The organism is Streptomyces sp. NPDC008238 (assembly GCF_042956445.1).
GTDB lineage: Bacteria > Actinomycetota > Actinomycetes > Streptomycetales > Streptomycetaceae > Actinacidiphila.
The window spans coordinates 777,224-832,613 of the sequence record NZ_JBIBGK010000002.1 but is presented as its reverse complement, the minus strand read 5'-3'; the positions used below and the strand labels follow the sequence as shown (position 1 = coordinate 832,613).

At 73.3% G+C, this 55,390-nt stretch carries 52 protein-coding genes (1 of these 52 only partly in view); 32 read left to right on the top strand and 20 right to left on the bottom strand.

All coding sequences use genetic code 11. The features are described from left to right. From ACFZAU_RS08760 to ACFZAU_RS08735, 6 genes are all read left to right on the top strand, one after another. Positions 1-651 carry the 3' portion of a redox-sensing transcriptional repressor Rex gene (locus ACFZAU_RS08760; protein WP_499606301.1) on the top strand. It extends 120 nt beyond the left edge of the window, so the window shows 651 of its 771 coding nt (coding positions 121-771); the start codon falls outside the window, past its left edge; the stop codon is at positions 649-651. Beyond that, positions 648-2,072: a glutamyl-tRNA reductase gene (locus tag ACFZAU_RS08755; RefSeq protein ID WP_500551575.1), complete on the top strand. Its 1,425-nt coding sequence runs from the start codon at positions 648-650 to the stop codon at positions 2,070-2,072. Before ACFZAU_RS08760 ends, ACFZAU_RS08755 begins: the two co-directional genes overlap by 4 nt. After that, complete coding sequence (gene hemC, locus ACFZAU_RS08750; protein WP_499606304.1) at positions 2,069-3,046, top strand: hydroxymethylbilane synthase; 978 nt, start codon at positions 2,069-2,071, stop codon at positions 3,044-3,046. The genes ACFZAU_RS08755 and hemC overlap by 4 nt, the downstream gene beginning before the upstream one ends. Continuing rightward, the gene (locus ACFZAU_RS08745; protein WP_499606305.1) at positions 3,043-4,761 is read left to right on the top strand and encodes a bifunctional uroporphyrinogen-III C-methyltransferase/uroporphyrinogen-III synthase; all 1,719 of its coding nucleotides are present in this window, start codon (positions 3,043-3,045) and stop codon (positions 4,759-4,761) included. The genes hemC and ACFZAU_RS08745 overlap by 4 nt, the downstream gene beginning before the upstream one ends. A gap of 199 nt (positions 4,762-4,960) precedes the next feature. Then, complete coding sequence (gene hemB / locus ACFZAU_RS08740) at positions 4,961-5,965, top strand: porphobilinogen synthase (RefSeq protein WP_499606307.1); 1,005 nt, start codon at positions 4,961-4,963, stop codon at positions 5,963-5,965. Between the two features lie 634 nt (positions 5,966-6,599). Next, the gene (locus ACFZAU_RS08735; RefSeq protein WP_499606308.1) at positions 6,600-6,923 is read left to right on the top strand and encodes a hypothetical protein; all 324 of its coding nucleotides are present in this window, start codon (positions 6,600-6,602) and stop codon (positions 6,921-6,923) included. 82 nt (positions 6,924-7,005) lie between these two features. Here ACFZAU_RS08735 and ACFZAU_RS08730 read toward each other — a convergent pair whose 3' ends face one another. Together ACFZAU_RS08730 and argS are read right to left on the bottom strand one after the other, a co-directional pair. Continuing rightward, entirely contained in the window at positions 7,006-7,818 is an 813-nt protein-coding gene (locus ACFZAU_RS08730) for a DUF4253 domain-containing protein (protein ID WP_500551574.1), read from the bottom strand. Positions 7,819-7,910: 92 nt separating this feature from the next. Continuing rightward, positions 7,911-9,656, bottom strand: coding sequence for an arginine--tRNA ligase (argS, locus tag ACFZAU_RS08725; protein WP_500551573.1), 1,746 nt, complete (start codon positions 9,654-9,656; stop codon positions 7,911-7,913). Positions 9,657-9,784: 128 nt separating this feature from the next. Between argS and lysS the strand changes: the two genes are divergently transcribed. Further along, positions 9,785-11,452, top strand: a complete 1,668-nt coding sequence (gene lysS, locus ACFZAU_RS08720) for a lysine--tRNA ligase (RefSeq protein ID WP_500551572.1) — start codon at positions 9,785-9,787, stop codon at positions 11,450-11,452. Positions 11,453-11,790: 338 nt separating this feature from the next. Then, entirely contained in the window at positions 11,791-14,406 is a 2,616-nt protein-coding gene (locus ACFZAU_RS08715; protein WP_500551571.1) for an MXAN_6230/SCO0854 family RING domain-containing protein, read from the top strand. Between the two features lie 96 nt (positions 14,407-14,502). Here the strand turns inward: ACFZAU_RS08715 and ACFZAU_RS08710 are convergent, their stop codons facing one another. The 3 genes from ACFZAU_RS08710 to ACFZAU_RS08700 form a co-directional block, all read right to left on the bottom strand. Beyond that, entirely contained in the window at positions 14,503-15,837 is a 1,335-nt protein-coding gene (locus ACFZAU_RS08710; RefSeq protein WP_500551570.1) for a DUF2637 domain-containing protein, read from the bottom strand. Positions 15,838-15,956: 119 nt separating this feature from the next. Beyond that, on the bottom strand, positions 15,957-16,661 hold the full coding sequence (locus ACFZAU_RS08705; RefSeq protein ID WP_500551569.1) for a DUF3558 family protein: 705 nt from the start codon (positions 16,659-16,661) through the stop codon (positions 15,957-15,959). Between the two features lie 65 nt (positions 16,662-16,726). Continuing rightward, entirely contained in the window at positions 16,727-17,533 is an 807-nt protein-coding gene (locus ACFZAU_RS08700) for a hypothetical protein (RefSeq protein WP_500551568.1), read from the bottom strand. 217 nt (positions 17,534-17,750) lie between these two features. Here ACFZAU_RS08700 and ACFZAU_RS08695 point away from each other — a divergent pair, with 217 nt between their 5' ends. Beyond that, entirely contained in the window at positions 17,751-18,944 is a 1,194-nt protein-coding gene (locus ACFZAU_RS08695; RefSeq protein WP_500551567.1) for an RtcB family protein, read from the top strand. 84 nt (positions 18,945-19,028) lie between these two features. Continuing rightward, entirely contained in the window at positions 19,029-20,021 is a 993-nt protein-coding gene (locus ACFZAU_RS08690; RefSeq protein WP_500551566.1) for an outer membrane protein assembly factor BamB family protein, read from the top strand. Between the two features lie 13 nt (positions 20,022-20,034). Here the strand turns inward: ACFZAU_RS08690 and ACFZAU_RS08685 are convergent, their stop codons facing one another. After that, entirely contained in the window at positions 20,035-20,790 is a 756-nt protein-coding gene (locus ACFZAU_RS08685) for an SDR family NAD(P)-dependent oxidoreductase (protein ID WP_500551565.1), read from the bottom strand. Positions 20,791-21,043: 253 nt separating this feature from the next. On the opposite strand from ACFZAU_RS08685, the gene ACFZAU_RS08680 reads away from it, so the two are divergent. Then, a complete protein-coding gene (locus ACFZAU_RS08680; RefSeq protein ID WP_500551564.1) occupies positions 21,044-22,030 on the top strand; it encodes a 2-hydroxyacid dehydrogenase in 987 nt (328 codons plus the stop codon). A gap of 20 nt (positions 22,031-22,050) precedes the next feature. Here the strand turns inward: ACFZAU_RS08680 and ACFZAU_RS08675 are convergent, their stop codons facing one another. Continuing rightward, positions 22,051-22,794 carry a hypothetical protein gene (locus ACFZAU_RS08675; RefSeq protein WP_499606324.1) on the bottom strand — a complete coding sequence of 248 codons (744 nt, stop codon included), beginning with the start codon at positions 22,792-22,794 and terminating at the stop codon, positions 22,051-22,053. Positions 22,795-23,014: 220 nt separating this feature from the next. Here ACFZAU_RS08675 and ACFZAU_RS08670 point away from each other — a divergent pair, with 220 nt between their 5' ends. Beyond that, entirely contained in the window at positions 23,015-23,500 is a 486-nt protein-coding gene (locus ACFZAU_RS08670) for a hypothetical protein (protein ID WP_500551563.1), read from the top strand. 33 nt (positions 23,501-23,533) lie between these two features. Continuing rightward, positions 23,534-24,529 (top strand): phosphotransferase family protein, encoded by a 996-nt coding sequence (locus ACFZAU_RS08665; protein WP_500551562.1) that lies wholly within the window; start codon positions 23,534-23,536, stop codon positions 24,527-24,529. 53 nt (positions 24,530-24,582) lie between these two features. Here the strand turns inward: ACFZAU_RS08665 and ACFZAU_RS08660 are convergent, their stop codons facing one another. Continuing rightward, a complete protein-coding gene (locus ACFZAU_RS08660; RefSeq protein ID WP_500551561.1) occupies positions 24,583-25,152 on the bottom strand; it encodes a hypothetical protein in 570 nt (189 codons plus the stop codon). Between the two features lie 115 nt (positions 25,153-25,267). Here ACFZAU_RS08660 and ACFZAU_RS08655 point away from each other — a divergent pair, with 115 nt between their 5' ends. Next, complete coding sequence (locus tag ACFZAU_RS08655; RefSeq protein WP_500551560.1) at positions 25,268-25,999, top strand: DUF429 domain-containing protein; 732 nt, start codon at positions 25,268-25,270, stop codon at positions 25,997-25,999. 31 nt (positions 26,000-26,030) lie between these two features. On the opposite strand, the gene ACFZAU_RS08650 is transcribed toward ACFZAU_RS08655, so the two are convergent. Next, positions 26,031-26,459 carry an ATP-binding protein gene (locus ACFZAU_RS08650; RefSeq protein WP_500551559.1) on the bottom strand — a complete coding sequence of 143 codons (429 nt, stop codon included), beginning with the start codon at positions 26,457-26,459 and terminating at the stop codon, positions 26,031-26,033. After that, positions 26,459-27,361, bottom strand: a complete 903-nt coding sequence (locus ACFZAU_RS08645; protein WP_500551558.1) for an MEDS domain-containing protein — start codon at positions 27,359-27,361, stop codon at positions 26,459-26,461. Before ACFZAU_RS08645 ends, ACFZAU_RS08650 begins: the two co-directional genes overlap by 1 nt. Positions 27,362-28,022: 661 nt before the next feature. On the opposite strand from ACFZAU_RS08645, the gene ACFZAU_RS08640 reads away from it, so the two are divergent. Together ACFZAU_RS08640 and ACFZAU_RS08635 are read left to right on the top strand one after the other, a co-directional pair. Then, positions 28,023-31,940, top strand: coding sequence for a Pls/PosA family non-ribosomal peptide synthetase (locus tag ACFZAU_RS08640; RefSeq protein ID WP_500551557.1), 3,918 nt, complete (start codon positions 28,023-28,025; stop codon positions 31,938-31,940). Next, a complete protein-coding gene (locus tag ACFZAU_RS08635; RefSeq protein WP_500551556.1) occupies positions 31,937-33,301 on the top strand; it encodes a M1 family metallopeptidase in 1,365 nt (454 codons plus the stop codon). Before ACFZAU_RS08640 ends, ACFZAU_RS08635 begins: the two co-directional genes overlap by 4 nt. Positions 33,302-33,455: 154 nt before the next feature. Here ACFZAU_RS08635 and ACFZAU_RS08630 read toward each other — a convergent pair whose 3' ends face one another. The 3 genes from ACFZAU_RS08630 to ACFZAU_RS08620 form a co-directional block, all read right to left on the bottom strand. Beyond that, positions 33,456-33,896: a protein-tyrosine phosphatase family protein gene (locus tag ACFZAU_RS08630; RefSeq protein WP_500551555.1), complete on the bottom strand. Its 441-nt coding sequence runs from the start codon at positions 33,894-33,896 to the stop codon at positions 33,456-33,458. Next, positions 33,886-34,611: a hypothetical protein gene (locus tag ACFZAU_RS08625; RefSeq protein WP_500551554.1), complete on the bottom strand. Its 726-nt coding sequence runs from the start codon at positions 34,609-34,611 to the stop codon at positions 33,886-33,888. Before ACFZAU_RS08625 ends, ACFZAU_RS08630 begins: the two co-directional genes overlap by 11 nt. A gap of 79 nt (positions 34,612-34,690) precedes the next feature. After that, positions 34,691-34,918 carry a hypothetical protein gene (locus tag ACFZAU_RS08620; RefSeq protein ID WP_500551553.1) on the bottom strand — a complete coding sequence of 76 codons (228 nt, stop codon included), beginning with the start codon at positions 34,916-34,918 and terminating at the stop codon, positions 34,691-34,693. Positions 34,919-35,473: 555 nt separating this feature from the next. On the opposite strand from ACFZAU_RS08620, the gene ACFZAU_RS08615 reads away from it, so the two are divergent. Continuing rightward, entirely contained in the window at positions 35,474-35,776 is a 303-nt protein-coding gene (locus tag ACFZAU_RS08615; protein WP_500551552.1) for a hypothetical protein, read from the top strand. Between the two features lie 32 nt (positions 35,777-35,808). Here the strand turns inward: ACFZAU_RS08615 and ACFZAU_RS08610 are convergent, their stop codons facing one another. Further along, positions 35,809-36,387, bottom strand: a complete 579-nt coding sequence (locus tag ACFZAU_RS08610; RefSeq protein WP_499606343.1) for a hypothetical protein — start codon at positions 36,385-36,387, stop codon at positions 35,809-35,811. Between the two features lie 106 nt (positions 36,388-36,493). Here ACFZAU_RS08610 and hemL point away from each other — a divergent pair, with 106 nt between their 5' ends. The 8 genes from hemL (at position 36,494) to ccsB (ending at position 45,047) form a co-directional block, all read left to right on the top strand. Next, positions 36,494-37,807 (top strand): glutamate-1-semialdehyde 2,1-aminomutase, encoded by a 1,314-nt coding sequence (gene hemL / locus ACFZAU_RS08605; RefSeq protein WP_499606344.1) that lies wholly within the window; start codon positions 36,494-36,496, stop codon positions 37,805-37,807. Further along, positions 37,804-38,478, top strand: coding sequence for a histidine phosphatase family protein (locus tag ACFZAU_RS08600; protein WP_500551551.1), 675 nt, complete (start codon positions 37,804-37,806; stop codon positions 38,476-38,478). Before hemL ends, ACFZAU_RS08600 begins: the two co-directional genes overlap by 4 nt. 263 nt (positions 38,479-38,741) lie before the next feature. Continuing rightward, the gene (locus tag ACFZAU_RS08595; RefSeq protein ID WP_500551550.1) at positions 38,742-40,064 is read left to right on the top strand and encodes a polysaccharide deacetylase family protein; all 1,323 of its coding nucleotides are present in this window, start codon (positions 38,742-38,744) and stop codon (positions 40,062-40,064) included. Between the two features lie 90 nt (positions 40,065-40,154). Next, positions 40,155-40,727, top strand: a complete 573-nt coding sequence (locus ACFZAU_RS08590; protein WP_500551549.1) for a type 1 glutamine amidotransferase domain-containing protein — start codon at positions 40,155-40,157, stop codon at positions 40,725-40,727. Between the two features lie 87 nt (positions 40,728-40,814). Then, positions 40,815-41,432, top strand: coding sequence for a TlpA family protein disulfide reductase (locus ACFZAU_RS08585; protein ID WP_500551548.1), 618 nt, complete (start codon positions 40,815-40,817; stop codon positions 41,430-41,432). A 1-nt stretch (position 41,433) separates the two neighbouring features. Then, positions 41,434-42,192 (top strand): cytochrome c biogenesis CcdA family protein, encoded by a 759-nt coding sequence (locus tag ACFZAU_RS08580; protein WP_500462389.1) that lies wholly within the window; start codon positions 41,434-41,436, stop codon positions 42,190-42,192. Positions 42,193-42,195: 3 nt separating this feature from the next. Next, positions 42,196-43,968 carry a cytochrome c biogenesis protein ResB gene (gene resB / locus ACFZAU_RS08575; RefSeq protein ID WP_500551547.1) on the top strand — a complete coding sequence of 591 codons (1,773 nt, stop codon included), beginning with the start codon at positions 42,196-42,198 and terminating at the stop codon, positions 43,966-43,968. After that, the gene (ccsB, locus tag ACFZAU_RS08570; protein ID WP_500462391.1) at positions 43,965-45,047 is read left to right on the top strand and encodes a c-type cytochrome biogenesis protein CcsB; all 1,083 of its coding nucleotides are present in this window, start codon (positions 43,965-43,967) and stop codon (positions 45,045-45,047) included. Before resB ends, ccsB begins: the two co-directional genes overlap by 4 nt. Positions 45,048-45,059: 12 nt before the next feature. Here ccsB and ACFZAU_RS08565 read toward each other — a convergent pair whose 3' ends face one another. Genes ACFZAU_RS08565 through ACFZAU_RS08555 form a run of 3 tightly spaced genes read right to left on the bottom strand, consistent with a single transcriptional unit; the run spans position 45,060 to position 46,888 of the window. Next, entirely contained in the window at positions 45,060-46,013 is a 954-nt protein-coding gene (locus ACFZAU_RS08565) for an isopenicillin N synthase family dioxygenase (protein WP_500551546.1), read from the bottom strand. After that, positions 46,010-46,456 (bottom strand): nucleoside deaminase, encoded by a 447-nt coding sequence (locus tag ACFZAU_RS08560; protein WP_500551545.1) that lies wholly within the window; start codon positions 46,454-46,456, stop codon positions 46,010-46,012. Before ACFZAU_RS08560 ends, ACFZAU_RS08565 begins: the two co-directional genes overlap by 4 nt. Positions 46,457-46,477: 21 nt before the next feature. After that, a complete protein-coding gene (locus tag ACFZAU_RS08555; RefSeq protein ID WP_500551544.1) occupies positions 46,478-46,888 on the bottom strand; it encodes a PLD nuclease N-terminal domain-containing protein in 411 nt (136 codons plus the stop codon). Positions 46,889-46,975: 87 nt separating this feature from the next. Here ACFZAU_RS08555 and ACFZAU_RS08550 point away from each other — a divergent pair, with 87 nt between their 5' ends. Both ACFZAU_RS08550 and mqnP read left to right on the top strand, forming a co-directional pair. Beyond that, entirely contained in the window at positions 46,976-48,427 is a 1,452-nt protein-coding gene (locus tag ACFZAU_RS08550) for a menaquinone biosynthesis decarboxylase (RefSeq protein WP_500551543.1), read from the top strand. Then, positions 48,424-49,347, top strand: a complete 924-nt coding sequence (mqnP, locus tag ACFZAU_RS08545; protein WP_500551542.1) for a menaquinone biosynthesis prenyltransferase MqnP — start codon at positions 48,424-48,426, stop codon at positions 49,345-49,347. The genes ACFZAU_RS08550 and mqnP overlap by 4 nt, the downstream gene beginning before the upstream one ends. Before the next feature lie 28 nt (positions 49,348-49,375). Here the strand turns inward: mqnP and ACFZAU_RS08540 are convergent, their stop codons facing one another. The 3 genes from ACFZAU_RS08540 to ACFZAU_RS08530 form a co-directional block, all read right to left on the bottom strand. Beyond that, entirely contained in the window at positions 49,376-49,984 is a 609-nt protein-coding gene (locus ACFZAU_RS08540) for a magnetosome magnetite crystal formation protein family (protein ID WP_500551541.1), read from the bottom strand. 42 nt (positions 49,985-50,026) lie between these two features. Then, positions 50,027-50,671 (bottom strand): rhomboid family intramembrane serine protease, encoded by a 645-nt coding sequence (locus ACFZAU_RS08535; protein ID WP_500551540.1) that lies wholly within the window; start codon positions 50,669-50,671, stop codon positions 50,027-50,029. A gap of 93 nt (positions 50,672-50,764) precedes the next feature. Beyond that, the gene (locus ACFZAU_RS08530; protein WP_500551539.1) at positions 50,765-51,886 is read right to left on the bottom strand and encodes a hypothetical protein; all 1,122 of its coding nucleotides are present in this window, start codon (positions 51,884-51,886) and stop codon (positions 50,765-50,767) included. Between the two features lie 44 nt (positions 51,887-51,930). Between ACFZAU_RS08530 and ACFZAU_RS08525 the strand changes: the two genes are divergently transcribed. The 5 genes from ACFZAU_RS08525 to ACFZAU_RS08505 all read left to right on the top strand — a co-directional run. Continuing rightward, entirely contained in the window at positions 51,931-52,620 is a 690-nt protein-coding gene (locus tag ACFZAU_RS08525; protein WP_500551538.1) for a UbiX family flavin prenyltransferase, read from the top strand. An 81-nt stretch (positions 52,621-52,701) separates the two neighbouring features. After that, positions 52,702-53,157 (top strand): Lrp/AsnC family transcriptional regulator, encoded by a 456-nt coding sequence (locus ACFZAU_RS08520; RefSeq protein ID WP_500462400.1) that lies wholly within the window; start codon positions 52,702-52,704, stop codon positions 53,155-53,157. A gap of 47 nt (positions 53,158-53,204) precedes the next feature. Next, positions 53,205-54,368 carry an aminofutalosine synthase MqnE gene (gene mqnE / locus ACFZAU_RS08515; RefSeq protein ID WP_500551612.1) on the top strand — a complete coding sequence of 388 codons (1,164 nt, stop codon included), beginning with the start codon at positions 53,205-53,207 and terminating at the stop codon, positions 54,366-54,368. A gap of 160 nt (positions 54,369-54,528) precedes the next feature. Continuing rightward, positions 54,529-55,047, top strand: a complete 519-nt coding sequence (locus ACFZAU_RS08510; protein ID WP_500551537.1) for a GNAT family N-acetyltransferase — start codon at positions 54,529-54,531, stop codon at positions 55,045-55,047. Between the two features lie 109 nt (positions 55,048-55,156). Further along, a partial coding sequence (locus ACFZAU_RS08505; RefSeq protein ID WP_500551611.1) for a DUF4229 domain-containing protein occupies positions 55,157-55,390 on the top strand: 234 nt, incomplete at its 3' end.

The window sequence follows — 55,390 nt, the reverse complement described above, 5'->3', positions numbered from 1 at the left end:
ACCGTTTCCTCGGAGGAACTCGCGGCCGCCGCCGGGGTGAACTCCGCCAAGCTGCGCAAGGACTTCTCCTACCTCGGTTCCTACGGAACCCGCGGCGTCGGCTACGACGTCGAGTACCTCGTGTACCAGATCTCCCGTGAGCTGGGCCTCACCCAGGACTGGCCCGTCGTCATCGTCGGCATGGGAAACCTCGGGGCCGCGCTCGCCGGGTACGGCGGCTTCGCCTCCCGCGGTTTCCGCATCGCCGCGCTCATCGACGCGGACGTCCAGCTCACCGGCCGGCTCATCGCCGGGCTGCCCGTGCGGCACGCGGACGAGCTGGAGGGCATCGTCGAGGACAACCAGGTGTCCATCGGCGTGATCACCACGCCGGCCGGGGCCGCGCAGGAGGTCTGCGACCGCCTGGTGGGCGCCGGGGTCACCTCGATCCTCAACTTCGCCCCGACCGTGCTGACCGTCCCCGACGGGGTCGACGTCCGCAAGGTCGACCTCTCCATCGAGCTGCAGATCCTCGCCTTCCACGAACAGCGGAAGGCCGGCGAGGAGCTGGAGGGCAGCCTCGCGGCGCCCCCGGCGGCGGCCAAGGCGGGCCGTGACGGCGGCCGCCGTCCGGGACCTGACGGGGACGTCCCCGCCGTGATGCCGGCATGAGCCTCCTCGTCGTCGGACTGAGTCACCGCACCGCCCCCGTCAGCGTCCTGGAGCGCGCGGCGCTGGGTGAGGACACCAAGGGCAAGCTGCTGCTGGACGTGATGGCCGCCGAACCCGCCGGCGAGGCCGCGGTGCTGTCCACCTGCAACCGCATCGAGCTGTACGCGGACGTGGACAAGTTCCACGCCGGCGTCGCCGAGCTGTCCACCCTGCTCGCCACGCACAGCGGCGTCGGTCTCGACGAGTTGACCCCGCACCTGTACGTGCACTACGAGGACCGGGCCGTCCACCACCTGTTCTCGGTCGCCTGCGGCCTGGACTCCATGGTCGTCGGCGAGGGCCAGATCCTCGGTCAGATCAAGGACACCCTGAGCCTCGGCCAGGAGCTGCACACCGCGGGCCGCTCCCTGAACGACCTGTTCCAGCAGGCGCTGCGGGTCGGCAAGCGGGCGCACTCCGAGACCGGCATCGACCGGGCCGGGCAGTCGCTGGTCACCTTCGGCCTGGAGCAGATGGCCCAGGCGGTCGGCGGCGTCCCCTTCGAGGAGTGGGGCAAGGGCAAGCGCGCCCTGGTCGTCGGCGCCGGATCGATGAGCTCGCTGGCCGCGACCACCCTCGCCCGCGCGGGGGCGGGCGAGATCGTGGTCGTCAACCGCACCCACGAGCGTGCCGAGCGCCTCGCCGAGAGCGTCGGCGGCCGTGCCGCGTACCTGGAGGACCTGGCCGGCGAGCTGTCGTCCGCGGACATCGTCGTCTCCTGCACGGGGGCGACCGGGCTGGTGCTCACCGCCGACACCGTGGCCCGCGCCACGCTCTCCCGGGCCCTGCGCTCCGGCGGCGGGCCGGTGGCGCCCATCGGGATGCTCGACCTCGCCCTGCCGCGCGACATCGACCCGCTGGTGCACTCCCTGGACGGCGCCCACGTCATCGACCTGGAGACCATCGCCGAGGCCGCCGCCGACGCCCCGATGGCCGCGGACGTCGACGAGGTGCGAAAGATCGTTTCGGCTGAGGTGGCCGCCTTCGGCGCCGCCCAGCGCGCCGCGCACATCACGCCGACCGTCGTCGCGCTGCGCGCCATGGCCGCCGACGTGGTCGCCACCGAACTGGCGCGCCTCGACGGCCGCCTCCCCGACCTGGACGAACGGCAGCGCGCGGAGGTCACCCAGACCGTGCGCCGCGTCGTCGACAAGCTCCTGCACGCGCCTACTGTGCGGGTCAAGCAGCTCGCGGGAGAGCCCGGCGGCGCCGGGTACGCCGACGCGCTGCGCGAACTCTTCGACCTGGACCCCCAGGCGGTCGCCGCGGTCAGCAGGGCCGACTCACCGCGCACGCCGGTGATCCCCTCCGCCGCCTCGGCCGTACCGCCGGTGGCGTCGGCTGCTTCAGCAACGAGTGACTCGAATCGAGGGCGGGCATGACGAGCCCAACCGCACTGAAACTGGGAACCCGGCGCAGCGCGCTGGCGATGGCGCAGTCCGGCATGGTGGCCGAGCAGGTCCGCCGGATCACCGGCCGTGACGTGGAACTGGTGGAGATCACCACCTACGGCGACGTCTCGCGCGAGCACCTGGCGCAGATCGGCGGCACCGGCGTCTTCGTCTCCGCCCTGCGCGACGCGCTGCTGAGCGGCGAGATCGACTTCGCCGTCCACTCCCTCAAGGACCTGCCGACCGCCGACCCCGAGGGCCTGACGCTCGCCGCGGTCCCGCTCCGTGAGGACCCGCGCGACGCGCTGATCGCGCGCGACGGCCTCACCTTCGAGCAGCTGGCCGCCTCCCCCCGGGGAGCCCGCATCGGCACCGGCTCGCCGCGCCGCATGGCGCAGCTCAACGCCTGGGCCCGCTCGATGGGGGTGCGCGTCGAGACCGTGCCGATCCGCGGCAACGTCGACACGCGCATCGGGTACGTTGCCTCGGGCGACCTCGACGCCGTCGTGCTCGCCGCCGCCGGGCTCAGCCGGCTGGGGCGCCTCGCGGAGGCCACCGAGCTGATCTCCGCCGACGTCGTGCTGCCCGCTCCCGGACAGGGAGCGCTGGCCGTCGAATGCCCTGCGGACGACGCAGGGCTCGTCTCCGTGCTCGCCGAGCTCGACGACCCGTTCACCCGGGCCGCCGTGACCGCCGAGCGCGCACTGCTCGCCGCCCTCGAGGCCGGCTGCTCCGCGCCCGTGGGCGCGCTGGCCGAGCCTGCCTTCGAAGGCGTCGGCGAGCCCATCACCGAGCTGCGCCTGCGCGGTGTCGTCGGGACCACCGACGGCTCCTCGCTGGTGCAGATGTCCATCACCGGTCCGACCCCCGCATCCCGGGACGAAGCCGTGGCCCTCGGCCGCGAGCTCGCCGACGAGATGCTCGCCAAGGGCGCGGCCGGTCTTATGGGGGAGCGCGAACTTTGAGCCCCACCGCCGCCGCAGCGACCAACACGACCGCAGACGCCACCGCGGCCGGGCCGGCAGGACCGGCAGGCCGGACGGCCACCGCGGGCCGCACCGGGACCGCGGGCACGGGAACCCCGGGTTCCGTCCTCGGGCACGTCACCTTCCTCGGTGCCGGGCCCGGTGACCCCGGGCTGCTGACCCTGCGCGCCGTCGAGGCGCTCGCCCACGCCGACGTCCTGATCGGTGACCAGCACGTGCTGGACGTCGTGACGACCCACGCCCGGCCGGGCGTGGACACGGCACAGCCGGGCGACGCCGAAGGGGAGTTGAGCCCCTCGGCCGCTGCCGCCAAGCTTTTCATGGCCTCCGCGCGCACCGGCAAGCGGGTGGTCCGTGCGATCGCCGGCGACCCCGGACTCGACTCCGCGGCCGCCGGCGAGATGCTCGCCTGCGCGCAGGCCGGCATTCCCTTCGAGGTCGTGCCGGGCGTGGCCGCGGCCGTGGGCGTGCCCGCGTACGCGGGTGTGCCGCTCAGCGGCGACGTGCGCTTCGTGGAGGCCGCGACCGCGTCGGGGCGGTGCTGGAACGAGGCGGGCGCGAGCGACGCGACCCTGGTCGTCTCCACCACCCTGCAGACGGTCGCCGCCAACGCGGCGGAGCTGGTCTCCGGGGGCCGCAAGCCGGACACCCCGCTGACCGTGACGGTCGCCGGCACGACGACCCGCCAGCGCACCTGGACGGCGACCCTGTCGACGATCGCGGCCGAGCTGAAGGCGACGAAGGCGCTGCCCACGCCGGAGGGCCCGATCGCGGCGATAGCCGTGGTCGGCGAGCCGACCACGCGGCGCGACCTGCTCTCCTGGTTCGAGACCAAGCCGCTGTTCGGCTGGAAGGTGCTCGTCCCGCGCACCAAGGAGCAGGCCGCCTCCCTCTCCGACCAGCTGCGCTCCTACGGCGCCGTGCCGCACGAGGTGCCCACGATCGCGGTGGAGCCGCCCCGCACCCCGCAGCAGATGGAGCGCGCGGTGAAGGGCCTGGTCACCGGGCGGTACGAGTGGATCGCCTTCACCTCGGTGAACGCCGTCAAGGCCGTCCGTGAGAAGTTCGAGGAGTACGGGCTCGACGCGCGCGCCTTCGCCGGGATCAAGGTCGCGGCGGTGGGTGAGCAGACGGCCGCGGCGCTGGTGGACTTCGGCGTGAAGCCGGACCTGGTGCCCAGCGGCGAGCAGTCCGCCGCGGGCCTGCTGGAGGACTGGCCGCCCTACGACCCCGTCTTCGACCCGATCGACCGGGTCTTCATGCCGCGCGCCGACATCGCGACGGAGACGCTCGTGGCCGGGCTCGTGGAGCTCGGCTGGGAGGTCGACGACGTCACCGCCTACCGGACCGTGCGGGCCTCCCCGCCGCCGGCGGAGACCCGCGAGGCGATCAAGGGCGGCGGGTTCGACGCGGTGCTGTTCACCTCGAGCAGCACGGTGCGCAACCTCGTCGGCATCGCGGGCAAGCCGCACAACGTGACGGTGATCGCCTGCATCGGCCCGGCCACCGCGAAGACCGCGGAGGAGCACGGGCTGCGGGTGGACGTGATGGCCCCGGAGCCGTCCGTCCACGCGCTGGCGCAGGCGCTGGCGGACTTCGGCGTCCGGCGGCGCGAGACGGCGATCGCCGCGGGCGACCCCGTCACGCGGCCCAGCGAGCGGCGTCCCGGCTCCCGTCGCAGGGCCCGCGTCTGAGGCCACCCCGGCCCCGTTCGCTCCGTGCCCCCGGCTCCCTCCCGGAGCCGGGGGCCGCTGCGTTCCGGGGCGGCGCCGGGACGGTACCGGGGCGGTCCGGGGCCAGTGCCGGGCCGACAACGGGTCGGCATGAGCACGGCGCCCACGGGCGTACCGTGGAACGCGGAAAACGGCCCGGGACGGAGAAAGGCGCGGCGCGATGACGAGCGGAAGCGGAAGCGGACACGGTCAGTTCCCCGGTACGAGGCCCCGCCGGCTGCGCACGACGCCCGCGATGCGCCGCCTCGTCGCGGAGACCCGGCTGCACCCCGCCGAGCTGATCCTGCCCGCCTTCGTCCGTGAGGGCGTGCACGAGCCCGTGCCGATCACGGCCATGCCCGGCGTCGTCCAGCACACCCGCGACACCCTCCGCAAGGCGGCCGTCGAGGCGGCCGAGGCGGGCGTCGGCGGGATCATGCTCTACGGGGTGCCGCTGGACGAGAAGAAGGACGCCGTCGGCACGCCCGGCACGGACCCGGACGGGATCCTGCAGGTGGCGATCCGGGACGTGATCAGCGAGGTCGGGGACGCGCTGGTGGTCATGTCCGACCTGTGCCTGGACGAGCACACCGACCACGGCCACTGCGGCGTGCTGGACGCCGAGGGCCGGGTGGACAACGACGCGACCCTGGAGCGCTACGCCGAGATGGCGCGGGTGCAGGCCGACGCGGGCGTGCACGTGCTGGGCCCGAGCGGCATGATGGACGGTCAGGTGGGCGTGGTGCGGCAGGCGCTGGACGCCGCCGGTCACCAGGACGTCTCCATGCTGGCCTACACGGCGAAGTACGCCTCGGCGTTCTACGGGCCGTTCCGCGAGGCCGTGGGCTCCTCGCTGAAGGGCGACCGCAAGACGTACCAGCAGGACCCGGCGAACCTGCGCGAGTCGCTGCGCGAGCTGGCGCTGGACATCGCCGAGGGCGCCGACATGGTGATGGTGAAGCCGGCGCTGCCGTACCTGGACGTGGTGGCGAAGGTCGCCGAGGCCGTCGACGTGCCGGTCGCGGCGTACCAGGTCAGCGGTGAGTACGCGATGGTCGAGGCGGCCGCCGAGCGCGGCTGGATCGACCGCGAGCGCGCCATCATGGAGACCCTGACCGGGATCCGCCGCGCCGGTGCGCAGCTGATCCTCACCTACTGGGCGACCGAGGTGGCCTCGCAGCTCTGACGTCTGCGGCCGCCCGGCTCGCGGGTACCGGTCGCCACCGCGCACCGGACGCCCACGGCGCGGCGTGGTGCCGCGTCCGGCGAACACCCGTACCGGGCACGCGAGTCCAGCCCGTCGCGGGACCGGCGACGATCTCCGGCCCCGTCCGTGCGTGTGCACGGGCGCGGCTGAGCACCGCGGACGGATGTGGAAGGGCCCGCCCCCGTGAGGGGCGGGCCCTTCGTCCGTTCCCGGGGGCCGCGGCTCTTCGGGTCCGGGGCCCTGTCGGGGCGTGGAGGGCACGGGACGTGACGCCCCCTCAGCGTGGGCGCGGCCGTCGCGCAGCCGTGGGGCCGCCGGCCGGGTGTGACCGGCGGCAGAGGAGTGATCATGCCCGGCCGGGTCTGCAGCCGGGACGGTCACCTGCCGAAGGAGGCGGGGCGGCGTTCTTCCCGCCCTGCCCGGACGCGGTGCCTACAGATGATCGCGCGCAGGACGCGGATGCGGACGGCGCGGTTCCAGGTCCTCCGGCATTTCATTACATCAAGTGGCGTTGGTGTCGATTCGGACTTAACGGCCCAAGTAGGTGGGAAATTCACAGCAAGTCCACAGCAGGCGGAGGCACAAGGGCCTCCGCCGTGAAAGGAGAACCGCGATGCGGATTCCCCGATTCGCCGCCGCGCTGGGCGTCGCTGCCGCCGTCCTGCTGGGCGGCGCCGGCGCTGCCGGCGCCGCAACGCCGCCCACGGCGGCGGTGTCGCAGACGACCCAGGCGACAAACGACCGGGGCGGCGAGTACCGGTACGACGGTGACCGCGGCCGGGGCGGCCGTGAGTTCCGCCGTGACCGGGGCCGTGACGGACGCGAGTACCGCCGCGGCGGGCGCGACGGCCGCTGGCACCACCGTCACCACCGGCACCACCCGCGCTGGCACCACCGCCACCACCGTCACGACCACCGCTGGCACTTCCACCGCTGAGCGGTCCTGACCGGGTTGTCTCGGGGGTGTCCTTCCACCGCGGGGAAGGACACCCGTACCTCGGGCCCGGCCGGAAGCCGGCCTAGTCCCACCAGAAGGACCAGACGGGGGCGTCCACCAGGGACCCGGCGTACGCGCGCAGCGAGCCGTCGCCCTGGGTGACGTTGTCCGGGCAGAAGGCGAAGTGCTCGGCGGCCACGGCCTCGGCCTCCGCCACGGTGGCCGGCGGCGCGGCCACGGAGACGACGAGCACGTCGAAGCCGACGGCCACGACGCGCACGCCGAAGCGCTCCTCCCAGGAGCGGAGGACCGAACAGAGCCGGGCCACGTCGTACTCGTGGTTGCACGGCCCCGTCCAGCCGATGGCGGCGGGGACGTCGGCGCTGCGCCGGGCGGGGACGAGGGCCGCTCGGGGGTCCTTGATCCACCCCGCCTCGACCACGGACGCGGCGACCTCGGCCGCCCTGACGTCCGGGTCGGCCTCGAACTCCCGCGCGGGCGCGAGGCCGGGCCACGTCCGGCCGAACGGGGCGACCAGGTCGCCGTCGTCCTCGTCGGGCTCCTCTTCCCACCCGCCCTCCCAGAAGCCGGCGAGGACCTCGTCGGCGTCGTGGTCGCCGGGGTAGGACATCGCCCCGGGGTCCAGGTCCCTGATGGTGGGCAGCGCCCCGTCCATGGAGAGCAGCACCGGGAGCAGACCCGCCGTCATCCGCGCGGGGAGCAGCCGTTCCCAGGAGGCGGGTTCGGCGGGCCCTTCCGCGTGCCAGAGCAGCGGTTCGTGGCTGCGGCCGTCGCGCGTGGCGTCGACGAGCGTGCCGGGCGGGAGGTCGAGGCCCAGGGACCGGCCGGCCGGGTCCTGCGCGAGCTTCGGGAGCTGGTTGGGGAGCATCGCCATGGCCGTGAATCTAGGGGTGCCCACCGACAGCGGCGGCCCCGGGGGAGTGATGACTCCCGCCGGGGCCGCCGACGTACGGACGCGGGGGCGCGTCAGAGGCGCTCGGGCGTGCGGATGCCGAGCAGCGCCATGCCCTGCCGCAGGGTGCGGGCGGTCAGGTCGCAGAGGAAGAGGCGGTTCTCCCGCAGCTCCGCGGTCTCGGCCTTCAGGACCGGGCACTGGTCGTAGAAGGTGGTGTACGCCGAGGCCAGCGCGTACAGGTACGAGGCCAGCTTGTGCGGCTCGTACGTCTCCGAGACGCCCGCCAGGGTCTCCGCGAACCCGTCCAGCAGCAGACCGAGCGCCCGCTCGGCCGGGGCCAGCGGCAGCTCGGGGTGGGCGATCGGCTTCGCGTCGCCCGCCTTCCGCAGGATCGACTGGATACGCGCGTACGCGTACTGGAGGTACACGCTCGTGTCGCCGTTGAGCGAGACCATCCGGTCGAGGTCGAAGACGTAGTCCCGGCCCAGCGAGGTGGACAGGTCCGCATACTTGATCGCGCCGATGCCGACCTCCTTGGCCCGGTCGGCGACCTCCTCGTCCGTCAGCTCCGAGGACTTCTCCCGGATGACGGTCGCGGCCCGCTCGACAGCCTCGTCCAGCAGGTCGACCAGCCGGAAGGTCTCACCGGACCGGGTCTTGTACGGCTTGCCGTCCTTGCCGAGCAGCGTGCCGAACGGGATGTGGAGCGCCTTGACCTCGTCGGTCAGCCAGCCCGCCCGCTTGGCCGTCTCGAAGACCATCTTGAAGTGCAGGGCCTGCCGGGAGTCCACCACGTACAGCAGCGTGTTCGCGTGCAGGTCGGCGGTGCGGTTGCGGATCGCGGACAGGTCGGTCGCGGCGTAGCCGAAGCCGCCGTCGGCCTTCTGCACGATCAGCGGGACCGGCTCGCCGTCCTTGCCCTTGACGTCGTCGAAGAACACGCACAGCGCGCCCTCGGAGCGCACGGCGACCTTGCGTTCCTCCAACTGCATGCAGGTTTCCACGAGCATGTCGTTGTAACCGGACTCGCCGACGACGTCCTCGTCGCGGATCTCGATGTCCAGCTTGTCGTAGACCGAGTTGAAGTAGATCTTCGACTCGTCCACGAAGCGCTGCCACATCGCCAGCGTCTCCGGCTCGCCCGCCTGGAGGTCCACGACCCGCTTGCGCGACCGGGTCTTGAAGTCGTCGTCGGAGTCGAAGACCGTCCGGGAGGCCTTGTAGAGCCGGTTGAGGCGCGACATGGAGGCCTCGCCCGCCTCCTCGCCGGCCTCGGACGTCCCGTGGTCCAGCTCGTGCGGGTGCTCCACCAGGTACTGGATGAGCATGCCGAACTGGGTGCCCCAGTCGCCGATGTGGTGGCGCCTGACCACCGTCTCGCCCTCGAACTCCAGGATCTTGACCAGCGCGTCGCCGATGACCGAGGACCGCAGGTGGCCGACGTGCATCTCCTTGGCCACGTTCGGCTGCGCGTAGTCGATCACCGTGACGCCGGGGTCCGCCTTGGCGGGCACGCCGAGCCGGTCGTCGGCGGCCCGGGCGGCCAGCGTCCGGGTGATCGCGGCGTCGGAGACGGTGATGTTCAGGAAGCCGGGGCCCGAGACCTCGACGTCGGCGATGAGGCCGTCGTCCTTCGGGAGGGCGGCCACGACCTCGGCGGCCAGCTCGCGCGGGTTCGCCTTGTTCCGCTTGGCGAGGCCCAGCACACCGTTGGCCTGGAAGTCGGCCCGGTCGCTACGTCGCAGCAGCGGGTCGGCACCGAGGGCGTCAGCGACGCGCTGCTGGATCGTGGCGGAAAGCGAGTTGACCGAGGCCATGGGATGGGTGCTTCCTGAGAGGGATCGGAGATCAACCCTCAGTATCCCACGCGCTACCACTCATTTTTCTCTGGGACAATTGCCGGGTACCGCGCTACCCGCTGCACAGGTGGAAGGAAGTCGAGACAGTGGCTCAGAGCACCGAGGCCGACTGGGTCGCCCGCTTCGCGGACGACGTCATCGCGGAAGCCGAGCGGCGGGCTCCGGGCAAGAAAATCACCGTCGCCTCCGGGATCAGCCCGTCCGGGCCGATCCACCTCGGCAACCTGCGCGAGATCATGGTCCCGCACCTGGTCGCCGACGAGATCAAGCGGCGCGGCGTGCCCTGCGAGCACATCCTGTCCTGGGACGACTTCGACCGCTACCGGAAGGTGCCGGCGGGCTACGACCCGTCGTACGCCGAGCACATCGGCAAGCCGCTGACCGCCGTCCCGGCGCCCGAGGGCAGCGCGTACGAGAGCTGGTCCGACCACTTCAAGGCGCCCTTCCGCGAGGCGCTGGCCGCGCTCGGCGTCGAGGTCACCGAGATCAGCCAGACCGTCGAGTACACCTCCGGCACCTACCGCGAGCAGATCCTGCACGCGATGCGCGAGCGCCGGCGGATCGACGAGGTGCTCGGCCGCTACCGGACGAAGAAGAAGGCCGGCGGCGAGGAGCAGGACGACGAGGAGGCCACGCTCGCGCAGGCCCCCGAGTACTTCCCGTACAAGCCGTACTGCACGGCCTGCGACAAGGACCTCACCACCGTCGTCGCCTACGACGACGACACCACCGAGCTCACCTACGAGTGCCAGGCCTGCGGCAACCGCGAGACGGTCCGGCTGAGCGAGTTCGACCGCGGCAAGCTGGTGTGGAAGGTCGACTGGCCGATGCGCTGGGCCTTCAAGGGCGTGGACTTCGAGCCGTCGGGCGTGGACCACCAGTCGCCCGGCTCCTCGTGGATGGTCGGCCAGCAGCTGGTGCGCGAGATCTTCGGCGCCGAGCCGCCCATCGGCCCGATGTACGCCTTCGTGGGCATCAGCGGCATGGCCAAGATGTCCAGCTCCAAGGGCGGCGTGCCGATCGCGGCCGACGCCCTGCAGATCATGGAGCCGCAGCTGCTGCGCTGGCTGTACGCGCGCCGCCGGCCCAACCAGGCGTTCAACATCTCCTTCGGCGACGAGATCTCCCGCACCTACGACGAGTGGGACGCGCTGGAGCGCAAGGTCGCCGAGGGCGCGGCCGCGCCGGTGGACCTCGCGGTGCACTCGCGGGCCGCGCGCACCGCGAGCGGCGAGCTGCCGACCACCCCGCGCAAGCTGTCGTACCGCACCCTCGCCTCCGTCGTGGACATCACGACCGGGGACGAGGAGCAGACGCTGCGCATCCTGCGCGACCTCGACCAGGAGCGGCCGCTGGCCTCCCTGGACGAGGCCCGGCCGCGGCTGGACTGCGCCGAGCGCTGGGTGAACACCCACGTCGAGCCGGAGGCCCGTACCCGGGTGCGCACCGAGCCCGACGCGGAGTCCCTCGCGGCCCTGTCCGGCGAGGAGCGGGAGGCCCTGAAGCTGCTGGTGGACGGGCTGCCCGAGCACTGGTCGCTGGACGGGCTGACCACCCTGGTCTACGGCGTGCCGAAGGTCCAGGCCGGCTTCGCGCCCGACGCCAAGCCGACCCCGGAGATGAAGGTCGCCCAGCGGTCCTTCTTCGCCCTGCTCTACAACCTGCTGGTCGGCCGGGACACCGGACCACGGCTGCCCACCCTGCTGCTGGCCGTGGGCCAGGACCGGGTGCGGGAGCTGCTCGCGGGCAGCTGACCCCGGCTCGTACACGACGGCGGCGGGTGGCCATGCCACCCGCCGCCGTCGTGCGTTCGCGGGGCGAATATTCGAACGCGTCGTGGCGTGCGGCGCGTTATGGTCGTCGGGCGCGGGGCGGCTCCTGGTGTGCTTCCTTCTCTTCACTGCAAATGAACCGAGTGCACCCCCTTCCCGCCCCGCGCGCGCAACCGGCGTCACCGGTCCGGCGACCGGACCGGACCCGGGGCGGCTCCTGGGCGTGCTTCCTTCCCACAGTCATCGCTCCTCTGCGTTCCCGCGAAGGTTGTCAGCGCGCCCACTTCCCGCCCTGAGGTCAACCAGGGGGAGACACAGCGATGTTCACGACCACGACCGCACCCGCCACGACCGTTCCCCGTCCGCTCGCGGCCGTCATGCTCGCCCGCCGCGGAGCCGTCTACCTGCCCTCCGCCCCGGCGGGCGGGTCGCTCGGCAGCGCCGCCGGCGCGGCGCTGCTGGAGGCCGACCTCCTGGACCGCGGCTACCTGATGTCGCCCGCGCTGCGCGAAGCGCTCGCCGGGCGCGGCGAGACCGCGCTGGCCGCCGCGGGCCGCGCGCTGCTGGACGACATCGACGAGGCGCTCGGCGCGGACCGGCCGCACGTGCCGCTGTTCCGCGACTTCCCCATGAGCACGCCGGCCGACACCTTCGCGTTCTACGTCGACCGCGTGCTGACCCTGCTCTTCCAGTACCCGGAGCAGCCGTGCGTCCTGTGCGGCACGGACGGCACCGTCCACGCCGTCTCGCCCTGCGCGCACCTGGTGTGCCGGAGCTGCTTCGACGGCGCTGACTTCTCCGCGTGCCCCGTCTGCCACCGCCGCATCAGGGCCGACGACCCCTTCCTGCGGCCGCGCCGCCCGCGCCGCTTCGGCGGCCGCCGGCGCGCCCTGCCCGAGCGGTTGCGCGTCCTGCACCACGGCGGCGACCTCGCCGCCCGGGACGCGGACGCGCTGCGCGAGATCCACGGGCTCCTCGCCAGGACCGGCGCCCTGAGCCCGCAGGACGCCGACGATCTGGCGGCGCTGCTGGAGACCCGCGACCGGGCGGACGTCTCCTGGCTGCCCGAGCACATCCCGGGCCGGGAGACCAAGGCCCGCGTCCTGGCCTGGCTGCTGGCGGACACCGCCGCCCACGGGACGACGGTCCCGGCCGTGACCGCCCGCATCGACACGGCGACCGACATCCTGCGGCTGCTCGCCGTGCGTTCCGGCGGCGACCCCGGCCTGGTCGACCTGCCGCGCTTCGTCTCGGTGCCCCGGCCGATGCGGCGCGCCCTGCTCGGGGTGCTGGAGGGCCTGGCCACCGACCTCGCCGTGCAGGACATGCGCCGGCACCGGCACGCGTGGCTGCGGGTCGCCGAACAGCTGCACCCCTTCGAGTACGCGGACCGCTTCCCCCGGGCGGCGCTGGCCGTCGCGGCGCTGCGCGACACCCGGCTCGCGGACGGCGACGCGTTCACCACGACCCTGCGGACGGCGGCCGGCGCGGACCCGCGGGTTGACGCGACCGGGACCACGGTCCGCGTGCGCGGCTGGGCGGGCCGGGTCGAGGCCGCGCTGCACGCCATGGACGTTCCGGCCGCTGTCGTACTGCTGGCGCAGCGGCCCGGCGAGTTCGTGCGCCGCCTGGACCACCTGCTGCGGCTGTCGGTCGCCGAGGACGTGCACACCGTCCTGGCGGCGCTGGAACCCGCGGTGACGCGGGTCTCGCCCGCCGTGCTGCTGTCCGCGCTCGGCGAGCTGCGCAGCCGTCCCCACGCGGTCCCCACCCGGGTGTTCTACCCCAAGGGCGGCACCGCCAAGGCGCACTTGGTGGAGGACGACCGGCTGCCGATCGGGGCCGACGTCGTCGCGCGGGCCGTCGCCCTGCTGGAGGCTGAGGTGCTGCGGCGCGCGGCGCAAGGGGAGGCGGCCGACGTCGCCGTCGTGGACGCGGGCCTGGACGGCGTGATCGCGCCGTTCACCGAGCGCACGGCCTGGCGCGCCCTGGTGACGCTGCCGCGCGGCAGCGAACTGCCCGTCCCGGACGGGAGGACCCTGCGGCTGTTCCTGCACTGGATGGAGAGCGAGGAGTCCGGCCGGACCGACCTGGACCTGTCCACGGCCATGTTCGACGCCGAGTGGAACGAGGTCGGCCACTGCGACTACACGCGCCTGCGGTTCGGGGCGGACGCCGCCGTGCACTCGGGCGACCTCACCAGCGCCCCGGCGCCGCAGGGCGCGGCGGAGTTCGTGGACCTCGACCTGGACGCGCTGGCGGCCGCCGGGGTCCGCCATGTGGTCGCGGTGGTCTTCTCGTTCAACAGCGTCCCGTTCGAGGCCCTGGCCGAGGCGTTCGCCGGGCTCATGGTCCGCGACCTGCCCGGGGACCGGGGGCCGGTCTTCGACGCGCGCGCCGTGGAGCAGCGCTACGACCTGACCGGCCGGGCCTCGGCGAGCGTGCCGCTGGTGGTCGACGTGGTGAACCGCACGATGCGCTGGCTGGACGTGACGAGGGGCGTCACCGGCACGCACCACTCGGTCGCGCGGCACGGGGACGACCTCGCCCTGCTCGGCAAGGCCCTGACCGCCCAGTTCGCCTCCGGGGCCCGCGTGGGCCTGGGCGAACTGGCCGTGTGGCAGGCGGCCGCCCGTGCGGCGACCGTGCTGCTGCGGCACGCGGACGGCTCGGTGACGGCGTACCGGCGCCGCGCCGGGGAGCCGGTGGCGGGGTTCGCGGCGCGGATCGGGTCGCCGGACGCGGACGGTGACGTCGACGTGCCCGCGGAGCTCGGGCGGGTGCGGCTGGCCTGGCTGGTGCGGGGGGACCTCGAACCGGCCGAGGGCGCTGAGGTGTTCGCGCTGCACCCGGCGGGGCTGGACGCGGCGCGGGTGCGGCCGCGCTCAGCGGCGGACGTCGTCGCCGCCCTGACCCCGGCCCCGGCGGCCGGGTGAGGCGCTAAGACGCGGTCTCTATGGTCGTACGTCTCATCAAAGGGCTGGGGCTGCAGACCGATCATCGGGCGCCGAACAGTCCGGACTCCGTCAGCCTTACGCGATGTGGTCTTCCATCAGCTGACTGTTGAGACGGGCCGTGAGCCGGTCGTGGATGGTGCTCAGTTCGCGACCGGAGTAGCGGACCCCGTACACGGCCTCGATGTTCGCGGCGAAAGCGCCGGGGGTGGGCATGCCCTCGCCCTCTATCGACTGCCGGAACACCCGGTACAGGTCCTCGTCCGTCGGCATCGCGTCCGTTATGCCCTCGCCGAGAGGACGCGTCCCACCTGCGCCGTTCGGCACCTGTACGGACGGCTCCGGCGCCTGCTCCTGGACCGGCACGGGCATTGGCTCCGGAGTGGGCTCCGGCTCGGGAGCGCGCGGCTGCGGTACCGGGGCCTGCTGCGGCCGTCCGTTGGCGAAGGCCTGATGCTGTGGCGGCGGATATGCAGAAGGCTCGCTGTTCGGGGCGTAGCCGCCCCGGTACTGCACGGGCTCAGGAGCGGCGAACCACTTGCTCGGCTTTTCCACCACATCTGCCTGCGTCGGTGCCTGTGCGGGCGTCATGGCCCGGGCGGCCCTGGACTCGTGATCGGGCACTACGACGGCAGGAGCCGCTGCTTGCGCGGGCCGTAGCTGCGGCTCGGTTCCTGCCGCCGTGAGGCTGGCCGGGGCCGGGGCCGCGGCAGGGGCAGGGGCGGGGGCCGGAGCCGGGAGGTCGATGCCGGCGGCGGCGAGGCCGATGGCCGCGGTCTGCTCCATGGGGACCCCGTACCGGGCGAGCTTCAGCGGCATCAGGGACTCGACGGGGGCCTTGCGGCGCCAGGCCCGGCCGTAGCGGGCGCGCAGCCGGGCGCGGTAGACCAGACGTTCCTGCTCGACCCGGATGACCTCGTCGTAGCTGCGCAGCTCCCACAGCTTCATGCGCCGCCAGAGGCGGAAGGTCGCGAACGGGGCCAGCAGCCAGCGGGCGAGCCGGACCGACTCCATGTGCTTGTCGGCCGTGATGTCGGCGATCCGGCCGATCGCGTGCCGGGCCGCCTCCACGGAGACGACGAAGAGGATCGGGATGATGCCGTGCATCCCGACGCCCAGCGGGTCCGGCCAGGCCGCCGCGCCGTTGAAGGCGATCGTCGCCGCCGTCAGCAGCCACGCGGTCTGGCGCAGCAGCGGGAAGGGGATGCGCAGCCAGGTCAGCAGCAGGTCCAGCGCGAGCAGGACCACGATCCCCGCGTCGACACCGACCGGGAAGACGTTGGCGAACCAGCCGAATCCCTTGGCGAGCGCGAGTTCGCGCACCGCCGCGTACGAGCCCGCGAAGCCGATCGCTGCGATGATCACCGCTCCGGCGACCACCACACCGACCAGGATGCGTTGCGTCCGGTTCATGCGTATCGCGGACACCCGCGACCCTCCCAGGCTCGGAAACTGGCCCGCCCAGCCTGCCACACGGGGCAACGGGCAGGTTGCCCAAACGGGGTGTATCGGTACAGCGGATCCCGCAGTTGTTACGCGTTCGCCGCCGCGACCGCGGTGGCCGCCTCCTTGGCCGCCTTGAGCGCGCGGGCCTTCAGCCCGGACCCGGCCGGGGTCTTCGCGTCCTCGAGGCCCGCGCCGTTGTAGGTGAGCACCAGCACGGCGTTCCCGGTGCGGGCGACGACCGTGACGTCCCGGTACTCCTCCTTGTCCTTCTTGACCGTCGAGGTGACCGCGGTGCCCGCGTCCCACACGCCGTCCACCGTGACCGGAGCGCTCTTCGCGCCCTTCGCCCGGCCGGCCTCGGCGACCTGCTCGGCGTAGCGCCGCTTCGCCTGCTCCTCGGCCGAGCCGAGGCCCGCGACCGTGTCGTAGCGCTGGAGCGAGACGTCCAGCCACCGGTACTGGTAGCCGTCCAGGCCGTTCCACGAGCAGCCGCCGCGCTCGTCGCGCTCGGCGGAGTGGGCGGGGGTGCCCGCGGGCTTCTTCGCCTTGGGGACGAGCGACGTGACCGTCTTGGCGCCGATGACCTGGCAGGGGTCGGGGAGTTCGGCGAACTTCGCGGGGACGGCGCCGGCCGACGGTGACGCGGACTTCGACGCGGGTGCGGAGGCGGTGGCCGCCTTCCGCGCGTCGTCCTTCGACGAGTCCGAGCCGGAGGAGCAGCCGGCGACGAGCATCACCGGCACAGCCGCGCCCACGAGCAGGCGGGCGAGGTGCGGGGCTGATCGGTGCATGGATCCTTCGCTCATTTCGTTGCGTGTCATGTCATGGCACAAACGGCCAGACTACGCGCTTCGTCTCATTCGTCGAGTTGATCTGCCAGCTCCGCGGCCACCTTCCGGGCGCCCAGCTGCAGCTCCTCGCTGGGTGGTTCGACCGATTTGTCCGTGGACCACTGGGAGAGTTCGACGGTGACCAGGACGTTCGCCATGCGGAAGACCACGGTGATGTCGCGGTGGAGTCCGGAGCCCTGGTTCTTGAGGACGTCGTCGAGGAAGGCGCCGTCGCCGAGGTCGTCGAGGGTGCGCGGCGAGATGTCGCCGGTGGCCGTGACGGACGGCGAGGGGGTGTCGGAGGGCGCCGGGTCGCCACTGGGTGAGCCGGGCGGGCTCGCGGTGGCCGAGGCGGAGGCGGCGGCGTCGGCGGGCGCCGTGGCGGCCGGGATGTGTGCCTCCGCGACCCGGCTGTCGTAGTCCGCCGTGGCCTGGTTCTCGTCGCTGACCGATGTGTCGTACGACACGACCCGCTCGAGGTCGATGTGGAGGTAGCGGTTGCCGAGGTCGGTGCGGCCGGTCCACTTGCAGCCGACCTTGCGGTCCGTGTCGAACGTCACGGTCGCCTCGCCCGCGTCGTCGTCCGCCTCCGGCACGAACTTCGCCAGCGTGTCCGGGGCGATCGAACCGCACGGCTCGGGCAGCACCCGGTAGCGGCCGGGAGGGACCGCCGGGCTGGACTGCCTGCCGTCCGGGGTGTCGCCGTTGCGCGCGCCGTCCCCGGTGCCGCCCGACCCGGTGCACCCCGCCAGCGCGGCGACGGCGAGCGCGGTCGTGCACGCCGCGGCCACCAGGCCACGGACCCGGTGGACACGGTCTCCCGTTGGCTGCACTTGAGGTGGCCCCTTCCTCCGGCGATCGGTCCGGCGCCCGCGTAAATCCCTTGGCGGGGGTGGGCGACGGGTAGACACAATGTCTACCGCACACGCTGCGGCCGTCGCCTGATCATGGGGCTGTATGGCTGCTTTAGCCCTTTATTTCGCTTTCCATTGAGACGTGTTGTTTGTGTTGCCTTGATGGAAATCACCGTCCGTCCCAGGGGGGATCGAGATGTCGTACACACAAGTGCCCGGAGTGCGGGTGCCGATCCGCATGTGGACCGACCCGTCCGCGGTCGAGGACGTCGCCATGCAGCAGCTGCGCAACGTCTCCTCGCTGCCGTGGATCAAGGGGCTCGCGGTCATGCCCGACGTCCACTTCGGCAAGGGCGCCACGGTGGGCTCGGTGATCGCGATGCACGGCGCGGTCTGCCCGGCAGCGGTCGGCGTGGACATCGGCTGCGGCATGAGCGCGGTGCGGACCTCGCTGACCGCCAACGACCTGCCCGGCGACCTCTCGCGACTCCGCTCCAAGATCGAGCAGGCCATCCCGGTCGGCCGCGGCATGCACGACGACGCCGTCGACCCCGCCCGGCTGTACGGCCTGTCCGCGGCCGGATGGGACCGCTTCTGGGACGGCTTCGACGACCTCGCCGAGCCCGTCAGGTTCCGCCAGGAACGCGCGACGAAGCAGATGGGCACGCTCGGCTCCGGCAACCACTTCATCGAGGTCTGCCTCGACGAGGACGGCGCGGTCTGGCTGATGCTGCACTCCGGCTCGCGGAACATCGGCAAGGAACTCGCCGAGCACCACATCGGCGAGGCACAGAAACTGCCGCACAACCAGGGCCTGGTCGACCGCGACCTGGCCGTCTTCATCGCGGACACCCCGCAGATGGCGGCCTACCGGCGCGACCTGTTCTGGGCGCAGGACTACGCGAAGCGCAACCGCGCGATCATGATGGCCCTGTTCCAGGAGGTGCTGCGGCGCGAGTTCCGCAAGGCCAGGGTCACCTTCGACCAGGTGATCTCCTGCCACCACAACTACGTTGCGGAGGAGCGTTACGACGGCATGGACCTGCTCGTCACCCGCAAGGGCGCGATCCGGGCCGGCAGCGGCGACCACGGCATCATCCCGGGCTCCATGGGCACGGGTTCGTACATCGTCCGCGGCCTCGGCAACAGCGACTCCTTCAACTCCGCCTCGCACGGCGCGGGCCGCAAGATGAGCCGCAACGCGGCGAAGAAGCGGTTCTCCACGCGGGACCTGGAGGAGCAGACCAAGGGCGTCGAGTGCCGCAAGGACTCGGGCGTGGTGGACGAGATCCCGGGCGCGTACAAGCCGATCGAGAAGGTGATCGAGCAGCAGCGGGACCTCGTGGAGGTCGTCGCGAAGCTCAAGCAGGTCGTCTGCGTGAAGGGTTGAGCCCGGGCGGACGAACGGCGGGTCCGGGGCCGTGAAGGGCCCCGGACCCGCCGTTCGTACGGCGCCGGTGAGTGGGGAGCGGTGATGCGCGAGGGGACCCTGTGGGAGCGGACGCTGCACCAGCGCGTCAACCCGAGAACGCTGGGGATGGCCGGGGACCGGCTCGTCGTGCACGAGCGGTGGAGTCGGCTGGTCTGCCTGGACCGGCGGGACGGCACCGTCCGGTGGGACGTGCCGTTCGGCCTCTGGCCGCGCTCGGTCGTGGTGGCGGGCGACCATGTGCTGGGCATCGCCCAGGACAGCGACGTCCTGCGCTGCTGGGACCTCGCGACCGGGGTCGCGCTCTGGGAGGCGCCCCTGCGGCCTTTCACCGGGCACATCACGGTCGGCGCCGGCACGGTGCTCGTCGGGGGCCGGCGCGGATACTCGCCCCTGCACGCCTTCGACCTGCGCACCGGCCACCCGCTGTGGAGTACCGGCCAACGCCGTGACACCGTCCTGCCGTTGGCCGTCGGGGACTGTGCCCTCGTCGGCGCGGACAGTGGGACGTGCCTGTGCCTGCTGGGGATGCGGGACGGAGTGGAACGGGCCCGGTGGGAGCTTCCAGAACCGCTGACCCCGGTGGACGCCGGGGCGGCCTTCTCCCGGGCAGCGGACGACCGCGTCCTGGTCCGCTGCGGACCGGGCACCGTCGTGGAGGTCCGGGTGGAGTGCGGGACCGTGCGCACCCTCCGGCGCCACGACACCGCGCTCATGGCTGCCCCCGTCGAGTACGCGGGCGAACTGCTCTGGCTGCGCGAACCAGGGGGGTACGCCGTCGTCGACCCGTCGGACGGGTCGCTCCGTCGCCGGGTCGATCTCCGGCAGCGACCGGCCGAGGGCGTGGTTCCCACGGGGTCCGGGTTCCTGGTCGGCGGTGACCAGGGCACCGTGCTGCGCCTCGACCCCGCCGGGCGGGTGGTGGCGCGCACGGCCGTGAGCCGGCGCGTCTGCGCGATGCGCCCCGCGGGCCCGGACGGCCACCCCGAGCACGTCGTCGTGGCCACCCGGGGCACCCTGCTCGCGCTGCGCCTGTGATCCCGCCGGGCGGCTACGGCTCCCGGTGCACCCGGTGCTGGGCGGCCTGGGCGCGGGGGCGGACGACCAGCAGGTCGACGTTGACGTGGGACGGGCGGGTCACCGCCCAGGTGACGGTGTCGGCGACGTCGTCGGAGGTGAGGGGCTCGGCCACGCCCGCGTAGACGGCGGCGGCCTTCTCCTCGTCCCCGTGGAAGCGGGTCAGGGCGAAGCCCTCGGACTTCACCATGCCGGGGGCGATCTCGACCACGCGGACCGGCTCGCCCAGCAGCTCCAGACGGAGGGTGCCGGCGAGGGCGTGGGTGCCGTGCTTGGCCGCCACGTAGCCGCCGCCGCCCTCGTACGGGGTGAGGGCGGCCGTGGAGGAGAGCACGACCACGGTGCCGTCACCGGACGCGATCAGCCCGGGCAGGAAGGCCTGGACGGTGTGGAGCACGCCGAGGACGTTGACCTCGTACATCGTGCGCCATTCCGCGGGGTCGGCGGTGGCGACCGGGTCCGCGCCGAGGGCGCCGCCGGCGTTGGCGAACAGGACGTCCACCCGGTCGAGCGAGGCGGCGAGCGCGTCGACGGCGTCGCGGTCGGTGACGTCCAGGGCGACGGCGGCCGCCGAGTGGCCCGCGGCGGTGATCTCCTCGGCGAGCGCTTCCAGACGGTCGGCACGGCGGGCGGTGAGCACGACGTGGTAGCCGGCTTCGGCCAGCCTGCGGGCGGTGGCGGCGCCGATGCCGCTGCTCGCGCCGGTCACGACTGCGGTACGGGGGCTCATGGTCGTGCTGCCTTTCGCCGGTCGGGGGTCGGGGGTCGGAGGTCCGAGGTCAGGGGGTCGGGAGGGGCAAGTGCCCGCCTACGCTTGCAGCATAGGCGCGTGGCGCCGCGCCCTCTCGGTGCGGTCCGCCGGGTGGACCGGAGCACGGACACCTCGGGCGCCCCATCGGCGTGGCGGTCCCGGCACCGCCGGGTGCGACCGCCCCGCCGGCGGTCCGCGCGAGCGGACCGGCGAACGGACGGAGTGACGGCGCATGGATGGACCGAAGAACGTCCTCGCGGTGGTCGCGCCGCACGTCGGGGGCCGCCGCATCGGGGCCGCCCTGGCCGGGCTCCTCGAGGGGCGGGCCGCCGTCACCGTCGTCGAGTCCGCGGACGAGGACCCGGACGCGCTGGCCGCGGCCCACGTGATCATGACGGCGCTGGCCCCCGTGACGGCCGGGCACCTCGCCCGTGCGCCCGTCCTGGAACTCGTCCAGTGCACCAGTCACGGCCACGAGCACGTGGACGTCGCCGCCGCCCGGGCCCGGGGCGTGCCCGTGTGCACCATCGGCTCCAGCGGGGTGGAGACGCAGAGCGTCGCGGAGCAGGCCTTCGCGCTGATGCTCGCCCTCGCCAAGCGGATCGTCCCCGGGCACGAGGCGCTCTCGCGCGGCGAGTGGCCGCTGCCGGACCTGCAGCGCTCGCTGACCGGGCTGGACGGCCGGGTCCTCGGGGTGATCGGCTTCGGGGCGATCGGGCAGGCCGTGGCCCGGCGGGCCGCCGCCTTCGGGATGAGCGTCCTCTACACCTCGCGCGGGCCCGTGCCGGCCGCGACCGAGCGGCTGCTCGGGGCCCGCGGCGCGCCGCTGGAGGAACTGCTGGCGGGCGCCGACTACGTCTCCGTCCACGTCCCGCTGAGCGACGCGACCCGGCACCTGCTCGACGCGCCACGCCTGGCGCTGCTCAAGCCCACGGCCTTCCTGGTCAACACCGCCCGCGGCGCGGTCGTCGACCAGGACGCGCTAGCCGACGCCCTGGAGGCCGGGCGCCTGGCGGGTGCCGGGCTCGACGTCTTCGACCCCGAGCCCCCGGCCGCCGGGACGCGCCTGCTGCGGGCGCCCAACGTCGTCCTGTCGCCGCACGCGGGCGGGGCGACCCGGGACACCCTGGTGCGGATCGCGCAGGCCGCCGTCCGCAACGTCGTGGACTTCCTCGACAGCCGTCCGCCGCGGGACGTCGTGACCGCCGCGGAGGCCTGACCGGGAGGCCGCGGCACGCCTCAGGCGCTCTGGTCGCCCTCCACGTTGGTGCCCGGGCCGAGACCGGCGAGCGCGTCCTTGGCCACCGCCAGGGCGGCGTCGCGGACCTCGGAGTCGTCCGGCGCCTTCTTGTTCTCGAAGTCGCTGCCGTTGTAGGTGACGGTCACGACCGCGTTGCCCTTGCGGAACACCACGACCGCCTCGCGGGTCTGCTGCTTGTCCTCGGTCGACAACTCGACCGACAGGGACGCCTCGTCACCGATGCCGGGGGCCGCGATCGACTTCTTCAGGCGCTTGTACGAGGCCTTCGCCGCCGACTCGCCGTCCTGGCCGCCGCTGGTCGTGGACACCTCGAAGGTCACGTCGAGCCAGCGGTAGTCGAAGCCCTTCAGGGCGTTCCACGAGCAGCCGGTGCGGTGCGAGGGGTCGGTGAGGGACAGCTGCTTGCCCGCCGTCTTGGCCTCCGGCACCAGCTTCTTGATGGTCGCGGTCTTGATCGCGGTGCACGGCGCGGGCGGCTTGGAGTAGGTGGCGGGCACGTCTTTCGAGCCGTCCGATCCGGAGTCGGAACCGCCGGAGCCGGAACCGGAGTCCGGACCCGAGCCGGAGTCCGACCCGGACGGTGCGGCGGAACCGGTCTGGGATCCGTTCGCCGACGTGCGGCCGGCCTCCTCGTGGGACGAGGAGGCCATCGTCCAGCCGACGATGGCGAGGATGGCGGTGGGCAGCAGACGAGCCGCCAGGGTGAGGGGCAGGGACGCCACGGCGGTCTTCTCTTCGTCGATCCTGAGGAACCTGGGGCTGAGGAGGTGAACGTGGGGAACGTGGGGCCTGAGCGTACGACGTGAAGATGAGATTGCCATATGAAAGTGGCCCGGGAACAGACCAGGCGTGTAGGGGTTGCGGCACCCGGCGTGACGGGTGTAGCCGCACGCCCCCGGAATACGGGTGCGCCGGGGCCGCGCCGCGCCCCAGGATGGCGTCATGACAGACCCGCTGTGGGACGACGTGGCCGACGTCTTCGACCCGGCCGACATGGGCCGGCTGCCTGATCTGTACATCCCTGGCGTCGGGGTGGCCGAGTGGCAGGCCCTGCTCGACCTGGTCGTCGACCGTGGCTGGTGGTACGCGTACGACGAGGGCGGCCGCGTCCTGCCCCTGCCCACAGCCGCGCGGGTCCTGGCCCGGCCGGCCGACGCCGAGGCGCCGAACCTGTGCGTCCGCGTCGGCCCGGGACCCGGGTTCCTCGCGATCTTCCGCTTCCTGTCCGACGAGGTGATCGACTTCGACGTCGACCTGTACGAACTGCGGGACCAGGAAGGGCTGGACGCCTTCTGCGGCTTCCTCCGGGCGATCGGCCGCCGCCTGGACAGGACCGTCTTCCTGTGCCCGGAGGGAGGCGGCGAGGAGGTGGCCGTCCTGTGGTACGAACCGGGCGCGGACCGGATCGCCGTCCGGCACGACCGGTGACAGCGTGGGAGCGCTCTCCTAGCATGCGGGGGCATGAGGAGCCTGACCAAGCGTGAGCTGTCCGTCGGCCAACTTGCCGCCCTGCTGCGGGAGTCGGCGGGACTGGACTGCAGCGTGGAGGCCGAGCTGACCGACGGCTGGTTCAACGCCGCCTACCGGGTGCGGCTCGACGACGGGCGTCCCGCGGTGGTGAAGATCGCCCCGCCGCCGGACGCCGACGTGCTGCGCTACGAGCGCGGCATCATGGCCACCGAGGTCATGGCGCACCGCCGCATCGCCGCCCTCGGCGACGTGCCGCTGCCGGAACTGCTGCACGCGGCACCGGACTTCATGGCGCTGTCGGTCCTGCCCGGCACCGCCTGGGACAAGGCGGCCGACCGCATCCCCGCGGACCGGCAGGCAGCGCTGCGCCGTGAACTCGGCCGGATCGTGGCGCGGCTGCACACGCTCGCCCCGGAGGACGGCCGGTACGGCTACCCGGCCCCCGAGGCCGGACTGTCGGCGGCCGACTGGCCGACGGCGTTCGCCGCCATGGTGGACGCGATGCTGGAGGAGGCCGGGCGCCGGGGCATCCCGCTCGGCGTCGCCCCCGGCGAGGTCCGCGCGCTCGTCGCGGAGGGCGCGGACGTCCTCGCGGAGGTGACCGAGCCGCGGCTGGTCCACTTCGACCTGTGGCCCGGCAACGTCTTCGTCGCCGACGACGGCTCCGCCGTCACCGGACTCATCGACCACGAGCGGGCCTTCTGGGGCGACCCGGTGGCCGAACTGGTCTCCCTGGCCCTCGGCGGCGACGCGGGCCCCGGCAGCGACCTCGTCGCCGGCTACCGGGAGGCGGGCGGCACCCTGGACTTCGGGCCCTCTACGCTGCACCGGCTGGCCCTCTACCGGGTCTACCTGGGCCTGATCCTCGTCGTCGAGTGCGGTCCGCGGGGCTACCCCGCCGACCACGCCGACCACGTCCGCGGCGTCCTCGGCGGGTGGCTCGCGGAACTCGGGACCGTGACGCGGGACGAGGTGTCCGGGGCCTGAATCCCCGGCCGAAGCGGCGGACATCGCCTGGGCCGAGCCCCCTTCGGTCGGAGCTACCCCGCGGCGTTCGTGGGCTGTTCCACCACGTTCCGGCCGCCGAGCGGCGCCACCCTGCCCGACGGGTCCGCCGGCTGACCGGGCGTCAGCCCCGGGCCGGACGCCGGGAGGGACGACGGGGCGGAGGCGGTGTGGGTGGTGGTGTGCGCCGAGGTGGTGTGGGCCGAGGCGTGGCCGGCCGCGTGGGCGGAGGTGTGGGCGGAGGTGTGCGCCGGGGCGGTGTGCGGGGTGGGGGCCGCGTGGGCGCCGCCGGACTGCTGGGCGGTGCCCGGGGCGATCGCCATCGGGGCGGCGGGGGGCACCGCGGCGGTGACCGCGCGGGTGGCCTCGGTCTTCGGGTGCTCGTCCTTGTCGGGCGCGTGGCTCACCCCGAACCGGGTCCGCAGGTGGTGCCCGGCCGCCTCGTCGAGGCTCACGGGCCGCTGCAGCCGCACCGCCAGCCGGCTCGCCTCACGGCCCAGCGCCGCGAGGTCCTCCCACCGCAGGTGCACGACGAGGGGCAGTTCCGCCTCGCCGTCGGGGAGCGCTTGGAGGCCCTGGAAGGGGACGTTGCTCTGAGTGTTCATCGGCCGGTCCTCACCGTCGGCTGCAGTGCGGTACGCCAGGGGATACGCACCCCGGCACCGGAACGTTCAGCCCGCGCCCGCGCGGCGCCCGCCGCGCGGCGGGGATGATGGGAGCGTGCGCACCCTCGGCATCGACCTCGCCGCGAGCCCCCGGACGACCGCGGTCGCGGTCGTCAGCTGGCCCGGGGACGGCACGGCCGCCGTCGCCCCGCCGCTGCTCGGCTGCGCCGACGACGTGCTGGTGGACCTGCTGTGCGGCCTGGAACCGGGGGAACGGGCCGGGGTGGACTGCCCCTTCGGCTGGCCGATCCCCTTCGTCGAGGCGGTCGCCGCCCACGCGGCGGGTACGCCCTGGCCGGGGCGGGGCACCGACAGCACCGCCCACCGGGCGACCCTGCGCCACCGCCGCACCGACATCCTCACCCACGAGGAACTCGGCGGCCGGTGGCCGCTGTCCGTCGCCTTCGACCGGCTCGGCGCCACCGCCGCCCGCTGGGCCCACCTCGCCGACGAACTCGCCGCCCATGGGCGGCCGGTGGCCCGCGACGGGTCCGGCCGGATGGCCGAGGTGTACCCGGCGGCGTCCCGCAGACGGTGGGGCCTGGGACCCGAGCGTTCCACCGCGGAACTCCTCGCGGCCGCGCCCTGGCTGCGGTGCGGGCCGGCCGAACGCGCCGCGTACGACGCCAGCGAGCACGCCTTCGACGCCCTGATCGCCGCCCTGGCCGCCCGCGCCGTCCAGCGGGGGCTCACCCGCGCCCCGTCCGGTCCCGAGCAGGTCCGTGCGGCCGGCGTCGAGGGCTGGATCCACGTCCCGCACGCGGCCACGCTGCCCGGCCTCCCGTAGCGTCCCCCGTCCCGCTGCGGGCGCGGCCGGTTCAGTGGAGGCGGATCGCCAGGGTGACGACCGCGCCGACCGGTCCCGGACCGATGGTGAGGCGGTCGGTGACCAGGCGGGCGAGCCACAGGCCGCGTCCGGGGCGGGAGTCGAGGCCCGGGAGCAGTTCCGGGATGACGGCGGCGTCGAAGCCGGGGCCGTGGTCGGCGACCCGGCACTGCACCTCGCCGTCGGTCCGGCGCAGCATCAGGCGGCCGCGGCCACCGCCGTGGACGATCGCGTTGGAGGCCACCTCGTTCACCGCCAGGACGAACTCCCCGCGGCGCGCGGCCGGGAGGCCCGCCCATGTCGCGAACTCCTCGGTCAGCACCCGCAGCCGGGGCAGGGCGCCCTCCGCGAAGTCGCGCTCCAGCCAACAGCCGTCGGTGGCCGGCTCGCCGGCGGACGGTTCGCGCAGCTCGTCCAGCATCAGCCGCTCACCTCGATCAGCGTCAGCCCCGGCAGGGACGGCGCGCCCAGCCTGCGCAGCAACGTCAGGTGGAAGGCCGAGCAGCGGACCTCCACCCGCACCCCCCGCTCCCCGGCGGCGGCCACCAGCGTCAGCAGCTCCGCCGCGCATCCCACGTCGAGGAAGTACAGGTCGCGCAGGGCCAGCACGAGCCGCCCGCCCTCCGCGGTGCGGCGCAGCGCGTCCCCGACCGCGCCGCGGAACCGTTGCCGCGTGCTCAGGTCGGCCTCGCCGAGCAGCCGCAGCAGGCCCTCGTCGCGCGTCGCGTGGAGCGCGCCGAGCCGGGTCAGCAGGTTGCGGGGGTGCGCCTGCGCCATCGCGTCGAGCACGTCCCCGGTGAACCACCGGCGGTCGTAGGCGCAGACCTCCGCGTACGGGCGTCCGGCGAAGAGGTGCTCGGCGTGCGTCTCGCGGTGCACCATCGCGTCGATGGGCGCGCCCATGTCGCGCACCCAGTGCATGTCGATGTACGCGCGCAGGCCCGCGTACCCGTCGCGGACGGCGCGGTCGGTCTCCTCGGCGAGCCGGCCCTGCTGCCGTACGGCGGTGAAATCGCGGTCCGGGCTCACCAGTTCGCGCATGCTGCTCAGCACGAGCTGTCCGCGCCGCCGCGCCGACCGCACCCACACATCGGCGTCCCCGGCCCGCCCGGCGTCGTCGGCCGGCCCCAGGTGCGCCAGCACCTCCCGGTCCGGCACGCCGGGGGCGGCGAAGACCATGACCCGCTCGCCCGCCGCCAGGCCGAGCCGGGCGAAGGCGGCCAGGACGTCCCAGCGTGTGTCGTCGCCGTCGTAACTGACGAACGCGTGGTCGCCGGAGCGCATCCGCTGCACCGGCACGACCCGCACATCCGCGGCAGGCATCCGTGCTCACCCCCAGGTTTCCGAGCTGCCGAGGCTAGGAGCGCGCGGGGCGGGACCGCCAGGCGGGACCGACTCTGCCCGGGATCGCGCGGGGAGCGACCGCGGGTACGCCGGAGCTGCCCGTAAGCGCCCGTCCGTCAACGCGATGTGACGGGCGGGTGATCACCGGGCCCGGTCCGGCCGTCCCGGGGGCGTCACCCGGATGCGCCGTGCGGGGGATGTGCCGCTCCCCGCCGGTGGTCCCGTGGGTGCCGGGAGGGCCGGACCGGACGCGCGAGGAGGCGGTTTCCGGCGCCCCGCGGGGGCCCGGCACGCTGTGAGAGGGACCACTTGCCCTCTTTTCGACAGGCCGCGGGGATTAAGCCCCGGTAAACTGCCTGTTCGCCATATGTGACGCCAGGTGGGAGGACCCGTCGCCCGTCCGTCCGGGACGGCCGCGGTACGGGACACCGGGCGTACGCGGAACGCGGGGACGAGCCCGCGCGCAGGGACGCCGTGGTCCCCGGCCGGCCGGCCGAAGCCACCCGGCACCGCAGTGGTCCTGAGCCTTTGGAGGGTTTGACATGCGTCCGTCTCTGGCCGTGAGCGACCGGAACACGATGCCCCGCACGTCCGCCGCCGCGCCACCCACCCCCGGCTCGCCCGAGCCGGGGAGCGCCGTATGACGCTCGTCGAGTCGCCCCTCCCGCTCCGGGAGGAGCCCGCGCCCGCGGGCGTCACCGGTGTCCTGTGCGCACCCGGTCCCGCCCCGGCGCTCTTCCGGGCCGGCGACGCCGCCCCCGAGCGCACCCTGCTCGGGGTCCTGGCCGCCACCGCCCGGGCGCACCCCACCGCGCCCGCCGTCGACGACGGCACCACGACGCTGAGCTACCGCACCCTCGCCGCCGCGACCGAGCGCCTGCGCCGCCGCCTGGCGGAGGCCGGCATCGGCGCCGGCGACCGGGTCGGCGTACGGGTCCCCTCGGGCACCGCCGACCTGTACGTGGCCGTGCTCGGCGTGCTCTCCGCGGGCGCCGCCTACGTCCCGGTCGACGCCGAGGACCCCGAGGAACGCGCCCGTCTGGTCTTCTCCGAGGCACAGGTGTGCGCGGTCATCGGCGAGCACCTCACCATCACCCCGTACGCCGAGCCCCACGGCACCGTCGGCCGCCGCCCCGGCCCGGACGACGACGCCTGGATCATCTTCACCTCCGGTTCCACCGGCAAGCCGAAGGGCGTCGCGGTCACCCACCGCTCGGCCGCCGCGTTCGTCGACGCCGAGGCCCGGCTCTTCCTCGCCGAGGAGCCGCTGGGCCCCGGCGACCGGGTGCTGGCCGGGCTGTCGGTGGCCTTCGACGCGTCCTGCGAGGAGATGTGGCTGGCGTGGCGGCACGGCGCCTGCCTGGTGCCGGCGCCCCGCTCCCTCGTCCGCACCGGCCTGGACCTCGGCCCGTGGCTGGTCGAGCAGGGCATCACCGTCGTCTCCACCGTGCCGACGCTGGCCGCGCTGTGGCCCGTCGAGGCGCTGGACGACGTCCGTCTGCTGATCTTCGGCGGTGAGGCCTGCCCGCCGGAACTGGCCGAGCGTATGGCCGTCGAGGGCCGCGAGGTGTGGAACACCTACGGCCCGACCGAGGCCACCGTCGTCGCCTGCGCCGCCCAGCTCACCGGCGAGGGCCCGGTCCGCATCGGGCTGCCCCTGGACGGCTGGGAACTGGCCGTCGTGGACGCCCACGGGGAACCGCTGCCCATGGGCGCGACCGGCGAGCTGGTCATCGGCGGCGTCGGACTCGCCCGCTACCTGGACCCCGCCAAGGACGCCGAGAAGTACGCCCCGCTGCCCGCCCTCGGCTGGGCCCGCGCCTACCGCAGCGGCGACCTGGTCCGCGCGGACCAGGAGGGCCTGGTCTTCGTCGGCCGCGCCGACGAGCAGGTCAAGCTCGGCGGCCGGCGCATCGAACTGGGCGAGATCGACGCGGCCCTGCAGGCGCTGCCCGCCGTGGCCGGCGCGGCCGCCGCCGTGCGCACCACCAAGGGCGGCAACCAGATCCTGGTCGGCTACGTCGCGGTCACCGAGGACTTCGACCAGGCCGACGCGCTCGCCCGGCTCCGCGAGGCGCTGCCCGCGGCGCTCGTCCCGCTGGTCGCCGTCGTGGACACCCTGCCCACCCGGACCTCGGGCAAGGTCGACCGGAACGCGCTGCCCTGGCCGCTGCCGGGGCTGGACGTGCCCGCCGCGGACCTCGCCGGCACCCAGGGACTGCTCGCCGGGATGTGGGGCGAGATCCTCGGCGCCCCGGTCACCGGGCCCGACGCCGACTTCTTCGCGCTCGGCGGCGGCAGCCTGACCGCCGCCCGCCTCGTCTCCCAGCTGCGCACCCGCTACCCCGCGGCCGCCGTCGGCGACATCTACCAGCACCCCACCCTCGGGGCGCTCGCCGCCCGCCTGGACGAGGCCGACGCGCGCCGCACCGCCGCGCGCCCGGTACGGCCGGTGCCCCGGCGGGCCGCCGCCGTCCAGCTGCCGCTGATGCTGCCGCTGCTCGTCCTGGCCGGTCTGCGCTGGGGCGTCGTGGCCGCCGCCATCGGCAACGCGCTGCTCCTGGCCGGCCCGCTCCCGTGGGTCCCGGCCGTCTCCTGGTGGTGGGTGCTGGCCGGCTGGGCGCTGCTCATCAGCCCCGCCGCCCGGGTCGCGATCTCCGCCGGCGGCGCCCGGCTGCTGCTGCGCGGGGTGCGCCCCGGCACCTATCCGCGCGGCGGGGCGGTGCACCTGCGCCTGTGGGCCGCCGAACGCCTGGCGCAGGTCAGCGGCGCCGTCAACCTCACCGGTGCCTGGCTGAGCCACTACGCCCGCGCGCTGGGCGCCAAGGTCGGCGACGGCGCCGACCTGCACTCGCTGCCGCCGGTGACCGGCATGCTCAAGCTCGGCAAGGGCAGCGCCGTCGAGCCCGAGGTCGACCTGTCCGGGCACTGGCTCGACGGCGACCTGCTGCACATCGGCAAGATCCGCGTCGGGGCGGGCGCCACGGTCGGCTCGCGCAGCACCCTGCTGCCCGGCGCCCGGATCGGCAAGCGCGCCGAGATCGCCCCCGGCTCCGGCGTCGTCGGCGCGGTCCGGGCCGGGCAGCGCTGGGGCGGCGTGCCCGCCGTCCGCACCGGCAAGGCCGCGCACCGCGGCGGCGACGCCCGGCCGCCACGGCGGCTGCGCTGGGCGGCGGCGTACGAGGTGACCGCCTTCCTCCTGGAGCTGCTGCCCGCGGTGTCGGCGCTGCCCGCCCTGCTGGTGACGGCCTGGTTCCTGCACGGCGCCGGCGCCGCGCCGCTGTCCGCCGCGCTCGCGGCCGTCCCCCTGGCCACGCTCGCCTGGCTGCTGACGTACGCCCTGCTGGTGCTGGCCGGGGTGCGCCTGCTGGGCGTCGGGCTGCGCGAGGGTCACCACCCCGTGCACGGCCGCGTGGCCTGGCAGGCATGGACGACGGCCCGGCTGATGGACCGGGCCCGCGCGCACCTGTTCCCGTTCTACGCCAGCCTGCTGACGCCGGTGTGGCTGCGGGCGCTCGGCATGAAGGTCGGCCGCCACGTGGAGGCGTCCACCGTCCTGGCGCTGCCCACGATGACCACCGTCGGCGACGGGGCCTTCCTCGCCGACGACACCATGGTCGGCAGCTACGAGCTGGGCGGCGGCCGGATGCGCATCGCCGAGGCCCGGATCGGCAAGAAGGCCTTCCTCGGCAACTCCGGTATGACCGCCCCCGGCCGCTCGGTGCCGAAGAACGGCCTGGTCGGCGTGCTCTCGGCGACGCCCAAAGGCGCCAAGGCGGGCAGCTCGTACCTGGGCATGCCGCCGATGCGGCTGCCCCGGGTCCCCGAGGAGGGCGACCGCAGCCGCACCTTCGCGCCGCCCCGGCGGCTCGTGCTGGCCCGCGCGGCCGTCGAGCTGTGCCGGATCGTGCCCGTGATGTGCGCGGTCGCGCTGGTGGTGCTGGTGCTCGCCGGGTACGCGGCGGTCGCGGGCCGGTACGGGCTGCCCGTGGCGTTCGCCGCCGGCGGGGCGCTGCTCGCGGGCGCCGGGGCGGCCGCGTGCGCGGTGGCCGTGGTGATGAAGTGGCTGCTGGTCGGGCGGGTGCGGGCGGGCGAACGCCCGCTGTGGAGCTCGTTCGTGTGGCGCAACGAACTGGCCGACACCTTCGTCGAGGTGCTGGCCGTGCCGTGGCTGGTCGGCGCGGTCGGCGGCACCCCGCTGATGAACCTGTGGCTGAGGTGCATGGGGGCGCGGATCGGGCGCGGCGTATGGTGCGAGACGTACTGGCTGCCGGAGGCGGACCTGGTCCGGGTCGGGAACGGCGCGACCGTCGGCCGCGGCTGCGTGGTACAGACACACCTGTTCCACGATCGGATCCTGCGGATGGACGAGGTCGTCCTCGGGGAGGGCGCGAGCCTGGGCCCGCACGGCATCGTGCTGCCCGGCGCGACCGTCGGGGCCCGGAGCGCCATCGGCCCGGCCTCGCTCGTCATGCGGGGCGAGGGCGTGCCCGAGGGCACCCGCTGGCTCGGCAACCCGATCTCCGCCTGGCACACAGAGGGGGCCCGCACAGGGTGAGCAACGGCAAGCGCGTGCGTGGCGGGGCCGCCGTCCCCGCCACGCCCGGGGCGGAGGTGTCCGCGGACCCCTACTTCCCCGAGCACGGCAACGGCGGCTACCGGGTCACCCACTACGACCTGGAACTGGACTACCGCCCGGCGGCCAACCGCCTGTCGGGCCGGGCCCGGATCTCCGCGGTGGCGGACCGGGCCCTCTCCGCGTTCAGCCTCGACCTGGGGGCGTTCCGGCTCGACCGGGTCCTGGTCGACGGGCGCCCCGCCCGCTACACCCACCGCGCGGGGAAGCTCCGCGTCAGGCCCGCGAAGGCGCTGCCCGAGGGCCCGTTCGCGGTCGAGGTCCGCTACGTCGGCAACCCCAGGCCCGTCCGCTCCCGCGACTGGGGGGAGCTCGGCTGGGAGCAGCTGGAGGACGGCGCGCTCGTCGCCAGCCAGCCGATCGGCGCCCCGTCCTGGTTCCCCTGCAACGACCACCTCGGCGACCGGGCGGGCTACCGGATCACGGTGACCGCGCCCTCGCCGTACACGGTCGTCGCCAACGGCGGCCTGGAGTCGTACCGGGTGGGCGCCTCCACGACGACCTGGGTGTACGACCAGCCGCGGCCGATGCCGCCGTACCTGGCGACCGTGCAGATCGGCCAGTACGAGCTGATCGACCACCTTGGCGGCCCGCTGCCCCAGCCGGCCGCCGTACCGCCGCGCCTGACCGCGGACTTCGCCCACGACTTCGGGCGCCAGCCGCGGATGGTGGAGCTGTTCACCGAGCTCTTCGGGCCCTACCCCTTCGACGAGTACGGGGTCGTGGTGGTCGACGAGGAGCTGGAGGTGCCGGTCGAGGCGCACGGGCTGTCCGTCTTCGGCCGCAACCACCTGGACGGGCGCCGCGGTTCCGAACGGCTCGTCGCCCACGAACTCGCCCACCAGTGGTTCGGCAACAGCCTCGCCCTCGCCGACTGGCGGCACATCTGGCTCAACGAGGGCTTCGCCGCGTACGCGGAGTGGCTGTGGGCGGAGTCCTGCGGCGAGATGACCGCCGCCCGCAACGCGGCCCGTGCGCACGCCCGGCTCGCCGCCCAGCCCCAGGACCTGCGGCTCGCGGACCCCGGTGTCCGGCGCATGTTCGACGACCGGGTCTACAAGCGCGGTGCCCTGACCCTGCACGCGCTGCGCACGGTCATGGGCGACCCGGCGTTCTTCCGGTTGCTGCGGGCCTGGACCGCGGCCCACCGCCACGGGACCGTGACCACCGGGCAGTTCACCGCCCTGGCGCAGGAGCACACCGACCGGCCGCTGGAGGCGCTGGTCTTCCACCCGTGGCTGCACGGGACGCGGCTGCCGCGCCTGCCGGCCGGGGGAGCGTGAGCGACGTGCGGGAGGCCGGGGGAGGGACGGCCGCCCGCCCTCGGGCCGGCTGCTCTCGGGCCGGCTGCGCGAAGCCGTGGGCGCGAGCGCCGCGCACGGGGCAGCGCCCCACCACGACCGGCGTCCGGCGCGGTCCGGGCGCCGGCCCGCGCCGTCAGCCGAAGCGCGACACGTAGCGGCGCTGCCAGGGCGTCTCCACCGCGCGCCGGGCGTAGTGCTCGCGCACATAGGCGACGGCCTCCCCGGACGGCACCCCGTCCAGCACCGCGAGGCACGCCAGGGCCGTCCCCGTACGGCCGACCCCGCCGTGGCAGGCGACCTCCACCCGCTCGTCCGCCGCCCGGCGCCACGCCCCGCGCAGCGCCTCCGCGGCGGCGGCCCGGTCCGCGGGCAGCCGGAAGTCCGGCCAGCGCACCCAGTGGGCCTCCCAGGCCGTCTCCGGGGGTTCGTGGCCCAGCAGGTACAGCCCGAACCCGGGGAGCGGCCCGGCGGGCAGCGGATGCCGCAGACCCCGTCCGCGCACCAGCCGGCCCGACGGCAGCCGCAGCACCCCCGGTGCGCCCGGCTCCCAGCCGGCGGCGGGCTCAGCGCTCATGGCCGCCGCACGCAGCGGGGTAGAGCACGGCGCCGGTCAGGCCGCCGTCGTCCGCGGCGTCCACCCGTAGGCCGGACAGCCGCAGGCAGGCCTCGGCGGTGGCGTCCACAGGCGGGCACTCGACGCCCACGGCGGCGACCTCGGTCACCGAGCCGTCGTGGTGGAGCTCGCCGGTGGAGGACGGCGCGGGCAGTCCGCCCTGGAGGGTGCCGAGGGCGACGACGTCGCCGCCGGACGTGCCGGATGCCTCACGGATGTCGAAACGCCAATGGGCGTCGCTCGCTTTGAGGAGGTATTTCCCGGACCTCCCGTATTCCGCCAGGGAATCCCCACGGGCGCGGACCAGTTCGGCTATCGCGCAGCACAACGGGGCGTCATGTCCGGCCGCCGTGCGGAAACGGCTGAATTCGGCGAGCGGCGCGGACCGCATCGCGCGGTCGAGCAGGACGACCGCCGACTCCCGTGCGTGCGGATGGCCGTGCTCGGCGATGTCCAGCAGGAACGGAGCCGCGACGACGGCGCCGGGAAGCACCTCCCCGGTACGTCCGCGCAGCAGGGAACTGCTGGTCAGGGCCTCCACCGCGGAGGCGACCGAGTCGAGGTCGCGCGCGGCGGCGAGTGCCCTCAGGCCGTCCCGGGCGTCCTCGGTCCGAGGGCGCGGCCGCGGCGTGGGAATGTCATTCCAATTGACGGCGTCGATCTCGGTGAGCAGCATCCGCACATGATTCCACCCGCTCCGGAATCTCGGGGTTCCGCATGCGGGACAGACGTTCGAGCGGCTATCCTCCGCCGCCTCAGGCGGTATGACGCAGATACAGCGCGCCGCAACTGTGGCAGAACGGCTGCGCCTGCGGCGTCCCCCACACGTCCTCCGCCTGCACGGCCGCCGCGGGGGACAGCTCCCGCCCGCACAGTCCCGTCGCGGCGCCGTCCTCGACCATGTGCCACGCCCGCACCGGGCCGTCGCCGGCCGGGCCGCCGTTCTCGGTGTCGTACTCCGCACGCATCTCGTACACCGGCATCGTGGTGCCTCCGGGTGGGTCATGTCCTTTATCTGGTAGCTGGTCCAGTATGTCCGGGCCCTGCGCCTCCGGTGATCGCCGCCACGCCGGGGGTGGGCGGGCCGTGGCCGGCGGGGCCGGGTGGGCGGTCCAACGCGCCTGCGGTTCCGGCGGGTTCGGCCCCGGTGGACGGCGCCCCTCCCTCGCCCCGTGTCGCCGGCGCGTTCCGAACGGCCCGGCCCCGGGGGCGCCCCGGCGTGACCGGTGGGCGGCGGACCGTCACCGACTTCGTCACCCTTCGTGAGCGGAGAAGTTCCCACCGCATGAATGAAGTCCGAAATTAGGGGATTTCACCTATGTATTGACTGCGGGGAGTAATGGAACCTAAGGTTCATGTCAGAGGGTGACTCCTAGGAGCCGCATCCCGTCCGACAGTTCAGGTCCGTGATGGTGCGTCCGCCCCCAGAGGCCCGGGCGCACCTTCCGTCGCACCGGTGCCACGCGCACCGTCGGTGCGACCCGCGCACGGTCGTACGCGACCGGCGCCGACGTTTCCGCACCTCGAAGGGAACGACCATGCGCGTCCAGAGCATGACCATCCGCCGGGTCGCCGCAGCGGCACTGGCGGCACCGATCCTCGCCCTCGTCGGAGCCGGTGCGGCCGGCGCGGCGCCGCAGCAGGCGGCTCCCGCCTCGCACCAGTCCGTCGTCTCCCACGGGGACGGCTGCCGGGGCTACGGCGACTGGGGTTACGGGTGGCGTTACAACCACCACTTCCCCAACGACTGCGGCTACGGCTACGGCTATGGCTTCGGAGGTTACGGCGGCTACGGCTACGGCGACCGCTACGACGACGGCGTCGTCGTGGTGGTGCTGTAACCCTCAGTGAACCCGCGTCCGCCCGGCGCCCGTCACGGCCACACCAGGCAGTAGAGCTGGTGCCCGCTCTCGTGGCAGCGCTGGGCGAAGTCCTGCCACTCGTGCAGCATCTTGTAGATCACGAACGCGTCCCGGGGGCCACGGCGGTCGGGGACGGTGGACCAGATGAACGCGGCGGCGCCGAGGGCCTCCTCGTCGGCCTTGCGCAACGGCTCGACGACGGAGTGGGGCAGTTTGACGACGGCGTAGTCGGGATGGAGCACGACGAGTTCCAGCGGCGGGACCTTCGCCGGGGGTATGCCCTCGATCCCGGTCAGCACCATCGCGGCCATCGTCTCCGGCTTGACCTTCGTGTACATGCCCTGGCCCAGCTCGTCGCCGCCCAGTTCCTCGGGCCGCATCGAGATGGGGACCCGCGCGGCGGTCGCACCATCGGGTGCGCCGAAGTACTTGTAGGTCACCCCCACTCGGCCACCCCTGCTCCCGCTTTTCTCAACGGCCATGTCGCGCTCTTTCGGCGGCCGGCGGCGCCGACCGGTGGGGCGGGCGTGCTCCGCGTCGGGGTCGTCCGCCCCGCCGCCCACGTCACCGCGTTCGCCACCGCGCTGCATTCCACTACCCGACCATCCGCAGACCCAACCGCGCAACCCGATCATCGTCTCAGATGCACGGTCGATACCTCGTCGCGCAACGCCCGGCATTTGAGAGCATGTGCTTGTGAGCTATCCGTACGCCTACGAAGCGCCAGTTTCTCAGACCTTGTTCGATCGAGCAGCCGCCGTGACCCCTGGTGGGGTGAACAGCCCGGTACGCGCCTTTCGTGCGGTGGGCGGTACGCCCCGGTTCATGGTGTCCGGATCCGGTCCCTACCTGAAGGACGCGGATGGTCGCGAATACGTCGACCTCGTCTGCTCGTGGGGGCCGATGATCCTCGGCCACGCCCACCCCGAGGTGATCGCCGCCGTGCAGGCGGCGGTTGCGCGGGGTACGTCCTTCGGCACGCCCGGTGAGGGCGAGGTGGAACTCGCCGAGGAGATCGTGGCGCGCGTCGCGCCGGTGGAGCAGGTGCGGCTGGTCTCCTCCGGCACCGAGGCCACCATGTCGGCGATCCGGCTGGCGCGCGGGTTCACCGGCCGGGCCAAGGTGATCAAGTTCGCGGGGTGTTACCACGGTCATGTGGACGCGCTGCTGGCCGCCGCGGGTTCCGGCGTTGCCACTTTCGGGTTGCCCGACACCCCCGGGGTGACGGGCGCGCAGGCCGGCGACACCATCGTCCTCCCCTACAACGACCTCGAGTCCGTACGGGCCGCGTTCGCCGCGCACCCCGGCGAGATCGCCTGCGTGATCACCGAGGCGTCGCCCGGCAACATGGGCGTCGTGCCGCCGGCGGAGGGCTTCAACCAGGGCCTGGCCGACCTCTGCCGGGAGAACGGCGCGCTGTACGTCTCCGACGAGGTCATGACGGGCTTCCGCGTCTCGAAGGCCGGTTGGTACGGCATCGACGGCGTCCGCCCCGACCTGATGACCTTCGGCAAGGTGATGGGCGGCGGCTTCCCCGCCGCGGCGTTCGGCGGCCGTGCCGACGTGATGGCGCACCTCGCGCCCGCCGGCCCGGTCTACCAAGCGGGCACGCTCTCCGGTAACCCGGTGGCCACCGCCGCGGGCCTGGCCCAGCTGCGGCTGCTGGACGACGCGGTGTACGGGACGGTCGACTCCGTCGCCGCGGAGGTGTCGGGCCTGGTCTCCGCCGCGCTCGCCAAGGAGGGCGTGGCGCACAGCCTGCAGACTGCGGGCAACATGTTCTCGGTGTTCTTCACCGAGCGGCCGGTGACCGACTACGACGAGGCCAGGAAGCAGGAGGCGTTCCGCTTCACCGCCTTCTTCCACTCGATGCTCTCCCAGGGCGTGTACCTGCCACCCTCCGCCTTCGAGTCGTGGTTCGTGTCGTCGGCGCACGACTCGGCCGCCCTCGAACGCGTCGCCGCCGCCCTGCCGGCCGCCGCCCGCGCCGCCGCGGAGGCCACGGCATGAGCGAGATCACGGTCGTCCACCTGATGCGGCACGGCGAGGTGGAGAACCCCACCGGCGTCCTCTACGGGCGCCTGCCTGGCTACCACCTGTCCGACCTGGGACGGAAGATGGCCGACCGGGTCGCCGAACACCTCGCGGGCCGCGACATCCGCCACGTCGTGGCCTCCCCGTTGGAGCGCGCCCAGGAGACCGCGGCGCCGATCGCCGCGCTGCTCGGTCTGGACGTCGCGAGCGACGAGCGGCTGATCGAGGCGGACAACGTCTTCCAGGGCAAGACCTTCGGCGTCGGCGACGGCGCGCTCAAGCGTCCCGCCAACTGGAAGCACCTGGTCAACCCGCTCCGGCCGAGCTGGGGCGAGCCGTACGTGGACCAGGTCGTCCGCATGACGGCCGCGCTGGAGGCGGCCCGGGACGCGGCCCGCGGCCACGAGGCGGTGTGCGTCAGCCACCAGCTGCCGATCTGGATCGTGCGCAGCGCCGTCGAACAGCGGCGCCTGTGGCACGACCCGCGCAAGCGGCAGTGCACGCTGGCGAGCCTGACGTCCTTCACCTTCGAGGACGACCGGATCGTCTCCGTCGGCTATGCCGAGCCCGCCCGCGACCTGGTCCCGGCGCACCTGCTGGCCGGGGCGAAGCCGGTCAAGGGCGGCAGCAAGGGCTTCGGCGCGTAGGCAGCGCCCGTCGGGCTCCCCGGGCCAACGGCCGGGGAGCCCGCCGGCGCGGGCCGGACCCGAAGCGACGGGACGACGCCTTCCTCCCGCAGGCTCAGGTCACGGAAACGGGCTCCTACCGGCACACCCCGTGACGCCCGCCGTCGCGCGGCCCGATCCGTGCCCGTCCCGGTGAAATACCGCCCGCCGGGAAGGAACCCGTCGCGTGCGCACGGCATCTAGGGCGGTGAGGCCGAGGCGAGGTACGGGAATTGAGGCGCGGAATGCGGGACATCAGCCGACGAGGAGTGCTGGGCCTGGCGGCCGGAGCGGCCGCCGCCGGGCTGGCGGGCTGTGCCGGGGAGGGCGCGGGCGGACGGCACGCCGGCGGGGCGTCCACGCCGTCGTCGTCGCCCTCCGCGAGCAGCACGCACGGGCGGCCCTCCCCGTCCCCGTCGGTGCGGACGATAGGCGACGGCTCCACGGCCGACACCGGGCCGCAGCCCCACCAGCCCGTGGTGGAGCGCCTGGAACCGGGGCAGACGCCGCCGCAGTTCGTGATCTTCTCCTGGGACGGGGCGGGCGAGCTGGACAACGGCCTCTTCGCACGGTTCCGGAAACTCGCGGTCGAGCACGACGCGAAGATGACCTTCTTCCTCTCGGGCGTCTACCTGCTCCCCGAGTCGAAGAAGAGGCTCTACAAGCCGCCGCGCAACCCCGTCGGCGCCTCCGACATCGGGTACCTCACCGACGCCCACGTCCGCGCCACCCTCGAACAGCTGCGGCTGGCGTGGCTGGAGGGCCACGAGATAGGCACGCACTTCAACGGCCACTTCTGCGCGGGATCCGGCTCGGTGGGCCGCTGGAGCCCGGCCGACTGGCGCAGCGAGATCGACCAGGCCGTGGGCTTCGTGGAGAACTGGCGCACCCACACGGGGTTCACCGACCTGCCGCCGCTGCCCTTCGACTACCGCAAGGAGCTCGTCGGCGGCCGCACCCCCTGCCTGCTGGGCCAGCGTTCGCTGCTGCCCACCGCCGCCCGCCTGGGCTGGCGGTACGACGCCAGCGGGCCGGGCGGTCTGCAGGTGTGGCCGGGCAAGAGCCACGGGCTGTGGGACCTGCCGCTGCAGGCGGTGCCCTTCCCCGGCCGCTCCTTCGAGGTGCTGTCGATGGACTACAACATGCTGGCCAACCAGTCGGTGAACTCCACCCGCGGCAACCCCGCCCACTACCCGGCGTGGAAGCGGCAGGCCCGCGACGCCTACCTGGCGGGCTTCAGCCGGGCGTACGGGAGCAACCGCGCGCCGCTGTTCATCGGCAACCACTTCGAGCAGTGGAACGGCGGGATCTACATGGACGCCGTCGAGGACGCGCTGCGGCGCATCGCCGACCACCGGGACGTACGGCTGGTGTCCTTCCGCCAGTTCGTGGACTGGATGGACGCGCAGGACCCGAAGGTCCTGGCCAAGCTGCGCACCCTCGGGCCGGGGCAGCGCCCGGCGGGCGGCTGGCGCCGCTTCCTCGCGCAGGAACGTTCCTCCGGGTCTCCTTCCTCCGGGTCCCCTTCCTCCACCCTCTCCCCTTCCGCCCCCTCCTCTCCCTCTTAGCCCCTCCATCCGTTTCGTCCCGATGGCGGCGGGCAGGCGAGGCGGTGAGCGGGAACGCCCCGCAGCGCCGGACCGAGGAGGAGGGAAGCCATGCCCGCGACCCTGCACGGGAGGAAGATCGCCTTCCTGGTGGCGCCGGAGGGCGTCGAGCAGGCCGAACTCACCGGCCCGTGGGAGGCCGTACGCGAGGCGGGCGGCACGCCCCGGCTGATCTCCACCCGCCACGGCCGGGTCCAGGCCTTCGAGCACCTCGACCGGGCCGCCACCTTCCCCGTCGACGACACGCTCGGGGAAGTGATCGCCGCGGACTTCGACGCACTGGTCCTCCCCGGCGGCCTGGCGGGCCCCGACCTGCTGCGCACGGACGCCGACGCCGTCAGCTTCACCAGGGACTTCTTCACCGAGGGCCGCCCGGTCGCGGCGATCTGCCATGCGCCGTGGCTGCTCGTGGAGGCCGGCGTCGTGCACGGACGCACCCTCACCTCCTGGCCCAGCGTGTGCACCGACGTCACCAACGCCGGCGGCACCTGGCTCGACCAGGAGGTCGTGGTCGACTGCGACGGCCCGAACGTGCTGGTCACCAGCCGTGGGCCCGGTGACCTCAAGGCCTTCCAGGACGCCCTGGTGGAGGAGTTCGCGCAAACGGCCGGGAGCGCCGATTAGCCGTCGCTTACTTGGGGCATTTGCCGCTTTCGGCAAAGCTGTCGGGGGTGCGCAAGATCGCACCAGGCCTCATGCGAAACTTTTCACATGAGTCCTACGCGCGCCCTCCGACGCCGTCCGCTCCGCGGTGCCGCGGCACTCGCCGGGGCAGCCGCGTTCGCGCTGGCCGGCACGGCCTGCTCCACCTCCACCGCGTCCTCCAACGGCACCGGCTCCGGGACCAACTACGTCGGCGGCACCGGCGAGATCTCCACCGTCGACCGGGGGCACCGGGTGGCCGCACCGGAGCTGAGCGGGAAGTCCGTCGAGGGCGCCCCGCTCAGCCTCGCCGACCACAAGGGCAAGGTCGTCGTCCTCAACATCTGGGGTTCGTGGTGCCCGCCCTGCCGGGCCGAGGCGCCCCACCTGGCCAAGGTGGCGAAGGAGACCGAGTCCCAGGGCGTGCAGTTCCTCGGCATCAACACCCGGGACCTGCAGACCGCCCAGGCCAAGGCCTTCGAGAAGGAGTTCGCCATCCCCTTCCCGAGCTTCTACGACCCGTCCGGCGACCTGGTGCTGCGCTTCCCCAAGGGCAGCGTCAACCCGCAGGCCATCCCCTCCACGCTGATCATCGACCGCCAGGGGAAGATCGCGGTGCGCGCCCTGAAGGAGCTCGGCGCCGACGAGCTGCACGAGGTCCTCGACCCGGTGATCGCGGAGAAGTGACGTGAGCGCACTCGCCGCCGGCGCCAACCAGACCGTGATGAACGGCGCCCTGCTCGCCGCCGTGCCGATCGCCCTCCTGGGCGGCCTGGTCTCGTTCTTCTCGCCGTGCGTGCTGCCGCTCGTCCCCGGCTACCTGTCGTACGTGACCGGCGTCACCGGCACCGACCTCGCCGAGGCCCGGCGCGGCCGGATGCTCGCCGGCGCGTCGCTGTTCGTCCTCGGCTTCACCGCCGTCTTCGTCTCCGGCGGCGCGCTGTTCGGCAACTTCGGCTGGACGCTGCAGGAGCACAAGGCGGTCATCACCAAGGTGCTCGGCGCGCTCACCATCGTCATGGGCCTGGCGTTCATGGGCCTGGTCGGCGGCATCACCCAGCGCGAGTTCCGCTTCCACCGCAGGCCCACCATGGGCCTGGTGGGGGCGCCGCTGCTCGGCCTGCTGTTCGGCATCGGCTGGACCCCGTGCATCGGCCCGACCCTGGCCGCCGTCAACACCCTCGCCTTCAACGAGGCCAGCGCGGGCCGCGGGGCTCTGCTCACCGCTGTCTACTGCCTCGGCCTCGGCCTGCCGTTCATACTGGCCGCCGTCGCCTTCCGCCGCGCGCTCGGCGCGTTCGGCTGGGTCAAGCGCCACTACGTGTGGGTGATGCGGATCGGTGGTGGCATGCTCGTCGCCGTGGGCCTGCTGCTCGTCACCGGCGTGTGGGACCACATCGTCTACCAGATGCAGATCTGGTCGTCCGGCTTCACTCCAGGGATCTGATCGATGAGCTCCAAAGACACCGCGGGGACGTCCCCCGGCGCGGCGGCGGACAGCGCCGCCGACCTCGGCGCGGCCGGCGCCCAGCTGTCGACCGCGCCCGTCGAGGACCTCGGCCAGGCCGTCCCCGGCTCCTTCGGCGGTGTCCGCGGGCCCGGTACGGCCGGTGCCATCGCCTGGACCGGCCGCGAGGCCGTGGGCTGGGGGCGCTGGACGTGGCGTCAGCTCACCTCGATGCGGGTCGCGCTGATCCTGCTCTTCCTGCTGTCGCTGGCCGCCGTCCCCGGCTCGCTGGTGCCGCAGACAAGCGTCGACGAGATCAAGGCGCAGAACTTCAAGGACGCCCACACCACGGTGGCGCCGCTCTACGAGAAGCTCGGGCTGTTCAACGTCTACAGCTCGGTGTGGTTCTCGGCGATCTACATCCTGCTGTTCGTCTCGCTCGCCGGCTGCATCGTCCCGCGCAGCTGGCAGTTCGTCGGCCAGCTCCGCGCCAAGCCCCCGGCGGCCCCGCGCCACCTCACCCGGCTCCCGGCGTACGCGACCTGGCGCACCGAGGCCGAGCCGGAGGCCGTGCTCACCGCCGCGCAGCGCGCGCTGCGCGGCCGCCGCTTCCGCACCCAGGTGGCCGGCACGGCGGTCGCGTCGGAGAAGGGCTTCCTGCGCGAGGCCGGCAACCTGCTGTTCCACGTCGCCCTGTTCGGGCTGCTGATCTCCTTCGCGGTGGGCGGGCTGTTCAAGGCCGAGGGCGGCAAGCTGATCGTCGAGGGCGACGGCTTCAACAACACGCTCACCCAGTACGACGACTTCAAGCCGGGCACCTTCTACAACGCCGACGACCTCGACACCTTCGGCTTCAAGCTGGACGGCTTCACCGCCTCGTACGCGCGCAGCGGCCCGCAGAAGGGCACCCCGCGCACCTTCCGCGCCAACATCCAGTACTGGACGAGCCCGGGCGGCGCGCGGACGAAGACCGCGATCGAGGTCAACGAACCGCTGGAGGTGGGCAGCTCCAAGGTCTACCTGATCGGCCACGGCTACGCGCCCGTCGTCACCGTCAAGGACGGCCAGGGCAACGTCGTCTTCCAGGGCCCGGTCCCGTTCCTTCCGCAGGACGGCAACCAGACCTCGGTCGGCGTCATCAAGGCGATGGATGTCCGCGACCACGCCGACAACAAGACCCAGTACGGCTTCCAGGGGCTGTTCACCCCGACCTTCGCGCTGAACGCGCAGCAGGGCCCGCACTCGTCCTTCCCGGCCCTGGACTACCCGGCGCTCGTCCTGACCGCCTACCACGGCGACCTGGGCGTGGACGCCGGCCTGCCGCAGAACGTGTACCAGCTCGACACCAAGAAGATGAAGCAGTTCAAGGACGCCGACGGCCGGATCGTCAGCAAGGCGATGAAGCCGGGGGAGACCCTCGCGCTGCCCGGCGGCGACGGCTCGCTCACCTTCGACGGCGTCAAGACCTGGGCCACCTTCCAGGTCTCCCACCAGGTCGGCAACGGCTGGGCGCTGATCAGCGCCGTGGCCGCGATCGCCGGACTGGCCGGCTCGCTGTTCATCCAGCGCCGCCGGATCTGGGTGCGCGCGGTGCGCGGCGCCGACGGCACCACCGTCGTCGAGCTGGCCGGTCTCGGCCGCAGCGAGTCGGCGCGGATCGCCGACGAGCTGGGCGAACTCGCCGCCGGCCTCACGGCCACGGCCCCGCCGCTGCCCGCGGCGGACCCCGAAGCCTCAGAAGAACCCCTGCCCCACGACGAAGGAGCGCGCGCGTGACCACCGCTGCCGCGGTCAACGAGAACGTCGCCCACATCAGCAACCTACTGATCTACTCGGCGATGGCGGTCTACACGCTGGCCTTCCTCGCCCACATCGCGGAGTGGGTCTTCGGCGGCCGCAGCAAGGTCGCCAGGACCTCCGCCGCGCTCGCCCCCGCCGCTGGGTCCGCGCCCGCGGTCACCGTGACCGTGAAGCAGGGCGGCGGCACCGCCACCCTGGCGCGTCCCGAGGTCGTCACCCGTGCCTCCGCCGCCGACCGCGGCTTCGCCGACGGCCCCGGCGCGGCCGGCGACACCGAACAGGGCGACCTCTACGGCCGCATCGCGGTGTCCCTGACCGTGCTGGCGTGGGCGCTGCACGTGGGTGCCGTCGCGGCGCGCGCCATCTCGGTGCAGCGCGCCCCCTGGGGCAACATGTACGAGTTCTCCACCACCTTCGGCGCCACGGCGGTCACCGCCTACCTGGTGCTGCTCCTGCTGGGCAAGAAGGTCCGCTGGATCGGGCTCTTCCTGACCACCTCGGTGCTGCTCGACCTCGGCCTCGCCGTCTCGGTCCTCTACACCGACAGCGACCAGCTGGTCCCGGCCCTGCACTCGTACTGGCTCTGGATCCACGTCTCCTGCGCCATCATCTCCGGCGCGGTGCTCTACCTGGGCGCGGTCTCCAACGTGCTCTACCTCTTCCGCGACCGCTACGAGACCGGCCTCGCGGCCCCGGGCGGCAGCAACGAGGGCGCTTGGGCGAACATCATGTACCGGCTGCCGTCCGCCGCGAGCCTCGACAAGTTCGCGTACCGCGTGAACGCCATGGTCTTCCCGCTGTGGACCTTCACGATCATCGCCGGCGCGATCTGGGCCGAGGCCGCCTGGGGCCGCTACTGGGGCTGGGACCCCAAGGAGACCTGGTCCTTCATCACCTGGGTGGTCTACGCGGCCTACCTGCACGCCCGGGCCACCGCCGGCTGGAAGGGCCGCAAGGCCGCCTACCTGGCGCTGCTCGCCTTCGCCTGCTTCCTGTTCAACTACTACGGCGTGAACATCTTCATCACCGGCAAGCACTCCTACGCCGGCGTCTGACCCGGCCGGGGCTCAGCCCAGGCCGATCGCGTCCAGCTTCGCCCGCAGGTACGCGTGCGAGTCCACCGGCTCGTACGCGTACCTGCCGACGGGTGCGGGCAGCGGCGCGACGCGGGTGCCCGGGTCGCACTCGAAGAACCACACCAGCGACATCAGCTCCTCCGCCGGGGCGTCGGCCGGCGGGGGCAGCACGCGGTGCCGCCCGGAACGCCAGCGGTCGCCGGTCCAGCGGGCCATCAGGTCGCCGATGTTGACGGTGAGGGAGCCCGGCTCCCAGGGCGCGTCCTGCCAGCCGTGCTCGTCGGTGTGGACCTGGAGGCCGCCCCTGCCCCGCTGGCGGTCGAGCACGGTGACCGTGCCGAAGTCGGTGTGCGGGCCGATCCTGAACTGCCCCGGCTCGGGCGGTCCGACCACGTCGGTGCCGGGGTACCAGTTGATGTTGAAGCCCCAGGTGGGGTGGCGGGTGTGCCGGGTGAAGAGGTCCCCGGGCCCGCCCAGGGCGGCGGCCAGCAGCTCCAGCAGGTGGTCCGAGAGCTTGCGCATCGCCGCCACGTACGCGCCCACCAGCGGCCGCAGCCGCGGCGCCTCGGCCGGCCAGAGGTTCGGCAGGAACCACTCGGCGTCCACCACCGGGTCGCCGGTCGGCTCCTCGGCGGCGAACGACCAGGACTCCTTCAGGTCCGGCGGGGTGGCCGTGCCCTCCGCGTGGCCGTTGGCCTCCGCGCCCGGGCCCAGCCAGCCGCGGCCGCCCACCCGTACCGCGTACGGCTCCTTGACGGCGGCCGGCAGCCGGAAGAAGCCGCGGGCGGCCTCCCGGATCGCCGCGCGCAGTGCCGGGTCGACGCCGTGCCCGGTGACCAGCAGGAAGCCGGCCGAGCACAGCGCCTCGTCCACGGTGGCGGCGACGCGGGCGCGGGCGGCGGCGTCGCCGGTGAGCCATGGCCCGAGGTCGATGGTGGGGATCATGCGCCGATGTCCTCGTTCCACAGGTCGGGCCGGGCCGCGACGAACTCCGTCATGAGGGCGACGCACTCCGGATCGTCCAGCAGCACGATCTCCACGCCGTGCTCCGCCAGCCAGTCGTGGCCGCCGTGGAAGGTGCGGGCCTCGCCGATGACGACCCGGGAGATCCCGAACTGCCGGACCAGGCCGCTGCAGTACCAGCACGGCGACAGCGTGGTGACCATCGTCGTGCCGCGGTAGGAGCGCTGCCGTCCGGCCGCTCGGAACGCCGCCGTCTCGCCGTGCACCGAGGGGTCGTCGTCCTGCACGCGGCGGTTGCGGCCGCGGCCCAGCACCGTGTGCCCGTCCGGGCCGTACAGGGCCGCCCCGACCGGGATCCCGCCCTCCGCGAGGCCCGCCCGGGCCTCCGCCACCGCCGTCGCCAGCATCGCCCGCGCGTCGTCCATGACGCCCAGTGTCCCGCAGGATCAGCCGCGGGGCTGGTTGTCCTGGCCGTCGCCGGAGCCGCCCTCGCGCTGCCGCAGCTCCTCCTCGCGGCGCCGCAGGTCGGCCTCCCAGCTCTTCAGCAGCTGCTCGTCCTTCTTGTTCTCCTCGCGGAGCGAGTGCAGGAACTCCGGGTTGTCGTCCGGCGCGACCCACTGCGTGCGGTGGTTGCGGTGCCACTCCGCCGGGGTGCTGCCGCCCGCCGGGGCCGTGCGGTGCTTGCCGGCCACCAGCCAGGCGATCGGGCCGATCAGCACCTCGCCGAAGAGCAGGATGACGATGACCCAGATGACCTTGGGGAGGCCGCGGACCTGCTCCTCGGGCGTGTTGAGGCAGTCGATGAAGGCGTAGATCCACAACGCCAGCACCAGCAGGAACGGGATGTACCGGATCATCGCGGAAGTGCCCCCCAGGCAGCGGCGGCGGTGCACGGCGGGCCCCGGTGACGGGTACAGGGTAGTGCGTGCCGGATACTGGACCGCATGGCATACGACGATCTTCGCTCGCTGCTGAGGGCCCTGGAGAAGGAGGGCGACCTCAAGCGCGTCAAGGCAGAGGTCGACCCGTACCTGGAGGTCGGTGAGATCGTCGACCGCGTCAACAAGGCGGGCGGCCCGGCGCTGCTGTTCGAGAACGTCAAGGGCTCCTCGATGCCCCTGGCGATGAACGTCTACGGCACCGACCGCCGGCTGCTGAAGGCGCTCGGCCTGACCTCCTACGCCGACATCGGCGACCGCATCGGCGGGCTGCTCAAGCCGGAGCTGCCGCACGGCTTCGTCGGCGTGCGCGAGGCCTTCGGCAAGCTCGCCGGGATGACGCACGTGCCGCCGAGGAAGGTGAAGGACGCGCCCGTCCAGGAGGTCGTCCTCACCGGCGACGACGTCGACCTGGACGCGCTGCCCGCGCTGTTCACCTGGCCTGAGGACGGCGGCTCCTTCTTCAACCTCGGCCTGACGCACACCAAGGACCCCGAGACCGGCGTCCGCAACCTGGGCCTGTACCGGCTGCAGCGGCACGACCGCCGCACCATCGGGATGCACTGGCAGATCCACAAGGACAGCCGCAACCACTACCAGGTGGCCCAGCGGCGCGGCGAACGGCTGCCGGTGGCCATCGCGTTCGGCTGCCCGCCCGCCGTGACGTACGCCTCGACCGCGCCGCTGCCGGGCGACATCGACGAGTACCTGCTGGCCGGCTTCGTCGGGGGCAGGCGCGTCGAGATGGTCGACTGCAGGACCGTGCCGCTGCAGGTGCCCGCCCAGGCCGAGGTGGTCCTGGAGGGCTGGCTGGAGCCCGGGAAGATGCTGCCCGAGGGGCCGTTCGGCGACCACACGGGCTTCTACACCCCGCAGGAGCCCTTCCCGGCGCTGACCATCGACTGCGTGACGATGCGCCGCCGGCCGCTGCTGCAGTCCATCGTGGTCGGCCGGCCGCCGACCGAGGACGGTCCGCTGGGCCGGGCCACCGAGCGGTTCTTCCTGCCGCTGCTGAAGGTCATCGTGCCGGACATCGTGGACTACCACCTGCCCGAGGCCGGCGGCTTCCACAACTGCGCGATCGTCTCGATCGACAAGAAGTACCCCAAGCACGCCCAGAAGGTGATGCACGCCGTCTGGGGCGCGCACATGATGTCGCTGACCAAGCTGATCGTCGTGGTCGACGCCGACTGCGACGTGCACGACCTGCACGAGGTCGCCTGGCGGGCGCTCGGCAACACCGACTACGCCCGCGACCTGTCGGTCGTCGAGGGGCCCGTGGACCACCTCGACCACTCCTCCTACCAGCAGTTCTGGGGCGGCAAGGCCGGCATCGACGCGACCAGGAAGCTGCCCGAGGAGGGCTACACCCGCGACGGCGGCTGGCCCGAGATGGTGCTCCCCGACCCGGAGACCGCCGCGAAGGTCGACCGCCGCTGGAAGGAGTACGGCCTGTGAGCGCCGAGTCCGCGACCCCGGACCTCTTCGGACCCTCGCCCCGCCCGGACGGCAAGGTCCGGGCGTTCCTGCGGCTGGTGATGATCGAGCACTCGGTCTTCGCGCTGCCCTTCGCCTACATCGCCGCGCTCAGCGCGATGTTCGCCGAGGACCGGTCCGTCCACTGGTTCCAGCTCCTCCTGATCACCGTCGCCATGGTCGGCCTGCGGACCTTCGCGATGGCCTGCAACCGGATCATCGACCGCGAGATCGACGCCCGCAACCCCCGCACCGCGGGACGCGAACTGGTCACCGGCGCGGTGTCGGTGCGCTCGGCGTGGACCGGCGCGCTGATCGCCGTGGTGTTCTTCCTGGGCGCCGCCGCGCTGCTCAACCCGCTCTGCCTGGCGCTGGCGCCGGTCGCGGTGATCCCGATGGTGGTCTACCCGTACGGCAAGCGGTTCACCGACTACCCGCACGCCATCCTCGGCCTCGCCCAGGCCATGGGCCCGGTCGGCGCCTGGCTGGCGGTCTCCGGCTCCTGGTCGTGGGACGCCGTGATCCTCGGCCTCGCGGTGGGCGTGTGGATCGGCGGCTTCGACCTGATCTTCGCGTGCCAGGACGTCGCGGCCGACCGCGCCCACGGGGTGCGCTCGGTGCCGGCCCGCTTCGGCGTGGACGGCGCGCTCCACGGTGCGCGCGCGAGCCACGTCGTGACGACCGTGCTGCTCGTCTGGTACGGGCTGGCGGTCGGCGCGGGGGCCTTCTGGTGGGTGGGCATGCTGATCGTGGGCGGCGCCTTCGTCTACGAGCACAGCATCGTCAAGCCCGGCGACCTCAGCCGGCTCAACCGGGCGTTCTTCACGGTCAACGGCTTCATCGGCATGGCGCTGTTCCTCTGCGCCCTGCTGGACCTCGCGGTGCGCGGCCTGGGCGTCTGACGCCCGGGCCGCGGCCGGCCGCGGTCGCTCAGCCGCGCACGAACGGCAGGGCGAAGAACTTCGGGTAGCTCCACCACTGGCCGCCGTTGGCCTTGGTGCTGCCGATGATGCAGAAGACCAGCCCGGCCAGGAGGTGCAGCGCGGCCAGGGCCAGCAGGCCGAACGCCACGAACGGCAGCCAGACCGGTCCGCCGTGCTCGTACGCGGCCAGGGCGGCGAAGCCGCCGCCGTAGCCGAGGATGCCGAGGAGGCCCACGATCGCCGTCGTGATGCCGTAGTTGATCCCCTGGGCGGCGTGGTGCCGGATGAAGGGGTCGTGCTTGTTCCGCTCGTTGGAGCGGATGACCAGCGGGGCGATCCAGGTCAGCGCCCAGCCGACGCAGCACATGCTGCTGCCCGCCACCAGGGTGAGCAGCGCCCCCAGATGGGCCCACATGGCCGGCGTGGTCGGCGGCCGCAGCGGCGGGGGCGGGTACGGCAGCGGCCCGTGGGCGTAGCCGTAGCCGTACGGCGGCGGCGGGTAGGGCGGTGGCGGCGACGGCATCGCGTGGGGGCCGGGCACCGGGCCCTGCTGCGGCGGCACGGGCGGTGCCGTGTCCCGCGGTGGTACGTCGTCGTGCTTGCCGAAATCGGTCATGGAGAACCGCCCCCCGTCGCGTCGTCCCCGGATCCTACGACCTCATCTGATCAGCCCGTCCGCGGGGCGGTCCCGGAAGAGGAACGCGCCCACGACGCCGCCGACGAGGCCGAAGAGGTGGCCCTGCCAGGAGACCCCCTGCGCGGTCGGCAGCACGCCCCACAGGATCGAGCCGTACGCCACCGCGACGATCAGGCCGACCGCGATGTCGATCAGGCGCCGGTCGACGAAGCCGCGCACCAGCAGGTAGCCGAACAGGCCGAAGACGACGCCGGAGGCTCCGGCGGTGTTGGTGTGCTCCGGGGCCACCAGCCAGACCCCGCCGCCGCTCGTCATGACGATGACGAAGACCACGCTGAGCAGGCGGCCGGTGCCCCGCAGCGCCGCGAGGAAGCCGAGCACCAGCAGCGGCAGGCTGTTGGCGGCGACGTGGTCGAAGCCGAAGTGGATGAAGGCGGCCGGGATGATGTCCCGCAGCTCGCCGATCTGCCGCGGCACGATGCCGAAGGTGTCGAGCGCGTGATGGGTCATCACGTCGACGCACTCGATCAGCCAGAGCAGCCCCACCCAGATGAACATGATCGCCGCGGCGGTCTTCGCCCGCTCGCCGGGACCGGGCAGCGCGCGGCCGCGCACGCGCCGCCGGGCGTCACCGGCGTCGTGCCCCGCGATGGGTTCGTACGCCACAGGTCCCCCCTCGTGGTTGTCCACCGCCCGCCCGGCGGGCCGGGCTTCCCTCACGGTAGACAACGACGACGGCATCCGCGGCGGTTCCCGGGCCTACTCGTCCATTCCGCCCATCATGAACTGCACCATGGCGCCCATGATGTCCTGGGGGTTGAGCGGGGTGGCGCCGGCCGGAGCCGCGACGGGCCCGGCGTCGGGGGCGAAGCCGACGGTCAGCGGCAGCGCGCCGTGGATCTCCTCGCCCGTGTCGAACTGGTCGAGGTCGAGGCTGATGCCCGACAGCACGCCCTCCTTGACGGCCACGTCCACGGTGACGTCCTGATCGGGCGCGTCCCTCAGGTCGGCGGGCGAGAGCCCGTCGGGCAGCTGGTCCGCCACCGGCTCCAGGGCGTCGGCCAGCGCGTCGGCCACCTTGCCCGCGGGCACCGTGACCTCGACGTGGTCGGTGCCGTCCTTGCTGCCGGCGTCGGTGAACTTCGCGTTGTGCTCGACGGCCCCGCGCAGCGCCTTGGTGATCCGTTCCTGCGTCTTGGCGTCCAGCGTCGGTGCCTGAGGCAGCGGCGAACCGGCCGGGCCCTCCTTGGCCATGCTCTTGGAGAACTCCTCGAAGGCCTTGGGATCGACGGAGACCCACTTGCCGCCGATCGCGTCCTTCACCGACTTGTAGGAGGAGGGCAGGTCGTCGGCGGCGTCCAGGAACTGCCGGAACTCCTGCATGCCGCCCTTGTCCCGCCCGGTGGCCAGGTCGTCCGCGAGCGACAGGAACTGCCGCAGGTCGACCCGCAGGTAGGACTGCTCGCCCGCCAGGCTCCGGACCTCCAGCAGGTCACGGCCGGGGCCGAGCGAGACCCGCAGCGCCACCGAGGCGCCGTCCGCCTTGAGGTCCTTCAGCGGCCTGGCGGAACTCGCGGAGAGCGAGACCTCGAGACCGGCGAGCATCTTCGCGTCGTCCCGGGTGAAGCCGTCCGAGCCCTTGAGCGCGGACCAGATCTGCTGCTCGCCGCCCTCGAAGCCGACGGACACCGTGACGGCCTTCTGCTCGCCGAGCCGGTCCAGCGCCTGCTGGACCTTGGCACCGGCGCTCAGGTTCCCGGCGGTGCCGCACGCGGCGGCGGTGGTGGCGATGAACGCGGCACAGCCGACGGCGGCGATGCCCTTGCGCGTGGCGTTGATGGTGTTCTCCTTGGTCGGTACACGAACAACAGCAGGACCCACGAGGTGGGCCGAAGGTTGTGCGGGCGGCCGGATAGGCTCGCCGCATGGATGACAGCGAGCGCGGGACGCCGTGGGTGGTCGGGGTCTCCGGGGCCTCCGGGACGCCGTACGCCGCGGCGGTGCTGCGGGCCCTGCTGCACGCCGGGGAGTCGGTGGACCTGGTGGTCAGCCGGGCCGCCCGGCTCACCGTCCTGGACGAGACCGGGTCGCCCTTCCGGGACGCGCACTGGCGCGAGGACCTCGGCCGCTGGCTGGCCCGCGGCGCGGACGGCACCCCGGACCGGTTCGAGACCGACCTGGGCCGGGTGCGGTACTGGTCCGCCGGTGACCTCGCGGCCGGGCCCAGCTCGGGCTCGTACCCGGTCAAGGGGATGCTGATCGTGCCGGCGAGCACGGCCTGCGTGGCGGGCGTCGCCCTCGGGCTCTCCAAGGACCTGCTGCAGCGGGTGGCGAGCGTCACCCTGAAGGAGCGCCGTCCGCTGGTGGTCGCCGTACGGGAGACACCGCTGGGCGGCCAGACGCTGCGGCACCTGGTCGCGCTGGACGAGGCGGGCGCCGTGGTGCTGCCGGCCTCGCCCGCCTTCTACGCGGGGGCCAGGGACATCCAGGACCTGGTCGACTTCGTCGCGGGACGGGTGCTGGACGCCGTACGGGTGCCGCACAAGCTGTACCGCCGCTGGGAGGGCGAGCTGGGCGCCGCCGGGGCCGGTGCCGACGCAGCTGCCGCGGATTGATGCGCAGGGCACATCCCCGTTCATGCCTTAGATTCTTGTCCTGGCAGCGCAGTCGCGGCACGAATGAAGGGGTCCAGTCTGATGGACGCGGTGGACAGGCAGCTCATTCAGGCCCTCCGTGAGAACGGCCGGGCCTCGTACGCCGAGCTGGGCCGGCTGGTGGGCCTGTCAGGACCGAGTGTCACCGACCGGATCAACCGGCTGGAGCAGGCCGGTGTGATCACCGGTTACCGCGCCACGATCCGCCCCGCGGCCCTCGGCCTCGGTGTGACCGCGCTGGTGGGCCTGCAGCTCAGCGACGCCGCCGACCACGAGGACGTGGCGACCCGGCTGCGCGACCTGGACGAGATCGAGGACTGCTGGTTCATCGCGGGCGACGACTCGTACATGCTCAAGGTGCGCGTCCCCGACGTGGACGGCCTGGAGCACACCATCCGCCGGCTGTCCGGCACCAAGGGCGTCGCCCGCACCCGCACCACGGTCGTGCTGTCCACGAAGTGGGAGGACCGGGTCGGGGAACTCCCCGAGAACATCTAGGCGTAAGGTCGAACGGTCGATTTCGGATGGTGAAGGCGAGGCGGGCGATGGACGCGGGGCTCAAGCGCGAGTTGGAGGAGAAGGTCTACGCGGGTGAGCGGCTGACCCGCGAGGACGGCATCGCCCTCTACGAGTCCGACGACCTCGCCTGGCTGGGCGGTCTCGCCCACCACGTGCGGACGCGGAAGAACGGCGACGTCGTCCACTTCAACGTCAACCGCCACCTCAACATGACGAACGTCTGCACCGCCTCCTGCGCGTACTGCTCCTTCCAGCGCAAGCCGGGGGAGAAGGACGCGTACACGATGCGCATCGAGGAGGCCGTCCGGCTGGCGAAGGAGATGGAGGGGGACAACCTCACCGAACTCCACATCGTCAACGGCCTCCACCCGACGCTGCCGTGGCGCTACTACCCGCGGTCGCTGAAGGCGCTGAAGGAGGCCCTGCCGGACGTCTCCCTGAAGGCCTTCACCGCCACCGAGATCCACCACTTCGAGACGATCTCCGGGATGGGCGCGAGCGAGATCCTGGACGAGCTCATCGAGGCCGGTCTGGAGTCGCTGACCGGCGGCGGCGCCGAGATCTTCGACTGGGAGGTGCGGCAGCACATCGTCGACCACCGCACCCACTGGGAGGACTGGTCGCGTATCCACCGCCTGGCGCACGAGAAGGGCCTCAAGACCCCGTGCACCATGCTGTACGGGCACATCGAGGAGCCCCGGCACCGGGTGGACCACGTGCTGCGGCTGCGCGAACTGCAGGACGAGACCGGCGGCTTCCAGGTCTTCATCCCGCTGCGCTACCAGCACGACTTCGTCGACCTGAAGGACGGCAAGGTCCGCAACACCCTCCAGGCGCGGACCACGATGGCCACCGGCGCCGAGGCGCTGAAGACCTTCGCCGTCTCCCGGCTGCTGTTCGACAACGTGCCGCACGTGAAGGTGTTCTGGGTCATGCACGGCGTGCAGACCGCCCAACTGGCGCTCCAGCACGGCGCGGACGACATGGACGGCTCGGTCGTCGAGTACAAGATCACGCACGACGCCGACAACTACGGGACGCCCAACAAGCTCACCCGCGACGACCTGCTGGAGCTCATCCAGGACGCGGGCTTCCGCCCGGTCGAGCGCAACACCCGGTACGAGATCATCCGCGAGTACCCGGGTCCCGACGCGGCGCGCCGCGAGTCGCCGCAGCCGATGCGCCTGTGACACCGGAGGGCCGGGCAGGTGACCGGGTGCGTGACGTCGTGTGACGGCCCGCACCCGGACGGCACCGCCCGGCCCGCCGAGGCCTCGCCTTAACCCCGATGTCTTCCGGTGGCCGGGCGCCCGTCGAACGCAGTCAGCCTCGGTGCCTAAGGTGTGCGCCATGGCACTGCGCTACACCCTCGACCCCGAGCTCACCCCCGGTTTGCGGGAACAGCTCGTCTCCCTGTGGACCGACGTCACCAATGCGGGCGGCGCCGTCGGCTTCGTCCCGCCCGTGGGCCGGGCGGACGTCGCCCTCGAAGCCGAACGGCACTACTCGGCGCTGGCCGAGGGCAGGGCGCACATGATCGCCGGTTTCGACGGGGACCGGCTCGCCGCCGCGACCTTCCTCACCTTCAACACCCACCGCCTGATGCGGCACTGGGCCTGGCTCTACACCGTCATGGTCGACCCGTCCCTCCAGGGCCGCGGGCACGGCGCGGAACTGATGCAGGCAGCGGAGCGGGCGGGCCGCGACCTCGGCCTGGAGGCGCTGAAGCTCACCTGCCGCAGCGGCATGGGCCTGGAGCGCTTCTACGCCTCGGCCGGCTACAAGGAGGTCGGGCGCGTCCCCTCGGCGATACGCGTCGCCCCGGACGACGACCGCGACGACATCACGATGTGGCTCCCGCTGACCTGACCGCCACGGCCCCGTGCTTCACTGATAGGGGTACGTCCGGTACGTCCCGCAGGCCGTGACGAGGGAAACGAAGGAAGTGGCAACGACCGTGAGCTGGAAGCCGAGCCCCATGCTGCGCTACTCCCTGATGCGTCTCGGCCTGTTCGCGGCCTGCTTCCTGGTGATCTGGGGCCTGGTCTACGTCCGCGTGCTCCCCTCCGGGCTCGGCGACTCGAACCTGCTGTGGGTGATGCTGCTCGCGCTGGTGATCAGCGCGCCGCTCAGCTTCGTTGTGCTGCGCGGGGTGCGTGAGGAGGCGTCGGTGCAGGTCTCGGCGCGGGTGGAGCGCACCAAGGCGAACCTC

Bases quoted from the DNA above. Each gene is read 5' to 3' on its own strand.
- ACFZAU_RS08710 (WP_500551570.1), bottom strand. From the start codon at position 15,837: ATGAACCGGACGCAACGCATCCTGGTCGGTGTGGTGGTCGCCGGAGCG.
- ACFZAU_RS08735 (WP_499606308.1), top strand. From the start codon at position 6,600: ATGCGGATTCCCCGATTCGCCGCCGCGCTGGGCGTCGCTGCCGCCGTC.
- ACFZAU_RS08685 (WP_500551565.1), bottom strand. From the start codon at position 20,790: ATGAGCCCCCGTACCGCAGTCGTGACCGGCGCGAGCAGCGGCATCGGC.
- ACFZAU_RS08610 (WP_499606343.1), bottom strand. From the start codon at position 36,387: ATGCAGCGCGGTGGCGAACGCGGTGACGTGGGCGGCGGGGCGGACGAC.
- ACFZAU_RS08695 (WP_500551567.1), top strand. From the start codon at position 17,751: ATGTCGTACACACAAGTGCCCGGAGTGCGGGTGCCGATCCGCATGTGG.
- ACFZAU_RS08595 (WP_500551550.1), top strand. From the start codon at position 38,742: ATGCGGGACATCAGCCGACGAGGAGTGCTGGGCCTGGCGGCCGGAGCG.
- ACFZAU_RS08520 (WP_500462400.1), top strand. From the start codon at position 52,702: ATGGACGCGGTGGACAGGCAGCTCATTCAGGCCCTCCGTGAGAACGGC.
- ACFZAU_RS08560 (WP_500551545.1), bottom strand. From the start codon at position 46,456: ATGGACGACGCGCGGGCGATGCTGGCGACGGCGGTGGCGGAGGCCCGG.
- ACFZAU_RS08715 (WP_500551571.1), top strand. From the start codon at position 11,791: ATGTTCACGACCACGACCGCACCCGCCACGACCGTTCCCCGTCCGCTC.
- ACFZAU_RS08690 (WP_500551566.1), top strand. From the start codon at position 19,029: ATGCGCGAGGGGACCCTGTGGGAGCGGACGCTGCACCAGCGCGTCAAC.
- mqnE (WP_500551612.1), top strand. From the start codon at position 53,205: ATGGACGCGGGGCTCAAGCGCGAGTTGGAGGAGAAGGTCTACGCGGGT.
- ACFZAU_RS08645 (WP_500551558.1), bottom strand. From the start codon at position 27,361: ATGCCTGCCGCGGATGTGCGGGTCGTGCCGGTGCAGCGGATGCGCTCC.
- ACFZAU_RS08665 (WP_500551562.1), top strand. From the start codon at position 23,534: ATGAGGAGCCTGACCAAGCGTGAGCTGTCCGTCGGCCAACTTGCCGCC.
- ACFZAU_RS08680 (WP_500551564.1), top strand. From the start codon at position 21,044: ATGGATGGACCGAAGAACGTCCTCGCGGTGGTCGCGCCGCACGTCGGG.
- ACFZAU_RS08525 (WP_500551538.1), top strand. From the start codon at position 51,931: ATGGATGACAGCGAGCGCGGGACGCCGTGGGTGGTCGGGGTCTCCGGG.
- ACFZAU_RS08585 (WP_500551548.1), top strand. From the start codon at position 40,815: ATGAGTCCTACGCGCGCCCTCCGACGCCGTCCGCTCCGCGGTGCCGCG.
- ACFZAU_RS08660 (WP_500551561.1), bottom strand. From the start codon at position 25,152: ATGAACACTCAGAGCAACGTCCCCTTCCAGGGCCTCCAAGCGCTCCCC.
- ACFZAU_RS08615 (WP_500551552.1), top strand. From the start codon at position 35,474: ATGCGCGTCCAGAGCATGACCATCCGCCGGGTCGCCGCAGCGGCACTG.
- ACFZAU_RS08540 (WP_500551541.1), bottom strand. From the start codon at position 49,984: ATGACCGATTTCGGCAAGCACGACGACGTACCACCGCGGGACACGGCA.
- hemB (WP_499606307.1), top strand. From the start codon at position 4,961: ATGACGAGCGGAAGCGGAAGCGGACACGGTCAGTTCCCCGGTACGAGG.
- ACFZAU_RS08670 (WP_500551563.1), top strand. From the start codon at position 23,015: ATGACAGACCCGCTGTGGGACGACGTGGCCGACGTCTTCGACCCGGCC.
- ACFZAU_RS08590 (WP_500551549.1), top strand. From the start codon at position 40,155: ATGCCCGCGACCCTGCACGGGAGGAAGATCGCCTTCCTGGTGGCGCCG.
- ACFZAU_RS08650 (WP_500551559.1), bottom strand. From the start codon at position 26,459: ATGCTGGACGAGCTGCGCGAACCGTCCGCCGGCGAGCCGGCCACCGAC.
- ACFZAU_RS08730 (WP_500551574.1), bottom strand. From the start codon at position 7,818: ATGGCGATGCTCCCCAACCAGCTCCCGAAGCTCGCGCAGGACCCGGCC.
- ACFZAU_RS08510 (WP_500551537.1), top strand. From the start codon at position 54,529: ATGGCACTGCGCTACACCCTCGACCCCGAGCTCACCCCCGGTTTGCGG.
- argS (WP_500551573.1), bottom strand. From the start codon at position 9,656: ATGGCCTCGGTCAACTCGCTTTCCGCCACGATCCAGCAGCGCGTCGCT.
- ACFZAU_RS08755 (WP_500551575.1), top strand. From the start codon at position 648: ATGAGCCTCCTCGTCGTCGGACTGAGTCACCGCACCGCCCCCGTCAGC.
- ACFZAU_RS08640 (WP_500551557.1), top strand. From the start codon at position 28,023: ATGACGCTCGTCGAGTCGCCCCTCCCGCTCCGGGAGGAGCCCGCGCCC.
- ACFZAU_RS08620 (WP_500551553.1), bottom strand. From the start codon at position 34,918: ATGCCGGTGTACGAGATGCGTGCGGAGTACGACACCGAGAACGGCGGC.
- ACFZAU_RS08625 (WP_500551554.1), bottom strand. From the start codon at position 34,611: ATGCTGCTCACCGAGATCGACGCCGTCAATTGGAATGACATTCCCACG.
- ACFZAU_RS08555 (WP_500551544.1), bottom strand. From the start codon at position 46,888: ATGATCCGGTACATCCCGTTCCTGCTGGTGCTGGCGTTGTGGATCTAC.
- ACFZAU_RS08550 (WP_500551543.1), top strand. From the start codon at position 46,976: ATGGCATACGACGATCTTCGCTCGCTGCTGAGGGCCCTGGAGAAGGAG.
- resB (WP_500551547.1), top strand. From the start codon at position 42,196: ATGAGCTCCAAAGACACCGCGGGGACGTCCCCCGGCGCGGCGGCGGAC.
- hemC (WP_499606304.1), top strand. From the start codon at position 2,069: ATGACGAGCCCAACCGCACTGAAACTGGGAACCCGGCGCAGCGCGCTG.
- ACFZAU_RS08705 (WP_500551569.1), bottom strand. From the start codon at position 16,661: ATGCACCGATCAGCCCCGCACCTCGCCCGCCTGCTCGTGGGCGCGGCT.
- ACFZAU_RS08565 (WP_500551546.1), bottom strand. From the start codon at position 46,013: ATGATCCCCACCATCGACCTCGGGCCATGGCTCACCGGCGACGCCGCC.
- ACFZAU_RS08600 (WP_500551551.1), top strand. From the start codon at position 37,804: ATGAGCGAGATCACGGTCGTCCACCTGATGCGGCACGGCGAGGTGGAG.
- ACFZAU_RS08630 (WP_500551555.1), bottom strand. From the start codon at position 33,896: ATGAGCGCTGAGCCCGCCGCCGGCTGGGAGCCGGGCGCACCGGGGGTG.